Source organism: Prevotella sp. kh1p2, assembly GCF_900111525.1.
GTDB lineage: Bacteria > Bacteroidota > Bacteroidia > Bacteroidales > Bacteroidaceae > Prevotella.
Genome location: NZ_FOHY01000019.1, coordinates 1 through 57,056 on the forward strand (window position 1 = coordinate 1; position 57,056 = coordinate 57,056).

Here is a 57,056-nt window from a genome sequence, read left to right on the forward strand (position 1 = left end):
CTGGGCCAGTTCCTTCTTCAGGCGCTTCAGTTCTGCTTCATGCGCCTTGCGCTCCTCGAGCAGCTGGGCGCGAAGTTCGTCGAGCGTGGTTGGCAGTTCTTCGTGTTTCATAAGCAAGGGAATTGATGAGTTGTCGGGGTGGCCGTACGCGCGGAGGTATCCGAAGAATGTCGCCACGGGAATGCCGGCACTTGCGGAAAAGGCGCGTATCGACAGGCCACTCGTGAGGTACCGACGTAATAACTCCAGTTTTTCGATTTCATTGTACTGTTTCATGACTTTTTACTTTTTTTGTTTGATGTAAACTGTCAACTTATTCAGTACAGGTCACTTAGCCGAAGAGTTTACGCAGGCGGCGGATGCAGCGAAAGCGGCGGAGTGTGAAGTACAGTTCTTCTTCCATGCGAAACAACAGCCAACACGGTTTCAGGGGCATATAACCGAATTTATGCTTGTTCCGGCCCAGCCTGCTTGTCTCAATCGTTTGCCATACCCGGTGGATTTCTCCGAGCGCAAAGCTGTTTTCGTGCCGTGAAAACGCATGCCTGTGCTGGTAAAAAAACATGTAGGAGTCTACCACGTTGAGCCATCTCGCGTTTTCGTATCTGCTTATCATTCCGTCAGTTACCCCCAATCGGATAAGCTGTTGCTTCATGCTCTCGTTGGCTTTCAGCTGGTCCAGTCGGCTTATGTCTGTTTTTCGGGTGGTAGAATTCATGTTCTGATAATAATAGTAAGTGCCCCGGCAGTATCTTACTTCGCGCGAGTTGTAATAATGTATTCGGGTTGTATTGTCGTCGCTGTAGCTCCTGCAGGTTTCGTCGAAAGGGAATTGGCGATACAGAAAAGCCCTGGCTACGTACACGCCATGAATATTCCAGTCGATACTTTGCGCAAAGGCCTCCTTCCCTTCCATGCAGTCAAAATCCTGCATCGGGTAAGGAACGTCCTTTCCTGCCCCATCCGTATTCACCACATGCAGCAGTACGCAGTCTGTTTGCGGATGTGCTGCAAAAGTATTCCACACCTGCTTCAGTGCGTCATCGGCCAGCCAGTCGTCGCTGTCAAGAAATGCAATGTACTCACCCGTGGCATATTTTATCCCAACATTCCGTGCATGGGCCTGCCCTGTGTTTTCTTCAAGCCGGAGAGTCATTATCCGTTTGTCTTGTGAAGCATAGCGCTGCAGAATCTCCCAGGAAGAATCCGTCGAGCAATCGTCTATACAGATGACCTGCAAATCTGTGTAGGTCTGGCGCAAAAGCGAGTCGATACACCTTTTCAGATAGGCTTGCGCATTGTAGATTGCAACGAGTACGGTTATCATGGCGTATTCTTTTTAATGCCTAATATCCACAACGAGAACGCAGCACTGATGCAGAAAAGCCCGATGCCGCCTGCCCAGTATAGCCAAGAGAGAGCGGTACGCGTGAGTGCATAGGCCAACAAACCGACTGAACACTGTACTGCTGCATACTTGAGCACGCTGGCCGACAGCCTGTAACCGTACTTGTGCCGCATGTAGAGGCACAACACAATGAAGTCGGTTACGGCCAGAGCCGTCAACGCAACGCCTATACCGAACAGCCCCTGATGGCGGTAACCGGTTATGACAAGCAGCACCATGGCCATGTCATAGATGCCCTCCATGAGCAGATAGCTCTTTGAATCGCCGCGCGACAGCGGGATATACGCTATTGGCAGGTTAATGGCTCGCAGGTACATGGCCAGTACGCTGACTTGAATCATGCCGAGTACCGGCATAAACTTGCCGCTATAGAGCAATGGCAGCAATATGGGCATGCCGATGATGAAGACTATCAGAAGCGGTGAAACGACAAGGAGGCTGACTTCTATCTGCCGATTGACGATTTCGTTTAAACTCTCCCGCCTTGCCGCAGACAAGCGGGGAAAGTAGTCGGTCTCCATAGAAGTGAAGACAACTCCGGCGTATGTCATCACCATCATGTAAGCTGCATTGTACAGTCCTACCGTATCCAACGAGCCCGCCCGATTAAGAAAAGACCGTATGGCGAATTCTGCACCGCTCCCGAGGATGCCGGCCAGAACAAAAGCAATGCCCAGTTTAATCATGCCGTGGTCGTTTCTAAGAAATTGAAAAGACAGCGATATCCGGGGCGGAAACAGCTTGTAGCTGTAGCCAATGGTGAGCAGCATCTGGACAAATGCACCGACAAGGAGTGACGGAACAATGCCCGGCTCTCCGAACAATATATAAATAGGTATGCTGGTAACCAGCAGTCCAATGACGTTATAGACGGAGATGGTGGCCAGTTGCCTCAGTCGCCGTGCGCTCTTCAGTATGGCAGTTTCTCCGGAAGTGACAGCCAGCAGGCCCACAACAGGTGAAAGAAGAAAGTATTGCAGCGTATGGTTTTCGGCGTTGAATGTCACCTGGTTGAGCAAAGGGCTCAGGAGAGCACACAGCAACATGCCGGCCAGAGCGGTGATACAGCTCCACGAGCGTATGAGTTTAATGGTCTGCCGGGCTTCCTGCTCTCTGCCAGCCTCGAAATCAGGCGATAAGTTCTTGACTGCACTCATTGAGAGGCCAAGGTTAGAGGAGTCGGAAACCAACTTGATGGTGGAATTGTAAAGAGAGATTAGCCCCATGCCGTGCGGGCCGAGTATCAGGGCAACCAGCTTGGTGCGTATCAGTCCAATCAGTATATTCAGTCCCTGAACTCCTCCAAAGAGCCCGGTGTACTTCAAAATGTGTGAATATGAATCGTCTGTCCCTTTATTTTCCATCAACAAATTAACGCCAATTCCATCAAATTATTATAAAAAACGCTTTCTCTACTGTTATCTTCAAGAAACTTTCACTAAATTTGCAACAATGAAACTGTCCGTTATCATACCGGTTTATAATGTTGAATGCACCCTTTCCGATTGTCTCGACAGTGTGTTGGAGCAATCGTACGCAGACTGTGAACTCATCCTCGTAGACGACTGCTCTACGGATAACAGCTTCAATATCTGCAAGACTTACGCCGAACGGGAGCCTGGCATTATCCTGAAACATCACGAGCAAAATCGTGGTCTTTCGGAAGCAAGAAACACGGGCATAGCTTCTGCCCGGGGTGATTACATCACTTTTGTGGACAGTGACGACAAGTTAGCGCCGGAAACATGGACAAGTCTGATGGCAATTCTTGACCTTCATCCCGATTATGACATCCTGGAATACCCCGTTTCCGAGCTCGTCGAAGATGGAAACAGCAAACATCTGATGCGCCTGCCGTGTGGAGTTTACGACGACATGGACAACTATTGGCTCGTGGCAAAAGCCTATGTGCACTGCTATGCGTGCAATAAAATATACCGGAAAGCGCTGTTTAGAGAAGTAAAATATCCCTCCGGGCAGGTCTTTGAAGATGCTGCCACGCTGCCGCTCCTGCTCAGGCAATGCAGGAAAGTTGCCATTACCGACAGGGGGAGCTACCTTTATCGCGACAATCCGAATGGCTTGACGGCCCAAGCAGGCGGCCGGGAATTGGCTTACTTGCTCAACATACACAACCTGATGTTTCGTAATCAGTGGGACAAACATGGCCAAAATGCCACTTACAGGCAACCTCTGCGCGACTATTATTCCTACATTCTCAATATTGCACTGGATGTTCACCACCTTACGGGGACAGTTCCCGACGTGCCGGATGTTCCTTTGAGCGGAACGATAAAACTCAATTTGAAACGACTGATAGGATTAAAACGCTTATGCCAGATACACAGAATGTTCAAGAAAACAAGTTGATAGCTTTCATCATCACGGCCTATAACCTGACCGGAGAGATGCTGGAAGAATGTCTGAACAGTATTACAGAATTGTCATTGCGCCCTGAAGAGCGGGAGATTATACTTGTGGATGACGGTTCGGTCGTATCACCATTGTTTGAACTGGCTAAGTTTGCCGACGATATCGTCTATATCCGCCAGCCCAACAGGGGGCCTTCTGCAGCCAGAAATGCCGGTTTGCGGATGGCTACCGCCAAGTACGTGCACTTCATAGACGGCGATGATTACCTCATTAGGGTACCTTACGAGCATTGTGCAGACATCGTTCGCTATGAGAACCCAGACATCGTACTGTTCAATCAGCCAGACTGCACGCGGGTTACCCCACCCTTCTCGGTCGTTGGTCCTGCCACCGGCAGCGAATACATGGGCAAACACAACATCTCTGTAACCCCATGGAGCTATATATTCAGGCGTGACAAGCTCGGATCTCTCCGCTTTGAACCGGGATTGCTGCATGAAGACGAGCAATTTACTCCACAGCTGCTGTTGCAGTGCGAGCGTGTGTTTGCCACCGATTGCAGGGCCTATTTCTACCGCGCACGTGCCAACTCGCTGACGCGAAGCAAGGATATACACCACCATGTCAAGCGACTTGCCGACACGGAGCGTACCATCTACTACTTCCAAAACATGCTCGGCTCGCTGCCTGACGCCTCCAGAAAGGCTCTGGAACGTAGGATAGCCCAGCTTACAATGGACTTTCTCTACAACACCATCAAGCTCACACACAGCTCCAGTAGGCTGGATGAAGCCATTGGGCGGTTGACAGAAAAAGGGCTGTTTCCTCTCCCCGACAAGCATTATACGCGCAATTACACCTTCTTCCGCAAAGCCATAAACAGCTCTGTGGGCAGAAAACTCCTGGTTTTAATGTGCAGATAAAGTCATGAAAATACTGCTGCTGGGCGAATACAGCAATGTACACTGGACGCTGGCCGAGGCACTTCGCGCGCTTGGACATGAGGTAACAGTCATTTCGAACGGTGACTTTTGGAAAGATTATCGCCGAGATATCGACCTCTCGAGGACTCCCGGCCGCATTGGTGGCATAAGGTACATGCTGCGATTGTTGCAACTGCGCCGCAGTCTGGTGGGATATGACGTGGTACAACTCATCAATCCCATGTTTCTGGAACTCAAAGCAGAGAGGATTTTCCCCATTTACAAGTTCCTCCGCAGGCACAATCAGAAGATTGTACTCGGAGCTTTCGGCATGGATTACTATTGGGTTCACGAGAACATTACGCGTAAACCGCTCCGTTACAGCGATTTCAATATCGGCAACGAGTTGAGAAACAATCGCGACGCATTGAAGGAGCAACGCGATTGGATAGGTACTCCGAAAGGCAAACTGAACCAATACATTGCCAAAAACTGCGATTTCATCGTAACCGGTCTTTATGAATACGACGTCTGCTATCGCCCTCTGTTTCCTGACAAGACCACCTTCATCCCCTTCCCCATCAACTTACACAACAAGTCGCTTAAGCATTACGCACGCAACGACGCCAAACTCCGCCTGTTCATTGGCATAAACAGCAGGAGAAGTGAATATAAAGGTACGGACATTATGCTGAAAGCGGCTCGCTATGTTGTTGCCAAATACCCTGATAAAGCGGAACTCGAAATAGCAGAAAATGTGCCATTCCATCGCTACCAGACGATGTTGGGCGACAGCGATGTCATTCTGGACCAGCTTTACAGCTATACTCCGGCGATGAATGCTTTAGAAGCTATGAGCCAAGGAGTTATATGCGTGGGTGGAGGTGAGCCCGAAAGCTACGACCTGTTGCATGAACAGGAGTTGAGACCGATAGTCAACGTGCGGCCTGACTATGACGATGTGGTGCGCCAACTGGAGTTTTTGGTACTTCATCCGGAAGAGGTAAGCCTGAAAAGTAAACAAAGCATTGAGTATGTTCGCCGTCATCATGATGCCGCAAAGGTTGCTCTGCAGTATGAGAAACTATACCGGCGCCTGCTGGACGAATAACTTTGCAAACGGTGAATGGTGTAATGTAACTCAGTATGGCAGTAAAGAAAGAAATGAAATGCAGCTCTTGTGGCTATAAAGTAGATATTTACGAAGGTAAGGGATTATTCGGGCAACACATTGTACAGATGACTTGCCCAGACTGCCACACCATACAGAACTTGGTTGTTGGCGGCGTGAAAGGCGACGTAGCGCCGAGTTTCAACACTGAAGTAGGCCGACTTTGTCTGCGTTGTGGCAGTAGCTGGATTAGCAAGTGGAACAGTCACACTTGCCCTAAATGTGGCGGTGAAATGGAGGAAACCGGCAGTAAGGAGTTCTGGACATGAGTTGCAAGAGGCAACTTGTGAACCTGGAGAGTATTCTGAATGAAACAGAAGGTGGCATGACGGCTGTATCCGCAGGTTCAACGATACGGCTTCGGAACTTTCGACAAATGTCGCATGATTATGTGACAAATGTCAAACGATCGTGCGACACTTGTCGAAAGTTCACGAAGCATAGCTTTTGGGCATTTGCCTGATGCTTTTTAAACATCAAATTGGACTTGATGATATACCCGTTTCTGCGTTCCGTATTTCTGTTTGACACAAAAAGAAAAGGCAGCCGGAAAGTCCCAACTGCCTTTTTTTGATTTTTTGACTGCTCTTCAGAAGATTACTTCTTGAAATAGCGGTTGTAGAGACCCATGAAACCTGCGGCATGACGGGCTTCGTCTTTTGCCATTTCGTGGATTGTGTCATGCACTGCATCCGAGCCTTCTTTCTTTGCCAGCTTGGCTATTTCAAACTTGTCGGCACACGCACTCTTCTCTGCAGCGATGCGGGCTTCGAGGTTGCTCTTTGTATCAGAGAGCACCTCGCCAAGCAGTTCAGCATAACGAGAAGCGTGATTAGCCTCCTCGTAAGCGTAATGTTCGAATGAACGGGCTATTTCGGGATAACCCTCACGGTCTGCCTGACGAGCCATTGCCAGGTACATACCTACTTCGCTGCATTCGCCGGCGAATGTGTTCTTGCAGTGCATGATGATTTCTTCGCTTACTTCATCTTTGTAGGCGCGGCGCAGATCATGAACAGTTGCAAACTCGGGCTCATCATCAAGAGCCATCTCCTTGAACTTGCTGGCCGGAGCCTTACAGATTGGACACTGGGCAGGAGGTTCTTCACCCTCGTGGATGTAACCACATACGGTGCAGATAAATTTCTTCTTCATAATGTTTTTGTATAAAATTAGACTGTAAAAAGTGAATGTTCTTAATTTACTTCGTTTACTTTTTCTTGCCTCTTAGCACACTCGGCGCATGTTCCTTTATAATATAAATGAACTTCGTCGACAATGTTGTTACCTATGTTCTTTACGTCAACAACGGGTGCCTCTGCCTCCATCAAGTCAAGAACCTTACCGCAATGCTTGCAAAAAAAATGCACATGAGGTTCTGTATCGCTGTCGTAACAAATGTGGTGATCGTCGATTGTCAGCATTTGGGCTGCGTGGTGCTCTGACAAAATGCGCAAAGTATTATACACTGTGGTGCGACTCAAGGTTGGTATCTTAGTATTCAACCCCCTGTAAACCTCTTCCACCGTGGGGTGAGTGTGGTGTGTGAGCAGATACTCCATGATGGCAAGGCGCTGTGCAGACGGACGGACGCCGTTTGCTATCAATCTTTCGTATGCCTCGTTTTCTTTCATCTTCTGTTCTGTTTATGGTTGCTTCCACCTCTTATGTTGCAAAGATAGAATTAAATTGGAATAATTTCACTGTCTTGTAGTACAAATTTCATTAAGCAACTGTAATTTATCCCGTATCTAAATAATGCAGTGACGGCAATCATCTGCTTATCTTGTAGGGACAAGTACCTTTTTATTAGCCGTTAGCTACCAATGCTATAAGTTCCTCGACATCTGCCAGGCTTTGTTCGCCTGATTGCATATTCTTAAGTGTAACCTTATGGGAGTTTATCTCGTTTTCGCCTGCCAAAGCTACGTAAGGTATGTGCTTGGCGTTGGCATAGGCCATCTGCTTCTTCATTTTAGCATTGTCCGGATACAGTTCTGCACGTATGCCAGCCTGACGGACCTTAGAGATAATGGGCAGACAGTAGGCTGCTTCGGTCTCGCCAAAGTTGATGAACAGAACCTGGGTGGTGTTTACTGCCTCGGTGGGATATAGGTTGAGCGCGTTCAGAACGTCGTAAATGCGGTCTGCTCCGAAGCTGATGCCGACGCCGCTCAGTCCCGGCATGCCGAAAATTCCGGTCAGGTTGTCGTAACGGCCGCCACCGGTGATACTGCCCATTGGCGTGTCGAGCGCCTTTACTTCAAAAATAGCGCCGGTGTAGTAATTCAGACCACGCGCCAGAGTAAGGTCGAACTGGATTTCGTTCTTCAGTCCCACGGCTTGTAGCGTGGAGAGAATGAACTTGGTTTCCTCTATACCTTTCAGGCCTACTTCGGAGTTCTTCAACACTCCGGATATGATAGACAGCTTCTCTTCGTTAGTTCCTTGGCATGAAATGATGGGCTGCAGCTTAGTTATAGCTTCTTCGGAGAGGCCGTCGGCACGCAGTTCTTCGTTCACCTGGGCTATTCCTATTTTCTCCAGTTTATCTATCGCAACCGTTATGTCGACTATTTTGTCGCTCGCACCTATTGTTTCTGCTATGCCTGTTAGTATCTTACGGTTGTTAATCTTTATCTGAACGCGTATTCCGAATTTAGAAAAGACGGTGTCAACAATCTGCATGAGCTCGACTTCATTAAGCAAGGAGTCGGATCCCACCACATCGGCATCACACTGGTAGAACTCTCTGTAGCGACCCTTCTGCGGCCTGTCGGCACGCCAAACAGGTTGAATTTGATAGCGCTTGAAGGGCATCTGAAGCTCGTCTCGGTGCATAACGACATAGCGGGCGAAAGGTACGGTGAGATCGTAGCGCAGCCCTTTCTCTGACAGTTTTGTTGCCAGGTGGAGCGGGTTGCGACCTCTTAGTTCCTCGTCGGTTACTTTGTTCAGATAATCTCCTGAATTAAGAACCTTGAATAACAGTTTGTCGCCTTCCTCTCCATACTTACCCATCAACGTGTGCAGGGTTTCCATGGCAGGAGTTTCTATCTGTTGGAATCCGTAGAGGGCATACACATCCTTAATGGTGTTGAAGATATAGTTTCTTTTTGCCATCTCCTCTGGGCCAAAGTCTCTTGTACCCTTTGGGATGGATGGTTTCTGTGACATATTTGTTTACTATATATTAATAATCTATTTTTATTTGATGACAATGGTCTGTTCACGATCCGGGCCAATGGAAATAATGCAGATTGGAGTTTCCAGATAGTCTTCTAGAAATTTGACGTAGTTGTTGAAAGCCTCGGGGAACTGTTCTTGATGAGTAAACTTCGTCATATCAGTTTTCCATCCGGGGAACTCTTTGTAAACCGGTTCTACATCATCAATCTCATAAGGCAGTTCTGTAGTCAGGCTGCCGTCTTTCAGCTTATAGGCCACACAGGCTTTGATGGTTTCAAAGCTGTCGAGAACGTCGCTCTTCATCATAATCAACTTGGTTACGCCGTCAATCATAATGCTGTAGCGTAACTGCACCAGATCAATCCAGCCGCACCTGCGCTCGCGGCCTGTTACTGCCCCGTACTCGTGACCGATGTTACGAATGGCAGCGCCGGTTTCGTCAAAGAGCTCGGTTGGGAACGGACCGGCACCCACCCGGGTACAGTAGGCTTTCATTATTCCGAATACATTACCAATCTTATTGGGGCCGACTCCCAGCCCTGTACATGCGCCGGCACATATCGTATTGGAAGAAGTAACAAAAGGATAGCTGCCAAAATCGACATCCAACATGGTTCCCTGGGCTCCTTCGCAGAGAATGCTCTTGCCGCTGCGCAGCAGGTTGTTGAGTTCGTGTTCACTGTCTACCAACTGAAATTGACGAAGATATTCAACTCCTTGCATCCACTTCTGCTCCACTTCCTCAAATCCCTCGAAGTCTGACCAGCCAAGAGCCTTGAGCATTTGCATGTGGCGAGCCTTATGAGCTGCATACTTGTCGCTGAATCCATTGGTGATATCACCTACCCTAAGACCATTTCGGCTCACTTTGTCGGTATATGTCGGGCCGATGCCTTTTCCCGTAGTGCCAACCTTGTCTTTGCCTTTGGCAGCCTCGTAGGCACGATCCAATATTCTGTGTGTGGGCATGATGAGGTGGGCTTTTTTAGAGATATGAAGAATGGACTTAAGATCGTGGCCACTTTTTTCCAGTTCTTTGGCTTCTTCCATGAACAAGTCGGGTGCCAGAACCACACCATTACCGATGCTGTTTGTTTTTCCGCCCTGAAAGATACCGGAAGGAATGCTGCGCAGAACATACTTATGACCTTGAAATTCCAGTGTATGACCAGCGTTAGGGCCTCCTTGAAAGCGTGCAACGACATCATAGTGAGGGGTCAGCACATCAACAACTTTGCCTTTACCTTCATCGCCCCACTGCAATCCGAGCAGGACATCAACTTTTCCTGTGTTCATTTCTATTGATTTATTAATATTTTCTTTTCACGAGAGTTTTCTTTCGCGTGATTTTTGCTTGGCACGTACTGCATACGCCATAGACGTACAACACAAAGCCATCTTTGCGGAAACGCTTCAGTTTTGTGTCCTCTAAAGCCTGCAGAATATTTGGAGCCTCTATCTCAACAACCTTACCGCAAATCGTACAAATCTGATGACAATGGCTGTCCTTATTATAGCATGCTTCATACTTGGTGATGCCCTGAAGCCTGTGACAAATCACCAGACGCAGCTCCTGGAAGAGCTTCATCGTGTTGTAGAGGGTTGCACGGCTCACCAAAAAATTGTTTTCCTCTAATTGATGACTTAATTCTTTCAACGAAAAATGACCCTTCATACTGTACACAGCTTTCAGTACAGCATACCTTTCCGGTGTCTTGCGATGGTTGTTTACCTCAAGATACGAGTCCAGAATTTGCCGTACGGTTACAAAGATGTCATTCTTCATTTAGAAATTATACTTCTTAATGCACAAAATTACTACATTTTGGTCATATTTGAGCAATCAGAAATTGAAAAAAACTAAATAAAGCAGTTATTTTGATAAAATGGAGTGTAAAGGCCGACAGATTACAGTAAATCAAGTCCACAGCGCTTGCAGGCAGACTTTGCAACCCGCTCATACATCAAGCCAAGTTCCGAGAAGCGCAGCAAACTGTTGTAGGCAGCATGTTTCAACGATGTGCTTGTCCCTTGCAAGGCGACTGTTACCTGGTCAAGAAACTCGTTGATACCGCGCTCGTTGGGTTCTCTGCCACTCATGAAAAGGCGCGACAGGATGTTATAGGCTGTGATTTGTTGCAATTCCACATCTGATGCCATCCATTTGTATGCCAACATCGGGGCATAGTCCAAGTGCTGATAAAGATTGAAGGCTGCCATTTCGGCCAACTCAATAGTGTGCGTTTGCTCCATCCAGATATCCGTTACTTCAGCCGGCATCTGGTCGGCCGGCATGATGAGTGTGGCCAGAATCTTACATTCCCTGATGTCTTCTTTCCACAGTTCAATGGCCAATTCGTAGTTTTTACCATACTTCTTGCTCATCTGCCGCAACTCCGGAACTGGGATGCCCCAATTGATTTTGTAATCTAAACCTTTGCTGCGCATGGATTGGGCCGTTGGGCCGCTCATCACGAAACGGAATGAACGCTTGATTTCCTGTACTTTTTCGTGTATATCTTCTGTCATAACAATCCGTATTCTTTGGAGTAACGCAACATTTGCTGTGTATATGTTTCCGTATAGTCCAGTTTGATATCGATTATCATCCCATTCTTATCATACACCGGAAGCATACGTGGATTGATAAAGCCCTTGTAAGGCGCAATGTTCAGTTTTGTGTATCGCGTCTTCACTTCCTTATGTAACTCGGCATTGATTTTGATACCGTATCTCTCTACAAGCATGCGTGCAGCCTCAAAGTCACCCTCACTCTTAATCCTCTGTATTTCTGTCAGCTCTTCTGCAAAGTATTCCCGAAGCATTTGGAAGTCATTGATTTGGACATACGATTTTCCGTTCGTGCCTTTCACAATCTCCACGGCACGGCTTTCTTTGCTTTTATCCAGCGCCCAATAAGCTATCAGCGACCGGTTGCGCATGTGAGCCTCTTCTATCTGCTGACCTTCTTCGATGCGAACAAGTTGCGTCATCAGTCCGTTCATCATGTAGGTATAATATTGTGACTGATAGGCTTCTTTATTTGGGACAAGCCCCAATTCCAGCATCTTTTCATCCGCAATATAATAGAGACCGAACAAGTCTGCCCGGGCTTCCTCTATGGTACTGCCGTAAGCTTTCAGTGCATCAGGATCGGTGCCGGGCAGCAGTTGCCCGCTGCCATGCCCCAAGCACTCGTGCAAATCAGTATGCAGGTCGTCGCAAAGCTCACCGTATTTGTTTATCAGATCAATCGTTTCAGAGTCTACAACAAACTCTTCGAGGAAGCCATTGCCCTTGGCAGCTTTGTTATATGCTTCAGTCAGATTTCCGATAGTAACGCTTTTAGAGCCATACTGAGCCCTAATCCATTCTGCATTAGGCAGGTTGATGCCGATGGCACTTGCCGGATATTCGTCTCCACCGAGCATCGCAGCACATATAACATTAGCGGTAACTCCCCTTACTGTTTTCTTCTTGAAGCGGGCGTCCACCGGACTGTGGTCTTCGAACCACTGTGCTTGCTCGCTGATGGTGCGGGTTCGGCGGGTTGCATCCATATCCTTGTATTCCACAAGTCCCTCCCAAGAACCTTTTATGCCCAATGGGTCACCATAAACTTCGATGAACCCATTGATAAAATCAACCTGTCCGTCCTGTTCCTTCAGCCATTCAATGGAGTATTCATCAAAAAGATGCAAATCACCTGTTTGATAATATCTTATCAGAAGATTGATAACCTTTTCCTGCTGGGCGTTTTCACAAACTTCGGCGGCTCTGGTCAGCCAGCATACTATTTGCTTGATGGCCTTGCCATACAGCCCGTCAGCGGTCCATTTTTCTTCAAATACTTTGCCGTTGCGCTTTACCAGTTTGGAGTTTAGCCCCCACGAAGGTTGGTTTGCAGTCGATAAATCCTTTTGCGAGGCGTAATAATCCTCAACCTCCTGCTGGCTTACTCCTTCATAGAAATTGCATGCAGAGGTAATAACCAAGTCCTCCCCCGCCGTTTGGTTAACGCGTTTAGGCAGTACATCGGCATCAAATATAACCGGAAAAATCCTGTCACACAGCTCATCGGCAGTCTCGTTGTTATCAAGTGGGAGCTTATCAGCTTTTATTCCGCAAACGGCATCGCGCAGGAAACGCTCCGAAAATCCGGGAACAAATTTCTCGCAACCATAATGATGATAGATGCCATTGGAGAACCAAACCCTTTTCAGATAAGTCTCTAAAGCCCTGAAATCATTTTGATTGCGAGAACCCTGGTAGTCTTCATACACAGCCTCCAGCGTTTTACGTATCAGGAGGTTGTAACGGCCAAACTGGTCGGTGGTAATGTCACGACCGCACAAGGTGGCCTTAGCAAGATAGTAGATGTATGCCTTTTGTTGTGTAGTAAGATTTTCAAAACCTTTCAGGCGATATCTTAACAGCTGAATGTCAGCAAAGTGCTCGTCCGAATACTTGAAATCTCCTTCTGTCATCTATCCGTTATGCTTCTGTAGTAGACTTTGCTTTGTTTTTCGAACCGGGCCTGCGTCCACGCTTGTGCGGTTTCTCCGTAAGTGACGGGTGCTGAGCCAGGTGCCGTATCTTGTAGTCACGGGGCGTACAACCGTTCAATTTGTAGAACGACGCATAGAACGACTGGCGGTTCGAGAACCCTACCATATCGGAGATATCCTCCATGTTCAGACCCTGGTAGCGCTTGTCTACCAAGAGTGACATGGCCTCGCGGATACGATACTGGTTTACGAATGAGGTATAATTCATGTGAAATCTCACGTTCACCACAGCCGATATGTAGCGGGTATTCGTGCCAAGATCTTCTGCCAAGCGCTTGGCAGAATAGTTCTTGTCTTTATATTTCTTGTGAATTAAGACAATGTCGTTGATTTTTTCCTCGAGTTCATCCATCAACTTTGGGCTTACCAGAGTACGGTAGGCTGCCTCTTTCTCTTTCTTCTCTGTTAAGTTATACTTCGCCATATAATAATGCTAAAAAACTGTATTCTTCCTTTTAACATGCAAAATTAAGGATTTATTTTTAATTCTTCAAGTTTTTACATAACTTTTTTGCAAGAATAGTGTAACTTTGTGTCAAAATTATAGCAATGAACATAACTGACATTCTCAAGAAATATTATGGCTACTCATCCTTCCGAAACAATCAGCAGGAAATCATCGGTGACATTATAGCCGGCAAAGACTGCATGGTGCTCATGCCTACAGGCGGCGGAAAAAGCCTTTGCTACCAAATTCCCGCCCTCGTCTTGCCGGGTACGGCCGTAGTGGTTTCGCCGCTTATCAGCCTCATGCACGACCAAGTACAGGCGCTTGTGGCCAACGATATTCCGGCGGCAGCATTGCACAGCGGCAACAGTATGAACGAGCGGGTAAGTATTCGGCGCAAGTGCCAGGCCGGAGACCTGAAGCTCATCTACGTTTCTCCCGAGACGCTGATAGCCGAATTGCCATTTCTTTTCAACGAAATAAAGATAAGCCTTTTTGCCATTGACGAAGCCCACTGCATCAGTCAGTGGGGGCACGACTTCCGTCCTGAATATTCGCAGTTGGGCATTTTGAAAAAAACTTATCCCCACGTGCCCGTTGTGGCCTTAACGGCAACGGCCGACAAAATAACCCGTCAGGACATCATCCGGCAGCTGAAGCTGAACGGCAAGACCTATGTATCCTCGTTTGACCGCCCCAATCTCTCGCTTGCCGTGAACTACGAAACCCGAAAAGCGGCCAAACTGAAAATCATCAACCACTACATCCGTCTCCATCCGGGCGACGCCGGCATTATCTACTGCTTAAGCAGAAAGACTGCGGAAACCGTTGCCACCGAGCTTCTGCATGGCAATGTGAATGCCGCGGCCTATCATGCAGGCATGAGTGCGGCGGAGCGTGCGCGGGTGCAGAACCTCTTCAAGGAAGACAAGTTGCAGGTTGTGTGCGCCACGATAGCCTTTGGCATGGGGATTGACAAGAGCAACATTCGCTGGATAGTGCATTATAACTTGCCCAAAAGCATTGAGAGTTTCTACCAGGAAATAGGCCGTGCAGGCCGTGACGGGGCACCGGCAGACACGCTGCTGTTCTACTCTCCCGGCGATATGTATCAGCTTTCGCGCTTTGCCGAAGACAGTGAGCAGCGAGCCATCAATATCGAGAAGCTGCAGCGCATGAAGGAGTATGCCACCAGCAGCGTATGCCGGCGGCGCATACTGCTGAACTATTTCGGCGAGCAATACAATCACGATTGCGGCAACTGCGATGTGTGCCTGCATCCGAAACAGAAGATTGACGGTACCGAGATTGTGCAGAAAGCGCTCAGTGCGATAGCCCGAACCAACGAGCAAGCCAAAACCGGAACCATAATAGACATACTCTGCGGCCACCGATCGCACACGATAACCAGATGCGCCTACGACAAATTGAAGACTTTCGGTGCCGGAAGAGACATTTCCATGGCCGAATGGCGCGACTACATGGTGCAGATGTTGCAGATGGGATTTTACGAATTGCGCTACGATTTGGGCGGAATACTCAAACTGACCGATGCCGGCCGCGATGTGCTTTTTGGCCGCACGACGGCCAGACTTGCCAAAGCAGCTGACAGCAAGCCCCGCCCGGCCGGCATAGCTCAAGGTAACGACAGGGCTGCCAGACGCAATGCGACTTCGCAAAACCTGTTTCCCGAAGTTCATTTAACCAAACCTCAGCCTTCAAATCCATCACTCTCTCCCGCTTCCAAGGGTCTTTTCGAGGCCTTGCGCCAAGTTCGCACTGCGTTGGCTCAGGCTCAGGGACTGCCCACTTACATCGTCTTCAGCGACAAGGTGTTGCAGGAAATGGCCGTGCGCAGACCCAATACTATGGATGAATTTCTGCAAGTACCGGGCATTGGCGAGTTTAAAGCCAATAAATACGGTGCCATCTTTATGGCCAAGATAAAGGAATTTAACCCCTAACCGCCAGTGCCGCCGGCAAAATGAGCGCCAAGTTTCAGGCTTGCCTCCAAGCAGTTTTCCACATTATTATATATAATGGCACCGCCTTGTGTGCGTAGCTCCTTGCCAATACTTTGGTCAGAATCATCTGAATAATATGCTAAAGCTACCTTGACTGATGCCTTCAGGAACTTTCGACACTTGTCGCACGATCGTGCGACACTTGTCGAATGATTATGCGACAAGTGTCGGAAGCTCCCGAGTCAACCATTCAGCATGCTGCCAAAACTGTTTCAAGCACCTGTGCTACCGATTTTTGTGCCCAGGCATGCTGTCTTTCCCCACAGAGATGGCTTGAAACAGTCTGCTTATTTTCTTTTCCTTAGGAAAATGTTAACGACCGCCCGTTTTGGTTAAAGCATGTTATAAGAGCATGTGTTTTCCCTTGGAAATTTGTTGGTAAAGCCAAAATAAGCTATCTTTGCATTGTTTTCCAAAGGAAATAAATAACAACAACCATAACGATTGAATATGATGAATGCTAAAGAGATTAATCATAAAGAGTTCGAGAAGTTGGTAGGTGCGGGCTCGCTCAAAGACTTTACGTTCGCAGGCAGCAAGCCGGCCATTGTAGATTTCTATGCTCCGTGGTGCAGTTACTGCACGGCTTTAGCTCCTATCTTTGAAGAGCTGGCCGGCAAGTACGGCCAGGTTGCTGACTTTTACAAGGCCGACATTGAGGCCAGTCCGGAGCTGGAGAGCAAGTTCAACATCCGTACCATCCCCACACTGCTGTTTGCCCAGGCCGGTGCAGAGCCTGTTCTCATGCTCGGAACAATGAACCGGCAACAGCTGGAAGAGAAGATAAAGGAAATATTCAAACTGTAAACGCAAAGCGCAATGAACGCAAATATAATTCTGACTGCCGCCTTAGGCCTGCTGACCTTTGGCTCATGCACACAGAAATCCGGCACACCAAAGCCGGCTCAAGCACAAGTAACAACAACAAACAAAAAGGAGAATAAGAAAATGAAACCAACAGAACTGACCGTAGCGGAATTCAAGAAGAAAGTAATGGATTTCGAGAAGAATCCCGACAAGTGGGTATTTGAGGGCGACAAGCCCGCCATCATCGATTTTTATGCAACCTGGTGCGGTCCCTGCAAGGCCACGGCTCCCATCCTGGAAGAACTGGCCGGCGATTACGAAGGCAAGCTCGACGTGTACAAAGTTGACGTTGACAAGCAGCAGGAGCTGGCTGCCCTCTTTGGCATCCGTTCCATCCCGTCGTTGCTCTTCATACCTAAAGAGGGCAAACCGCAAATGCAGGTGGGCGCGCTTAACAAGGCGCAGTTTGAGCAGATTATCAAAGAGACACTCTTGAAATAAGCTCATGGACACCCAATGTATTTGTAGCATCAGAGACATATACAGGGCCATAGCCTCATTCGAAGCCGAACTTGAAAAGACAGTAGGCATCAACATGAATGAGGCTATGTTGCTGTGTGTGCTTTCAGAGAAAGCTAACCTCCTGTCGGGCGAGATTGCCGACGAGCTTGGTCTCACGCGCTCAAATGCCTCAAAGGTGATAGCTTCTCTCGAAAAATCGGCGTGCATAAGGCGCCGTGCATGCAAGGAGGACAGCCGGTGCCAGCGTTTTAACCTGACCAAGAAGGGCCAGCAGCTCTTGGAACAGATACACGCGGGCTGTATTCAGCTGCCGGCAGAGCTGCAGACCTTGACTACCGGCCAAACCTTACAACATGGACAGGAATAAGGAAATTATCCGTACAAGCGTAGTGGGCATAGCGGCCAACGTGCTCCTGGCGGCCTTCAAGGCCGTTGTAGGACTGCTTGCAAGCTCTATAGCCATTGTCATGGATGCCGTAAACAACCTGAGCGACGCCCTGGCAAGTGTCATAACCATCGTTGGCACCAAGCTCTCAGAGCGCCATCCGGACAGGAAGCATCCGTTCGGATAAGGCCGGATAGAGTACTTTTCGGCCATTATCATCTCCATCATTGTACTCATGGCAGGCGTAACATCGTTCGCCGAGTCGGTTAAGAAGATTTTCAATCCCTCTACCCCCACCTACTCTACGCTCACGCTCACGGTTATCATTACCGCCGTTTTGGTAAAGCTGGTGCTTGGCCGGTATGTAAAGAACAAGGGAAAGAAGCTGCAGAGCGACTCGCTTATTGCCAGCGGAGCCGATGCCATATTTGATGCTTTCGTCACGATAGCCACTCTACTCTCGGCTGTTGTCATGCTGGTGTGGCACGTTAACTTAGATGGCATCTTCGGAACGCTGATATCGCTGGTTGTTGTCAAGGCCGGTGTGGACATGCTCAGTTCGCCGGTAAGCGAGCTGCTCGGCAAGAGCATTTCGGCCGATTTTGTCCGCCGGATAAAAGAAGAGGTAATGAGCTTCGACGAGGTGAATGGAGTTTTCGACGTTACACTGAACTATTACGGCCCCCAAACCATTATAGGTTCGCTGCACATCAACGTACTCGACACCATGTCCGCTCGGCAGATACACCGCCTGACGCGCAAGATTACCGAGCAGCTGATGGAGAAATACGGCATCATAGCCACCGTTGGTATCTATGCGGTCAATACCCAAGGAGAGTTGGCAGACATACAACAAAAGGTCATGAAGACCGTTTACGGGCACGAACACGTTGTAGAAGTGCATGCGTTTTACTTCTACGAGGACACCAAAGTGGTTACTCTGGACGTTGTACCGGATGATGAAGTGCACGACGATGCGGCATTCATGGAACATCTCACGGGCCATCTGAAGGCCGTTCTGCCTGCTTACAACTATCACCTGCTGATAGACCACAACTATACGGAGTAGGCGCAACCGGGAGACCCGCGGCAGGCAGACCGAGAACTGAGGACTGCCAGGGTCAGTCGTTTTCGTACATATCAGGCTGGAACTTGAGCTCCTGATAGGTACGGGCTATGTCTTCGCGGTCTATCTCGAAACTGCGGTCAACGCCCCTCGGCCGGTCTTTCAGCGAATGAGCAAAGAGCCAGTCGTACGTTTTCTGCATGTAGAACAGGCGAGCCAGCAGCCCGTGGCTGCCGCCTTTTATCCAGTCGTAACGCAGCAGTTTGTCGTTCCCCGCTTTCTGCAGCCCTTGCACCACGGCTTTCGACTCGTTTACGCCCACTGCCTTGTCTGCAGTTCCGTGGATAATCCACAGAGGCACGCGGCCTAAGTTTTGCTGGTTCTTCAGCGTACAGCCACCGCACAGAGCCATGGCAGCGGCAATCTTGTCGGGATAAGTGCCTGCAAAGTCAAGCGTTCCGTAGCCTCCAAGGCTCATGCCGAGCACATATATACGCGACGCATCTACCCGGTAGTGAGCTTCCATCCATTGCAGCATGTCGTTAATCTTATCCGGATTCCACGCTCCACCGGGGTTTTGAGGTGCCACTACCAGTGCCGGAATAATCTTGCCCTTCTCGATTGCGTCCAAGGTTCCGTACCTCAGTACCCGGTCGAGGTTGTTACCACAGAGGCTTGCACCGTGCAGAAAGATGATTAAAGGCAGCGGATGCCCTTGTGCATCGTAGTCATCGGGAGTATAGACCCAGAAGTTGTACCCGCCGGGCAGCACGTCACGCTTGGCTTCAAAGTTGCCACCCTTGGCGTTCAGGCCGATACTCACCATCGTAAAAAGGACAAAAGCAACTATCTTCTTCATGCGTATAATCTTTAGAGTGAGTTACAAATATAAGTCAAAAGAATGTAAGACCCAAATCTGTTAGTCTTTTTTCACGCATCAGAGTGTGATGTCAACATAATTAACTTGCTGGATTTGCCAGTGTTAAAAACTTGCGTTATCTTTGCAATCCATAAATTAACAATGTAATATGAAAGTTCAGGAAATACCCGTTTTGCTGCTTACAGGCTATCTGGGCAGCGGCAAAACCACACTCGTAAACAGAATTCTGTCCAACAACAAGGGCATTAAGTTCGCCGTCATCGTCAACGATATCGGCGAAGTAAACATCGATGCAAGCCTCATAGAGCAAGGAGGAGTTGTTGGACAAAAGGACGACAGCCTGGTTGCTCTGCAGAACGGCTGCATCTGCTGCACCTTGAAAATGGACTTGGTCCAGCAGTTGAGCGAGATTACCCGCATGCAGCGCTTCGACTATATCGTCATTGAGGCCAGCGGCATCTGCGAACCTGCCCCCATCGCCCAAACCATCAGCACCTACCCTACCATGGGTCCGAAATACATTAAAGGCGGAATAGCCAAACTCGACAGCATCGTTACCATCGTTGATGCTGTCCGTATGCGCGATGAGTTTGCCAATGGAAACGACCTGAAGAAGCAGAATATAGAAGAGGACGACATCGAGAACCTCCTCATTCAGCAGATAGAGTTTTGCAACATCGTACTGCTCAACAAGGCTTCAGATATTGACAAGACCGACTTGAGCAAACTTCGCGGCATCATCCGCTCACTGCAGCCCAAGGCGGAGATTATAGAATGCGACTATGGTAACGTGGAGTTGGACAAGATACTCAACACTCACATGTTCGATTTTGAGAAAGTAGCCACCTCGGCAGCTTGGATTGAAGCCGTTGAGGGCGACGAAGACCTGGAGAACGAGGAGTCGGGAGAGGCTTTGGAGTATGGCATCGAGACCTTTGTCTACACCCGCAGGCCGGCTTTCGACTTAAGTCGGTTCGACGAATTCGTAGCCACCAAGTGGCCCAAGAGCGTTATTCGGTGCAAGGGCATCTGCTATTTCAGAGACGAAACCGAAACCTGCTATGTTTTCGAACAGGCCGGTAAGCAGGTCAACCTGCGTAATGCCGGGCAATGGTTTGCCACCATGCCAAAGGATGAACTGGCCCAATTCATGGAGAAAAACCCATCAGTACGCAAGGATTGGGACGAGAACTACGGCGACCGCATGCAGAAGCTGGTCTTCATTGGGCAGCATCTCGACAAGCAGGCCATAGTTACCGAACTGGATAAATGCCTGCGCGATTAATCCCAAAACAAGTAAAATCCCGGAACGGTAAAGGTCGTTCCGGGATTTTTCAGTTCCTCCCTACATGGTAGCCGGATAATATCTGTTAGCCAGAATCCTGATGGCAGCCTCGTTGGGAATGAGCCCTCCCTGCTCTGTTATGCTGATGAAGTTGCGCAGCTCATAGAAGTCACAGTTCCTGCATTCGTCAGGATTCTCTATAATCACTTCGTTTATATCCGGCTGTATGGCCAGTTTGGCATTATGGGGGAACAAGTCGCGGTGCGTAATATAGTTCCAAATCAATTCCGATATATTCTTGGCATAAGCGCCAAAGTCTTTAAAATGACGATAATTCATAGGCACATTTCGTTGGTTCTACACAAAACAAACGCGCCCGCTCCTCCTTTTATTCTCTTTTGGGGTGCAACTTTAAAGTCTTTTTGTTGATTTTAAAGCGAGCTAAGAAAAGTGCATCATTTTAAGAAAATTTCCTAATCGGCAAAGTTGAATGTATGCACTACGAACCGTTTTCCACACGATACTTTTTTGCAGACAGTACTTTCAAGGTCGTTGAAGGATAGCTTCAAGGCTGTTGAATGGCACCTTCAAGGCTGTTGAATGGCACCTCCGGAAATGTTAGATTCCGCTTTCAAAAATTCAGGGGGATAAACTTGCGTGTGGCAATGATATAAAGACACATTTACGTAGCTGCCAGGCAACGCTGTCGGAAGGGCAGAACCCGCTGCAGAAAGCAATACGACATACCTGCCGGGGGAGGCATGACTTACCGGTAATGGTGCGGAGGAACCGGTTTACCCGGTGCTATTCGGCACCCGGAACTTCCTCAAATTCATCGGCTTCGTCCTCGATGATGGTAGGCAGTACAAAGTAGTTTTCCCATTGCTTTACCTTGCGCTCCGAGCGTTCGGATAGTTTTCCGGTTATGTATTGCTCCATCATAAGCGCTGCCAGGGGTGCTGCTAAGTCGGCTCCGAAGCCTCCGTTCTCGATATAAACGGATATGGCAATCTGCGGAACGTCCATGGGAGCGAAGCCGATGAAGATGGAATGGTCTTCGCCGGGGTTCTCGGCTGTTCCCGTTTTGCCGCATATCTGATAGTTGCCGTTGTCTATCATCTTGCAAGTTCCGCTTACTACGGCCTCCCGCATGCCTGCAATGACGGTTTCGAGCGATTGCGGCGTGGCCTTACACAGGTGCCTGGAGGTGTACGTACTGTCGAGCGGAGCGGCGGCAGTAGGCTGGTGTATGTGCGGAATGTAATAAAAGCCGCGATTGGCAATCATTGCTGCAAGGTTGCAGAGTTGCAGCGGCGTGGTCATAATTTCGCCCTGCCCCATTCCCAACCACATGATGGAGCTCTCGTTCCAGCGGCCGCTGAATTGCTTTTCCAGCAACGCGGCGTTGGGCACAAGGCCGCCCTGCTCGCCCGGCAGGTCGATACCGAGCGGCCGGCCCAACCCCATGCTCGTCATGTAATCGTGCCAGGTATCAACCGCTTCCAGCTTGTTTTTATAGCGGGTGCGGTTTTTTATCATGGCCATGAACGACTTGCAGAAATACGAGTTGCACGAGTGGGCTATGGCGCCGATGAGCTTGAGCGGAGAATGGTGTACATGGCAACCTATGTGCAGGTTATCTTTCCAGAAGCCTTTGTGGCAGGAGAACTGGGTCTCGGGGGTGATAATGTTCTCCGAAAGCAGTGTAAGCGTCTGGGCAGTCTTGAAGGTAGAACCCGGCGAATAAGCCACCTCGATGGCGCGGTTGATGGAGTCGGCCAGTGCCGTTCGGCTGACCATGCACTTTACTTCGCCAGTAGCAGGAACTATAGCCACAATGCTGCCTTGCTTGCCTTGCAGCAATCGCTGTCCCAAGGCCTGCAGTTTGTAGTCTATTGTGAGCGGACCGTCTTCCGGAATCGGCTTTGCCGCGAGTGGCAAAGTCAAGCACGCAACGAGCAGGATGGATAAAAACCGGGTACTATTCATAATCACACTTTGAACTTGCAAAGGTAATCATTTTTTCTGATACAGCCAAAAGGCACGCCGCCAGCCCTGCTGTTATCCCGCCATAGCCTCACCGTTGCATCAGCATTTGCTGCAATACGACGGCCTGGTTATGGGCTGTGTCGTGGGCGGCATACAGAAGTGTGACGACGGGATGGGCGGCCAGCCCTTGTCTGAACTCCTCGAACTTGGGATTGGCAGCCAGCTCTGAACGGTAACGGGCTGCGAACTCGTCGAACCGTTCGGGTGCATGGCCAAACCACTTCCGCAATTCCGTGCTCGGTGCTATTTGTTTTGGCCACCAGACAATGCGCGCTTTGTCCTTGCTCAAGCCACGCGGCCAGAGGCGGTCTACAAGCACCCTGTAGCCATCCTCGGGTGCCGGTTCATCGTAAACTCGCTTGGTTTTTATCTGCATGTCAATGTAACTGTATGCTTTGCTTCCAACTGCAATGCACGTGGAAACAAAATCTCGTTTTCTACATAAATGTGTTCTTCCATATAACCCCTGAACTGCTTGAGGGCATCGAGCACTTGCTGGTATTCTTCTTCACTGCCGGCCGGAGCCTGATAGCCGTTGGTCAGTTCTTCGATACGCTGATGGCGGCTCAACTCGTCGCTGTGGTCTTCCATCATGGCGTGAATGGGAAACTCTATCGAACCGCAATGGAAAGGCTGAATTTTCTGGTTCAGTTCAGAGGCGGCATAAAGCTCCAGTATGTACGGAAAGAGCACGTTCTCCTCTTTCATGCAGTGGGTGTCGAGGTCTTGAATGCTGTTGCGGAAGTGGTCTGTTACCTTATCCAACTCGTGATGATGCTCACCCAAAGTCATGAGGCGTTTGAGCAGAAGCGCCCCATACTTGCGGGTGTTACGGTGATGGAACTTGAGTACATAGTCTGTCAGTAAATCAAGGTCCCATGTCCGGAACGGGATGTTGCTTTGGTTCATGTTCTTTCTTGTTTTAAAATGATGCAGCAAAGGTATTGCTTCTTGGCCATAGCAGTGGCAACAAATGTTACCGGCACGTGGTTAAAGTGCGTTAAAACCTCTGTTAGCGCACAGAATTTGCTATTTTTGCATGGAATATAAATGCGAAAGAATGGAAAACTACATACGGAATGTACTGGGCAAGTGTCCGCTTTTTGCCGGAATGACGCCTGTGGAGATAGAGATGAGCCTGCTGGGGAAGCACTATCGGATAGTGAGTTATGGCAAGAACGACATCTATGCGCTGGCCGGCATGCCCTGCAAGTATGCCGACATCGTGCTGAAAGGCAGCCTGGTGTGCCGCATGACCTCCATGTCGGGCAAGCAGGTGGAAGTAAGCCGGCTGCGCGAAGGCAATCTCGTGGCTCCGGCGTTTATCTTTTCAAAGGACAACGCCATGCCCGTAAGCGTTGAAACCGACTCGCCTGCAGAAGTCTTTCGCATGCAGCCTGCCGTCTTAACGGAACTGATTAACACCGATGAGAAAATCAGAATGAACTTTATTCGCGTGCTGTCAAACATTGATGTGTTCCTTACCGAGAAGATGAAATTTCTCAGTTTGTTCTCTGTTCGGGAGAAAGTGGCAACGCTGTTGCTGCAACGAGCCAGGGAGCAACAGACGAATGAGGTCGTGCTGGAGCGTTCGCGGCAGGAGATAGCCGACTCGTTTGGAATCCAGAAGTTCTCGCTCATAAGGGCTTTGGCAGAATTCGAGCGGGATGGGGCGATTAAGGTAAACGGCAAAAGGATAACCATCATCGACAAGAGCAAGATGCTGTAGCTCCCTGAGTGCTATAATATAATAAGGTGTAAGCTCTGATTTCGAGGTTTGAAATCAGAACTTACACCTTAGAGGAGCATGCCATTCGTTCTCTTGGTTCTTACGGGCAGCAGTTCCGTGATTGGTCTCCTGCCCTTATCTACCCTTGATGGCAATGTTATAATTGTAATATTTCGTATTGCCGGTAATGTCTTCCAACACCTTCAGAAATGGAGGAAACTTGACCGACTCGTGCTGAGTCACCCCCTTGGTTTCCAGGATGGTGAGTCCGCTAATGGGTCTTTGGAAGGTATCGAGTTCAAAATACTGCCCCTTCCAGATAAAGCTCCGCCTCATTTTCTGAATGGTCTGACGGTACGGGTCGGCCTGTTGCAGCAGCGAGACATAAAGGTTCTTGTTGATTTGTCGCTCGGTTTCCAACTGCTCTTTGTCCGACAGTTTCTTCTTGGTGGTGTGCACATAGACGTCTTTTCCCTGCCAGGCACGCTTGCGGAGGCGGACTTCACAATCCGGTTCGGCCACCAGATAGGTTTGTGTTATTTCGCTGTCGATGCTGTCGGGTATGTCTCCAACAACCTCCACGATATACTTCCGCTCCTCGTCAATGGGTTGCGGAATGCCAAGAACATTGGAGATTTCTTTCAGAACACGGTTCAGTTTGTTGTCAAAGTCCTCATGATTGTTGATTACCCGCAAGTGCGGATGGCCTGTCCAGGCCTCAATTACTTTCTTGTCCAGCAGGCGGGCGAGCTCAAGTCCTTCCGTTCGCTGCTTGTTGTTGGTCGTTGTATAAAACTGTTCTGCACCATCGGCAGCCGACACCAGATGCAGGACGGCATCGTAGCGCCGGTCGCGCAGTTCTGCGGTGGTGGTACCCACGGCCTTTGTTATCTGCTCCCACAGTTCCGGCTTCATGTAGGCAGAAATGTCCATGGCTCCTCTGTCGCATACAATCAATGAGGGCTCGTGATATTGCTCGGCCATTTTCAGGAACTTGTCTTCAAGTGCCAACTGCATTTCGAGTGTAGCTTTTTCGCCTTCATAGAAAAAAGCCTGGTTGTCGGTAAGGTAATCCATGCCGGCCTGACTGAACAAAGTCGGCACTTCGGGGATGGTAAACACTTTGAAGCCAAGGCTGGAAAAGTGCTCGATGACACGTACCAAAGCCGTTGTCTTACCGGCACATGGACCACCGGTAAGAACAATTTTCTTAATATCCTTCATTATATACGATTCCTGTTAAATCCATAGCAAGCAACAAAACAGATGACTTTTGCCCGTTACGTCACGTAAGCTGCTGCAAAGATAGTAAAAAATCACGGAAGTACAGCTTGTGAAATTTCTTTTTGATGGCCCGTTATTCCAGGAGTGCAACGGGAACCTGTTTGAGCAGTTGCTGGATGTAGGGACGCTCCCAGTCGCTGGCATGGTAAATTGATTTACCAAATTTAAGAATGTCGATATCAATTTTCACGATGCCTCTTCTTCTTTCCGATTTGTAGCTCCCTACCTTGCGTTCAATCTGCTTCATGGCTTTGTAAACCTGATCGTAGCCATGTTTGGATTCAGTTACGATGATGCAGTTCAGAAACTTGTCGGCAGACACCTCCATCCCCATGGGTTCCGTCCAGATTTTGTCAGTCACGCTGATGTGCCCAAAGAGCCGTCTTAAAAGCTCTAAGGCATAATCCATATTGCTCTCCTGCTCAATGTTGGAACCCAGCGCAATAATAATGTTGGTATTAGTGTTCATCCGTTAATGGTTTGCATACGTGTTTACAAAAATAGTAAAGATATTATCAGCGTCCCACTCTTTTCACATTTTTTACATGAATTGGTTAAATTCTTATACATTCTTTAAAATTCAAGCGCTTCATTCAGCAATTACAACATTATTGCTTAAATTTGCCAATCACAACACTTGAAGTCAATATGAAGAGATATCTCATTCTTTTACTGTATATTTTTACATGCTCATGCTTCTATGGGCAGATAAGATGGAACCAGCAATACCAAGCCTACGTTAATCAGTACAAAGACTTGGCGATAGAGGAGATGATGAAATACCGTATTCCGGCCAGCATTACGTTGGCTCAAGGACTACTTGAAAGCGGCGCCGGACTGAGCGAACTGGCCACAAAAGGCAACAACCATTTCGGTATCAAATGCCACGACTGGACCGGCCAAACCATCAGCCAGAATGATGATGATTACGGAGAATGTTTCCGGGCATACAATAATGCGTATGAAAGTTACGAAGACCACAGCCGTTTTTTGAGCCAACGCCCCCGTTACAGCAGGCTGTTCCAACTGGACAGAACCGACTACAGGGGCTGGGCCAGAGGCTTGAAGGCCTGCGGATACGCAACAAATCCGCGCTATGCCGATAAACTCATTGAGATTATTGAGCTGTATAGACTATACACATACGACAGGGCAAACAGCTACGACAAGTTCATGGCCAAGCGCTCCGGAACCGACCAGCCCGTATGGGTCGATGGTCAGACCCGCCAGTTGCACCCCATCCGCATGTACAACAAGAACTATTACCTGATAGCACGAGATGGAGACAGCTTCAAGTCGATAGCCGAAGAGGTCGGAATACCGGCCCGCGCATTGGCCAGATACAATGAACGCGACAGAAAGGATGTGCTGTCCAATGGCGACATCATCTACCTGAAGAAGAAACGCAAGAAAGCAGAAAAGCGCTACAAGAAGCAACTACACATCGTTAAACCGGGCGAGAGCATGTACTACATATCGCAGAAATACGGCATGCAGCTCAAGTATCTGTACAGGAAGAATAATCTTTCGCCCAATTATCAGATAAAAGCAGGCGACGCTTTGCGGGTATATTAACAAACAGGAATTCAATTACAACCTTACATGTTCACAAAACATATTGCAGTTTATGTTGTCTGTTTGCTGAGCAGTCTTACGGTCTCAGCCCAGGAGTTCAGCCAGTTTTTCACCAACCGGACCCTGCGCATAGACTATAACTTTGCAGGGAATGCCGACTCCCAGCAGATAGCAGTCGACCAACTCAACGTCATGCCGGGCTGGTATGGCAAGACCCGGCGCCTGTCGGAGGTACCGGTTGAGGGCAATGGGCAGATTATCGTGAGAGACCACCACACGCAGCAGGTTATCTACCGCAACTCTTTCTCTACGCTATTCCAGGAGTGGCTGTCCTATCCCGAGGCTCATACTGTGCGCAAATCGTTTGAGAATGTTTTTCTGGTGCCCATGCCCAAGGACACGGCCGACGTGACTATAGAGCTTTACAACAGCCACCGCAAGGTCATGGCAGCTTATACGCACCGGGTACTGCCCGCCGATATCCTTATCCGCCACATCGGCGAAAAAGACGTAACGCCCTATGTTACCTTGCAGCAGGCAGCAGACACGGCGCACTGCATCCACATAGCCTATCTGGCTGAAGGCTATCAGGAGTCGGAAATGGATGTTTTCCTGAGCGATGCCCGCATTGCCGTCGATGCCCTTTTTGCCCACGAACCCTTCAAGAAGTTGCGTTCGCGGTTCAACATTATTGCCGTCAAGGCGCCCTCACGCGAAAGCGGAACGAGCGAACCCTCAAAAGGCATCTGGAAAAACACGGCCTTGCACTCCCATTTTGACACCTTCTACAGCGACCGCTATCTGACAACGCTCAATCTGAAAGACATGCACAACTGGCTTGCCGGTACCCCTTATGAACACATCATCGTGCTTGTAAACACCGAGAAGTATGGTGGCGGCGGCATTCTGAACAGCTACAACTTGTCAATGACCCACCACCCGTCCTACCGCCCCGTTGTGGTTCATGAGTTCGGCCACAGCTTTGCCGGGCTTGGAGATGAGTATGCCTACGAAGCGGAGCAGATACCAATGTACCCGCACGATATAGAACCCTGGGAACCGAACCTGACTACAAAGGTCAACTTCCACCATAAATGGGAGAACCTGATAGGCAAAGACAAGCTGGCAGGCTTCTACGAAGGCGCCGGCTACAGCCTGAAAGGAGTGTTCCGCGCCTATCCCGACTGCAGGATGCGCACCAACGAGACTCCCGAATTCTGCCCTGCCTGCAGGCAAGCCATTACCCGACTGATTGATTTTTATACAGAGTAAGCTAACGTACGGAGTGAGCGATGAGGAAGTTATTGGTATTGCTGATGGTTACTTTGCTTGCATCGCCGGCCGCACGTGCGCAAACCAGCGGCTCCGAGCGGCTGGGGATGGCCATTGACTACTTCCAAAGTGCCAAGTACCACGAGGCTCTGCTCATCCTGCAACAGCTCGACCGGCAGTACAACCTGAACCCTCGCATTCGCGCCTATTTGGGCGTTTGCTATTATTATGAATGGCAGTACGAGCAGGCTTGCAAGTATCTGGATGCCTTGCTCCCGGCACTTTCCGATTTCGCCCCCCAGGAGCGTGCCGTGTATTATCACTGTGCGGCCGAAAGCCACTTTAACCTCAAGCAATATGCCCAGGCACTGCCGCTTTATGAAACGCAGCTTTCGCTGTGCCATGAGAACGAGAAAGGCAACGTATATTATAAGGTGGGGTTCTGCTATATGTTTGCACAACAATGGCAAGAGGCATTCAAGAACTTTACCTACGCACTGATTTATTACAGGAAAAACACACCGACAGAAGTGGCGCGCATCAGCCAGACGGAAACCATGCTTGCCGGTATCAGAAAGAAACTGCCTGCTGACGCCCCGGTGTTGTTTCTGATAACCCACCGCAAAACAGAACCTTTGTCAGTTGGCATTGATACTACCAAGGCACGGTTGCCCCTCGCCTGCCCTCCCGGTGTGAATGCCGCGTTTGCTGATAAACGGCAGCAAACGCCCCCGCAAGGCTCAACTAAAGGTTTAAAACTGCATCAACGGCAGAACTGAAGTTATGCTTCGGGAACTTTCGACACTTGTCGCACGATTGTTTGACAGGTGTCGAATTCATGTGTGACACTTGTCGAAAGTTCCCGTTGATGGCAAACAAGACTGTAAATGTATCTTTTTATCAGGAAGGAAAGCCGTAGGAAAGTTTGTCAGTGCATGTTGGAGTCGACAAACGACAGCGGCATCAAATCCTTTACGGACTTGATGACATAGGTGCCCTTGGTGCCGTAAAGCAGAATGCGGACCGGTTGCTTATACCTGTCTTCAATCTCCAGTATCACCTGCCGGCAGCCTCCGCAGGGTGTGACGGGTTCTTCCAGCAGTCCTTTCTCGTTTTTGGCAGCGATAGCCAAGGTTGTAATAGGCTGGTCCGGGTAGTTGGCCTGCGCAGCAAAAATGGCAGTGCGCTCGGCACAAAGGCCAGACGGAAAGGCCGCGTTCTCCTGGTTGGCGCCTATCATCACCCGTCCGTCGGCCAGCCGAATGGCTGCACCAACGTGAAAATGGCTGTAGTTGGCGTATGAATTTCGGGTGGCCTCAATAGCTTTGTTGACCAGTTCCTGGTCGTCAGTGCTCAATTCTTCGAACTGCGCAAGCTGCATATTGACTTCAAGTTTTATATTTTTCATGTTCCGTTAATGTTTAAGTTCATAGGCTCCTACGTCCGGTTTTCCGTCGTTTCGCGCATTTCCGTCGCGGTCGGAAGTGGCAGCCGTGGCGGCATCTGCTTTGTCAACGGCAGCGCTACCGGGGCTTAGGCGGAAGTCGTATCTTAGTTTTTCGGTGTCAATCTTTGCAAAGTGCTTCGTGCCGGTGTGGGCAGTATCCTTGGGATTTTCGAATATCACGCGCTTAAAATGCGCGCTCTCGTCTTCAGATACCTGCGGAGTGCGGATGATGCAATCGGCGAACAAATACTCTGCAGCATTGCTGCCCTCGCCCTTGACGCCCGTCAGCACATCGTCGGCATAGCCTGTGATGAGCGTGTTGGTGCAGGAGAGCGTCAACTTGCCGGATGTGCTCGCAAAGCTGAAGGCTGCCCCACGGTTGCCGTCGAACGGATAGAACTGGGCAAAGGTGCAGTTGTTGACGGTCGCCACTCCCCCATTCAGGTACACGCAATCCTTGAGTGTGTTGGTTATCTGGCTGTTTTCCAAGAGTACGTTGGCATTCACGGCCTTGAGCCCATAGCCCTGGCAGTTGTGTACAGTGGAAGAAAAAAGCTCCAACTTAGGGCGTGAGGCCTCGGTGGAATCAATGGAAATGCCATCCATAGTGCCATGAATGTCGGTGTAACTGATTTTGTTTCCGAAAGAAGAACCGTGCAGACGGATACCCTGCCATTGCCCGCTCACATAATCGTAGGGCAGATAATCGAACAGCCGGTCGGTCCTGTCGCCTCTCAGCACGACATTAGCCTCGGGACTGCCTTCGCACAGCAACCGCCCGTAAACATCGAGTCGGGCATCCGAATGGAAATACAGACAAGCCCCGGCAGCGAGCCTGAGCGTTGCACCGGGGGCTACCGTCAAGCCTCCCATGATAACAATCGGATTAGGAGAAGCACCGATAACGGCATCTTTCTCAATGCGGACATTGCGCAACAGCTGTGCATCCCACGAATAAGCGTCAAGATGCACGCGCTGTACATTGCCGTTCTCTAAGGTAAACAGGAGGTTGTCTTCTAATCTGACGGGCTGCAGGCGGCCGTTTTCGGGCGAGGTCAACTCGACAAAAACACGAATGCTGTCGCCCTTGCGGAGTTCAACATTCTGCGTCTGAAATCCACCCTGCTGACCCAGATAGGTGCCGTCTACGTTGACCCGGAAGCCACTTTGGTTGCCCCGTTCTAACCGGATGCTCGTACAACGGAGGCCATCGCCGGTGCGGTTATAGACCCACAACGACTTCATGGCCGTGGGGATATTGGAGAAAACGGTATCCATGCGGATGGAATCGGCTGAAAACGACAGGCGTGCCGACGACGATGCAGAAAACGAATCATCGTCGGTACAGCTGCTTATGGTAAATCCTGCAAAAGCTACCAGGATTATGGGAAGTAACCATTTAAATCTCATCATCAGTAATAACGCCAAAAACCTTTGTTTATTGCATGGGGTCCTGTTCTGCAATAGCTGTGTTTTGTTTCAGGAACTCGGTAATGGTTTGATATTGAAAACTGGGCTTGATGCAGTTTACAAACGGGCTCAAGTACCGGGCATAGCCCCAGTCGTTCTGCGAACTGTGCATGATGTAGAGGCGTTTGCGTGCCCGCGACAAGGCTACATACAGCTTGCGGCTGTCTTCCTCGTTCTCTGCCGGCGTCTTGTTATAGTGGTTGGGCATGCGCCCATCAACCACATCGAAGACTATGACATTCTCAAACTCCAGCCCCTTGGCCTTGTGGATGGTTGAAACAAAGACATTCTCGGTAAGACTCTGCACTTCGTCGCCGCAAAGATCAGCTTCTTTCAGCGTTGTGAGGTCTATGACATGCCGTGACAGCTGCTCCTCTAACGACAGGTTTTCTTCGCCTTGCAACATATCGACCTCTATGTAGCGGATGATATATTCCAGCTTGGGAATTTCCGTGATGTAGCCGCTCTTGAGCAGCATTTTGTAGAACTTGCTTAGTTCTGAAACAAGAGCCGGCTCGCCGGATTGGGAACCGCGGTCGCGCAGATGGTGCATGGCATGGTTGTAAACATCGCCATAGACATTGCGCAACCGGGCCAGCTTGTCCATTGTTTGCGATTTGGACAGGAATTGCTGCTGCAGTGGCAGCACGTCGGCAGCCTTACGCAGGCAATGCGCAACGAGGCTGCAGGTGGCGTTTACATCGTCGAAGGCGTTGTGAGAGTTTTCTCCTTCCAGGTTCAAACGCTCCAGCAGGTATTCGAGTTTGTATTTTTGCAGCTGCGGTTCCAATATCCGGGCAATCTTCAAGGTATCGAACACGTGCGGATGTTCTGCCTTCAGGCTCTCTATTCCGAGGTAACGCCTGAGGTTGGCATCCAGGATGTTGTAGTCGAAATTTACATTGTGGCCCAGCAGGGCATCGCTTCCTATGTATTCCATGAAGAGCGTCAGAGCCTCTGCATGGGTGTATTTGTGGGCTTCGTCGTAAGCCTCTTTGATTGGATTGGGCTGTCCGCCAACGACTTCCGGCAATTCCTTCGTGGTTTCAATGAAGATGTTAAAGGACTCGCCTGCTTGCTCTCCGTTGCGCAACTTGACCGCAGCAATCTGGATGATGTCGTCCTCAAAGACATCCAGTCCGGTGGTTTCGGTATCGAAAACAACAACCTCCTCAGAGCTGCAAGTTTCGTAGAAATCGGCTATATATGTGCGGCCTCCTTCATACAGTAAAGCATCTGAGGGATAGATGTAATGGAGAAACAGCTCCCTTACAAATTCGCGAGCCGACGTACTGTTATCAAACAGCTTGAAACCCGCAAACAGCTGAGCCCATGAAAGAAAATAACCTTCGTTATGAAGTACAGACAGATGGGCAAAGAGCAGGCGCACCTGCGGAAGCGAAAACACATCGACGCCGGACACCTTAAAGTGTCTGATGAGTGCAGCATCCAGATGTTCGCTTACCATATCGGCATCGGTATTGGACAAAACCACTACTGCGGTTCTGTCTTCGGGATAAGCAACGGAGAGATAGTTGATAAGTGAGACCATGTCTGTTGTCTCATCGTACACGCTCCGGCTACTGATAATGGCGAGAGAATCCGGTTGCGCCCGGTCTTGGTTTGTTGAAAGCGGCAGGAAGTCGGCATCTATCCGTAGCTGTTGCGAAGCATAGGTGTTGAAAACATCAAGCAGATATTTGGGCGAACGGTGGTTGTAGTTGAGATGCAAAAGATGTCCCAGGCATCTGCGTTTGAGTTCGTCAAGCGTAGAAATCTTTGCCCCCATAAAGGAAAAGATGGCTTGCTGCTCGTCGCCCAGATACACAACTGTATAATCCTGGTCGGCAGTTACCAAGTCTATAATGGCCAGTTGGAGTGCCGTAAGGTCCTGTACTTCGTCAACTTGTATCCAATGGTATTTGCGATAGATGCCCTCGGTGTCGTTTCGTAAGGCCTCGTAGGCATAAAGCAGAATGTCAGTGAAGTCTATCAGTTGGTTTTCCTGCTTGTAACGCTCATACTGATGGGCTCTCAGAAGTTTTCTGATAGCATACGTGTAGGTCTGTGGAAATCCCTTCTCGGTTATCAGCTGCAAGTAATCATCAGCCGTATTCTCTATCTGCTCATAGAGGTTGAGCATGTTGGCGGGCGTAAGCGGTTTGTCTTCCTGCTGCAACAACGACCTGAATGCGGTGACATCATCGGAAGAAATGCCCTTGGCATCAACGCGAACAGCCTGCGGTACGTTGTGCCTAACTTGCCACATGTAATGTGAACACTTAACAACCTCGAAGCAAGCGTTGGAAAGCCGGAACTCTGACTTGACTTTATCCTCATCAGCTCCGCTGAAACTGCAGATGATACTCATCTGTACATCCTCGTCAATGACCGATGTCTGGATGGGCACAATATTATGATTGTAAAGCAACTGGGAACAAAAACGATGGATGTTGCCTACAAACACCGACTTTACATCCGCATCCTCGAAGGCTTCGTCTATGCGCTGATACATGCCGCGGGCAGCTCTGTTGGTAAATGTAAGGCAGAGCATGTCGTCATAGGCAACCCCTTCTTTATCGTGAGCCCAGCGTATGCGCTCGGTCAGACATCCCGTCTTGCCACAGCCTGGAGGCGAGAGAACCAGATAATGTCCGCCTTTGGCTCTGATGACCGGTATCTGACTGTCGTCAGCAATAAACGTGTGGGCGGTGTAATCGTGTTTCTCCATGTTAGTTGAGTTATTGGTAAGGGGTGGCGGTCTTTGTCACTATCTGTTGCGATGAGCCATATACCACCTGTGGGTAAAGAAATTGTAAACAGCCAAGGCAACCAGATCAAGAACGAGAGCGAGGGTTAACAGCTCCTTGTAATCTTGCTTAAAACAGCAGTAACCTATCAACAATCCAGTCGTTAGGCCACATTCCCATGCCAAAGTGAATGTACTTTGAGAAGTGCCTCGCTGGCAGTGCTTGCTCAGTTTGATAAAGAAAAGCAGGAAGCGGCTTCCGATAATGCCTATGCCGAAGCCTATCAAAATAGGTGACAGGTAATAGACAACCGCTTGATGGCGCGTAAGCAAGAGCAGCAGGGCAAAGCCTATGGCTATCAATCCGGTTACGGTTTCACTTTTTAAATCGGCATTGGGGAACACAAACTTCTCTGACAGAATGGCTATAAGAAAGCCAATCATCAGCATGGCATAGAACTGCAATGTCGACATCATTGCCAACACGATGCCAACAACTGTTGTTATCAGCAGCAAATTGAGGAACAGCCATATACCTTGAGGCAAGAAGAAGTGGTCGAGACTGAACAGCTTCACATCGTCATCCGGTGTCTTAAAGGGGAAGGATACCGAGGATATCAACATGATAGACATCAGAACAAGTATCGGAGGCAACAGATATGCAAACATGTCTTCATGGAATTGATCCAGCAAAAGCGTTGCCAATGGGCCCAGGGAAATTGCAAACCGGCCGAACCAAGATGTATGGTGGTTGGCTTCTGTACGTTGGAAAGACTCGCATTTATCAATGACCAGCGTGCTTATCAAAATCTTTTCAGCCAATCCGAATGAAGCTCCCAACACGAAACACAGAGCCAGCAGTATATAATAGGTGTCTGGTAAAGGCAGCATGGAAGATGTTTCTGAAAGGTAAAACATCAGAAGCATGTCTGCTGCCACGATAAAGGCATTCAATATAAACATCTTGTTTCGCCTGTATCTTTGTACCAGCCATGAACACAAAGAGCCTAAAGCCAAGTTTCCCAAGCCAAAAGTGCCGACCATAATACCTGTTTGCAGACTGCTAAGTCCGAACTTTTCGATGAACAGAGGTATCATGGGAATGTAGCAACATACAGCCATCGCAAGCAGCAGGTATGCTAACGACATCGACCAGAAATCACGGTGCCACAGATTGATGTGTATGGGGGTGTTTTGAGTATCCATAAAAGATGACCGTTGTAACTACAGAAAATTGTCTATGACAAGGTTTGAATAAGGGGCAATCGCATCCGGAGAATTGGTAGAAGCTACTCCTACTACGTACATGCCTGCTCCTTGTACGGATTTAAGACCGTTAAAGCTATCTTCAAATCCGATGCAATCCTGCGGCTTGAAGCCGAAATGTCTGGCTCCGATGAGATAACATTCAGGGCTCGGCTTGCTTTCCGTGAAGTCTTCGGCAGTAAATATCTTATCAAACATACCTGTGAATTCCGGATGATGAGTGTAAACACTCTTCATTTTCGAATGATTACTACTGGTAACAACAGCAGTCTTCAAGCCTAATTGCTTGATATCTTTCATGAACTGTTCGAAACCGGGAAGGTAGTTAAACTCCATGTTTTTTTCGAACACATCCAATTCTGCCACTATCTGTTCTTGCAGGTCCGTCTGATTCGGATAATGTTTATCGAATATCTGAGTGAGTGTTTGTCCCTTTATAATATGAGCAAAATCGGGAATGTCAGGATGGGTGTCGCTTCCCATTCGTTCCCAGAAACGGGTGTATTGCGGTTCTGTATCGAAGACAACGCCATCCAAATCAAACAGCGCAGCTTTCTTAGTAAATAATATCTCGCTTAAAGTTGATGTCATAACCTCATCGTTTAGTTTGCAAAGTTACTTCATTTTGAGCAGATTAACGCAATATTTTTTCATTATTTCTTTTTTCTTCGTATATTTGCACCCTTATGAAGAAATTTCTTTTTGCACTGATTGCAATTCTTTTAATAGCCTCGTGCGGGCAGAAACAGGAGCAGACTGCTCGTATCGAGGGTGTGGAACTTGACTCTATAGTCGTTGATACGGTCATCAATTTGACCGAGGAAGCCAATCCTCCTCAATGTAAAGTGTCGCTTTCGCTTCAGTATTTCAAGAAAGGCGAGAATGCACAAAAGATGAACGAATCGTTGCTGCATGCCGGTATATTGATGCCTGATTACTTGTCGCTGGGTAAAGAAAACATTCCATTTGAACATGCAGTTGACTCTTTTATTACCCGTTATGTTTCCGATTATAAGCGAGAATACGCTCCGCTTTATCGCGAAGATCGTGGACACAGAACTGCATATAACTGTACCTATGAGGTAAAGACCAAGACTCTGAACAGCAGCGATGATATCATCAACTATGTTGCGACTATCGTCACTTATGCTGGTGGTGAACATGCAATTAAACAAACGATAGCTAAAAACTTTAATGTTAAGACCGGACAACTCCTCGCTTTAGGCGATATCTTTGTATCCGGCTATGAAGAAAGCTTGAAAGATATGATGCTGAAGGAACTGCAAGATAAATTCTCGGCCAACAATCTTGAGGAGTTACAGAAGAAGTATATATTCGCTGATCACGAGGTTTACATCCCTGAGAACTTCATTCTCGGAAAAGACAAGCTGACATTCATTTATTGCGAAGATGAAATTGCTCCTCACAATGTTAGTGAAATAAGAGTTGAATTCGACAAAAGTGATTTAAACAAATTCCTGAAATGACAGAAATAATCACCAAATATTTTCCGAACATCACAGCTGAACAGAAGAATCAGTTTGCTGCACTGCAAAAGCTGTACGAGGACTGGAACTCTAAAATCAACGTGATATCTCGTAAGGACATCGAAAATCTTTACGAGCATCATGTGCTTCACTCCTTGGCAATAGCCAAAGCCTTTCGTTTCAAACCGAAAACAACTATCTTGGATTTTGGTACTGGTGGCGGCTTCCCCGGTGTGCCTTTGGCAATCATGTTACCAAACTGTAGCTTTAAACTGATTGACGGCACCGGAAAGAAAGTCCATGTGGCCCAAGAAGTTTGCAAGTCTATTGGCTTACGCAATATCGTAGCCGAACATCAGCGTGGAGAAAACGAAACCGGCAAGTATGACTTCATTGTAAGCAGGGCTGTTATGCCACTTCCGGATTTGATGAAGATTGTGAAAAAGAATGTGGCTAAAAAGCAACGGAACGCCATGCCCAATGGTCTGATAGTCTTGAAAGGTGGTGATTTGAGTCAAGAATTAAAGCCTTATCGCCGGATAGCTGAAGTATATCCGATTTCCGAATGGTTTGACGAAGAGTGGTTTAAAGAGAAAAACGTGGTTTATGTTCCGATGTAATCGGATTAATTAATGAATTATGCTGAAAATACAGAAGTTTGTTTGCAATATGATACAAGAGAATTGCTATGTAGTTAGTGACGACACGCTCGAATGTGTCATCATTGACTGCGGCGCATTTTATCCCGACGAACGTGCTGCCATTGTTGACTACATTCGCCAAAACAATCTTCTCCCCAAGCATCTCTTAGCCACCCACGGCCATATCGACCACAACTTCGGCAATAATACTATCTATGAACTATTTGGCTTGAAGCCAGAAGTATACGCAGAAGATGAATATCTGATGACTGAACTGCCCGTTCAGGCTGAAGCCATTGCCGGTGTCAGACTTGATTATGCCATGCCTCCAGTGGGTAAATACTTGCAGAGCGATGACGTTATACGCTTTGGCACCCACGAACTGACAGTGCTCCCTACCCCTGGACATTCCAAAGGCAGCGTGTTCTTCTATTGCCAAGCGGAACATGTGGCTTTTTCAGGCGACACGCTCTTTTATCATTCCATCGGCAGAACGGATTTTGAGGGCGGCAGTATGTTCCAGATGATACAAAGTCTCAGGATGATAAGTCAACTTCCAGACGACACTATCATCTACCCCGGACATGGAGAGGAGACTACAATTGGTGCTGAACTGGCCGGAAATCCATACATGGACAGATGATGGCAGACAAGATTATATTAGGTATTGACCCTGGAACAAACGTGATGGGCTATGGACTTGTCAAGGTAAACGGAAACAAGGCCGAGATGATTGCCATGGGTGTCATCGATATGCGCAAGGAGCATGACCCGTATTTGCGGCTTGGTAAAATCTTCGAGCGCGTGACTGGCATTATCGACGAGTATCTTCCAGACGAGATGGCCATAGAGGCACCCTTCTTCGGTAAGAATGTACAGTCAATGCTGAAGCTTGGTCGTGCCCAGGGCGTGGCTATTGCCGCCGCCATACGTCATGACATCCCCATACACGAGTATGCACCTTTAAAGATAAAAATGGCCATTACCGGAAACGGATCGGCCTCCAAGGAGCAAGTTGCAGGGATGCTGCAACGTCTCCTTCATTTGGATGAAAAGGAAATGCCTAAGTTCATGGATGCCACCGATGCACTTGGAGCAGCCTACTGCCATTTCCTACAAGGCAACGCTCCACAGTCCGAACACAAGTACGGCAGTTGGAAAGACTTTGCCTTAAAGAATAAGAGTCGCGTTTCTAAATAGGTTTGAGATGCAGAGAATTATACATATAGAAGGAGGCGTTGTCGGCATGCCGGAATGGAAGATGGCAACTCCCGTAAACTTCGACCTTTGTGACGGCGAACATATTGCCATAGTAGGGCCGAACGGCGGGGGCAAGTCCATGTTCGTCGATATCCTGACCGGCCGCCACCCTCTGCTCGACCAGCGACCGGAGTATGATTTCTCACCAAGCCGAAAACAGCTGATAAGCGAAAACATTAAATACATAACATTCAAAGACAGCTATGGAAGCGACAACGACCGCACCTACTATCTCCAGCAAAGATGGAACCAGCAGGAAATCGACGAGACAACTCCTACCGTAGCAGATGAGTTGAAATCTGCAGGTCAGCTTGCCGGTCAGGACGCGGTTGGGCACCGGGCAAAGCTGCAACACCTGTGCACTCTTTTCCACCTAGACACCCTGTTTGACCGGCACACCATTACCTTATCAAGCGGAGAGCTGCGTAAATTGCAATTAACCAAGGTGTTGCTGGCCGCTCCGAGAGTGCTTATCATCGACAATCCGTTCATAGGATTGGACACCGAGACACGCGAACAGCTAACGGAAGTATTGGCACAGCTAAGCCGCGAGCAGGCATTGCAGCTTGTCTTAGTCTTCTCCAAGTCGGATAATCTGCCCGCCTTTATCACTCACGTGGTGAAAGTAGAAGGGCTTACCGTTGCCACCAAGATAACAAGAGACGCCTATTTGGCTAACAGAAGCCCCTACCCTGCACACTTGCTCGATACCAGGCGAAAAGAAGAAATACTCCGGCTTCCCGGTGATGATAACGATTATAACGCACCGGAGGTGGTGAGAATGAACAAAGTGAGCATACGCTACGGACAGCGAACCATCTTAAAAGAACTTGATTGGACGGTCAGAAACGGCGAACGGTGGGCCTTGACCGGACAGAATGGAGCCGGAAAATCAACTTTGTTGAGTCTGGTGTGTGCCGATAATCCGCAAAGTTACGCCTGCAACATCAGCCTGTTTGGCCGGGCTCGCGGAACCGGAGAGAGCATTTGGGACATCAAGAAGCATATCGGATACGTATCTCCGGAGATGCACCGGGCCTACAAGTACAATATACCCAGTATCAAGATAGTGGCCAGCGGACTAAAAGATTCGGTCGGTTTGTACTTTAATCCAACCGATGCCGAATACGAGAAATGCCGTTTCTGGATGCGGATATTTGGCATAGAGAAACTTGAAAACAGGCCGTTTCTTAAACTTTCGAGCGGTGAACAGCGTCTAATGCTATTAGCAAGGGCCTTTGTCAAGGACCCCGAACTGCTCATCCTCGATGAGCCACTGCACGGACTTGACGATGCAAACCGGCTACTGGTGAGGGATGTCATTGACACCTTCAGCCGGCGAAAGAACAAGACTATCATCATGGTCTCACACTATCAGGAAGAATTTCCTGCCTGTATAGACCACAAGATATATTTACAGAAAAATTAGAAAGATATGAAAAAATTAATTTTAGCTATCGCTTTATTGGGTACGGTGAGCATCAATGCCTCCGCTCAAGCCATTTACAAAGAAGTAAAACGCATCATGCAGAATGCCGAGACCGTAAAACATGACACCAGCAAGAGCCTGGATGAGCGCAAGGTGGCAACCTTCAAGTGGGACGCCATCTACTATCTCATCATGAAAGGTTCGGCCTCCGACAGTTTCACGGAGTATGAGCTCGGCAACCAGACGAATGCAATGATTGACTACGTGAACCGTTTCGTCAAGCGTCTTACAGAGGAGAAAAAGAAGAAAGACAAGGACTTGATACTGGGAAGGTACAGAGGTGCTTCCGTTAATCACCCGCTTTTCAACGACCCGGAGAAAGATGTAGTCAATGGATATGTAGACAACGACAAATACATTACGCAGTTCTCGCTCGACACGAATTGGGTAGAGGCCTTGGCAGAAGTCATGAACAACAACTGGTAAACCAACTTACAAGCACAAAAAAGGCCGGCAATTGTCGGCCTTTTCTGTGTTTCTGAGAGGATCAGATGCCTGCGCAAGTATTGGCAGTAGCCTCTCCAGATAGCTTCATTTTTGCTCATTCCCGAATTTCACTTTGGCCTGCCGGGTGCTTTTTCTCAAGATGCGACATGACGAAAAACGAAACGAGAAGTCCCAATCCTACGCCGGCAGCAAGGATAATCCAGAAGCCTATCACGCCCTCTGATACCTGAAAAGCCAGACTTACGAGATAACCAACGAGCAACCCCGAGAGAACGCACCCCCCCTTAAGGGCCGAATACGGGTCTTTCTTTGCACCCTTGTCCGGGGTAATGAGCAGCTTCGCCGTCTCCGGATCAAGTTTTTCGGCAATAATCCGTTCCCGGATTTCGCGCTCGTTGGCCTGTTTTTTAATGGTTGCAATGGTTCCACCCACTACGGCAATGATGCCACAAAGGATTCCCATAACGGCTGAAATAGCTCCTAATTCTAATGGACTCATAACTTATATACTTTTAATTGGTTTGATTTTCTATACCTAAGACACTCTTTCGGGGTAATTATTACAGACTGCGGAAAGAAAAATCTTTCATCAGGCGGTTAAGTTCCACTATCAGAATTGCCAAAACAGCCAACATGCCCGCAGCCATAGGAGCTACTTGCAGCAGACTGTCTACAGCCTGGCTGAAGAAGTACACTGCCGCTACCGGCATCGTGAGCCCCAAGGCAAAACACAGGCAGACCCCCGCCAAGTGCCGCAATTGCAGCAGTCGCGCTCTGCGATGTTCGGACTTCAAGGTCGCCATTACACCAGCATTAATTTCATTCAGCACATTGTTACGGCCGAAGCTATCGCTAATGAGCTTGTCAAGCTCCTGTTCACTTATTTCTTTCATACTCAATCTGTTTCTTTAATTGTTCACGTATTCGGTGCAGTTTCACGAGCACGTTACTGCCGCTAAGACCCAGCAACGTGGCTATTTCTGCCGTTTTCTTACCTTTATAATAATGTAAAAGCAGTATCTGCCTGTCTATGTCGGGCAGTTTCGAGATGGCCTTGTCCATGGCCGAGAGCAACTGCTCGTGTTCGTCGGAGTAGTCATCGGCAACATCCTGCAGCCGTTTGTCGTCCATGGGCTCCATCCGATAACGCTGTTCTCTGCTCAAGTAGTTGAGCGCCAGGTGCGTGGCTATGGCGTTTATCCAAGCCCCAAAGGCTCCGCCACGCCAACAGCCAAGCCGGGAATAGGCGCGTATAAAAGCCTGTTGGGTGATGTCTTTGGCTATGTCTTCGCGCTTAACAAGGCTGATAACCTTTGAAAAGACCATGCCCGAATGGCGCTCCACAATCTCCTTATAGCATCCGGTGTCGCCATATTTGAGAATTCTTTCTATGAGTTCTTTGTCTTCCATCATCTTCATACTTCAATGACAAGACCCGAAAAAGGCAAGATTATTACAAGAAACGGAAAGTTATTTTGCGGGTTCCATGTATGCGCATCTATATTCTCGCCCATAAACAGGAGTCTGACCGGAATTCCAGAAGCCACAGAATGGGTGCTTGTTTTTATGATAGCAGAATATAAAATGTATCTTTCAGGAACTTTCGACACTTGTCGCACGTGAATTCGACAAGTGTCGCACGATAGTGCGACAAGTGTCAAAAGTTCCCAAAGCATCTGTTTCTTACGGTTGGCATACAATTCCGCCACTCTCCTACTTTCCGTATTGGTAATAATACCAGTAGGTGTTGCCATAGGTGAGGCGCAGGTTGTTCTGCCTCAGCGTCTTGTCAGGAAACTTGCGGCTCATGTCCTGGTAATCCTGAAAGTCAGTATCCATGAGGCTGTTGTGGTAGTCGACCAACGGATTGGAGCGCAAGTGGGTGTACAGTGTCAACGCTTCACGGTAATGCTTGGGCAGCTGCTTGCCGTTTAACGGATAGAACCGGCCGATGTTTCTGGCAAAGGCATCGAGATTTTTGTCCAGCAGGTAGGCACACAACAGATAATCTGCAGCCGGCTGCTTGGCAACGTGGTGCCTGAAGATGAAGTCAAGATACGCCATTGGTGCCGTCGGTTGCTTGAGCTTGATGCCTAAATAGTTATAAATAAACGCCTCGTTGTACATCAGCAACTTTACGCTCCTGTTGTCGGGGAGCAAAGACTTTGAACCGCCTGTTATGGGGTATTCGAACAGTTTTTCGGCCAATTTGCCTTCTTTCGACAGTGCATAGACGCGCATCATTGTCATGGACGAGTCTCTTGCCAATGACTTCTTGCCCGCTTCAAGCACCCCTGCATAATCCTTGTTTGCCAGGCATTGTTCCATCCGCATACGGTAATGGAACACGTCGTTGTGATTGCTGAAGAGACCAACGAACAGGAACTGGGCTACCATCGTGAGCACATTAATCCACATCAGGCGCGAGAACAGCCCGCGGGCATTGAAGTTCGGCTCGTAGGGTAACACCTGCTTAATTGCATACACCAGCGCAGCATAAGCAACCAACAAGAGCGGCAGAGCAATTCCCCAGCTGCCGAAGGTGAGGCGTCCGTCTGCTCCTTCGGTTGCGGCAGTGAGGACAGTGAGGAATAACAGCGACGGGAAGTAAGTCAGTGCATGGGCTCTGCGCCGCAGTCCGGTGAGTGAATAAACGCCTATCTGGAGCAGAAACAACGCTGCGGTTATCAGTACGGCTCCTATCAAGTTGCTGTAATGCGTCCTTCCGTCAGACAGTTCGTGCTGCGTAACGGCAAGAATATCGGCCTGATAGCAGTGCAGGTAGACAAACGTAAATACTAAAAAGAGAATAGCACATACACTTCTCATCATGAACGTGCTATTCTTCGTGATATCAGTCAAAATCGGATAGATTAATGATTAACGGTTCAGTTCTTCTTCAAAACAACGGCCGAACGTGCCGGGATGTACAGTTTGAGCCATTCCTTATGCTCGTCTACGTACAGTGGGTCGTAGTTGGTAAGGTGGGTAACGCTGTCATCAGCCAGCCCGTTTCCGCCAAATTCCTTGGCATCCGTATTCAGCAGGACATCGTAAGAGCCTGTAGGAACCAGGAAACCATAGTCGGTGAAGGAGCGTGAAGGCGAAAAGTTAAATACAAAAATCAGGTCACCGCGCATGAAAGCCAGTATCTGGTCGGCATCGTTATGCCACACCTCCTGCACCGGGGTCTTGCTGAAGCTCCTGATACTTTTGAGTACCTTAAGCATTGCTTTGTCGAAATCGCCCAGGTAGTGGTAGTCCAGTTCGGGGTTGTCTACCAGGTTCCACTGCCGGCGGGCATATTTGTAGCTCCATCCGTTGCCCTCACGCGGGAAGTCTATCCACTCAGGATGGCCGAATTCATTACCCATGAAGTTCAGGTATCCGCCGTTGATGGCAGCCGCCGTTACCAGACGTATCATCTTGTGCAGCGCTATACCGCGGTGCACCTTCTCGTTTTCGTCGCCTATCTTGAAATGCCAATACATGTCGGCATCTATCAAACGGAAGATGATGGTCTTGTCACCAACGAGCGCCTGGTCATGACTTTCGCAGTAGGAAATGGTCTTCTCGTCGGCTCGACGGTTCTTAACCTCCCAGAAAATGCTGCTCGGCTTCCAGTCTTCATCTTTCTGTTCCTTGATTGTCTTAATCCAGAAATCGGGAATGTTCATGGCCATACGGTAGTCAAACCCATAGCCCCCGTCGACGAATTTGGCTGCCAGACCGGGCATGCCGCTCACTTCCTCGGCTATGGTAATGGCATTCGGATTGACTTCATGGATGAGTTTGTTGGCCAGTGTCAGGTAACAGATGGCGTTGCCGTCCTGATATCCGTTGAAATAATCGCCGTAATTGGTAAATGCTTCGCCCAGTCCGTGACTGTAATAAAGCATGGACGTAACCCCGTCAAAGCGGAAGCCGTCGAAATGATACTCCTCAAGCCAGAACTTGCAGTTAGACAACAGGAAATGAATTACTTCGTCTTTGCCGTAATCGAAGCAAAGACTATCCCAGGCGGGATGCTCGTGCCGCTCGCCCGGATAGAAGTATTGGTTAGGGTCGCCGGCTAAGTTGCCGAGCCCCTCTACTTCATTCTTCACGGCGTGAGAGTGCACAATGTCCATGATAACGGCAATGCCGTTCTTGTGGGCTTCGTCTATCAGCGCTTTCAACTCTTCGGGAGTGCCGAAGCGACTGGATGCAGCAAAGAAGCTGCTCACGTGGTAGCCGAAGCTGCCATAATAGGGATGCTCCTGTATGGCCATAATCTGGATGGCATTGTAGCCATCCTTTACGATGCGTGGTAGGATGCGTTCCTTGAACTCTGTGTATGTTCCAACCTTCTCGGCATCCTGAGCCATGCCGATGTGACACTCGTAGATGAACAGCGGATCCTTCTTAGGTTTGAAGTTGCTCTTCTTCCATTGATAGGGCGTTGGGTTCCATACTTGGGCTGAGAAAATCTTTGTTTGTTCGTCCTGGACAACGCGCCGCGCCCATGCCGGAATGCGCTCGCCCTCACCCCCGTTCCAATGTACGTGCATCTTGTAAAGGTCTCCGTGCCTGATAGCTTTCTCGCTAAGTTTGAGTTCCCAGTTTCCGGTGCCCTCAATGCGCTTTGCCCGGTATTTATCCGTTTCTTTCCAGTCGTTGAAATCGCCTACTAAGTAGATGTCGGTTGCATTGGGAGCCCACTCGCGAAACACCCATCCACGCGAGAGATGGTGCAGACCGTAGTAGTTGTGACCGTTGGCAAAGTCGGCCAAAGTCATCTTGCCGTTGTTCGTAAGTTGACCTATCTTCCACAACGCGTACTCATATCGGCCGCGTATAGCGTCTTCGTATGGCTCCAGATAGCCGTCATTCTTCACGATACCAACATGCTGTTGAGCTTGCGGCTTTGCAGCTTTCGTGTCTTTTTTACTGCCTGCAGCCATAGCGGTTGCTGATTTTCTTGTTGCCATATTCGTATTTTTAAGATGTTTTTCGTGATAGTTAATTATTGAATCGGCGCCCGTTGTCATAGTGACCACGTGCCGTAATCTTTCCGTTTTTGTCCTTTTCAACGAACTTCCCGTCGCGGTAATCGTTTACGTAGGTGCCCTCAAAGCGCTTTCCATTCTTGTCTTCTTCGATAGCCGGACCGTTACGCATACCCCTGCTATAGCTGCCCTTGAACTTGGAACCATCGGCGTAACGGATAATAACCTCTCCATTGAGGGCCCCGTTCGTGAAGTTTCCTTCAAATACATCGCCACTTTTCTTGATTAATTTGCCGTGACCGTTCTGCCGGTTGGCTTTCCATTGGCCCACGTAAGTATCGCCATTGCGCCACACCATCGTACCTTCGCCGTCGCGGTCGCCCTCCTTGAATTGGCCTGTGTACTTGTCGCCATTGACAAACTTGAAAGTTCCCATGCCGGTTCTCTCGCCCTGCACGTATCCTCCTTGGTACACATCGCCGTTCTGGAACTTGTAGAGACCTTCGCCGTTCTGTATGTCGTCCTTCCATTCTCCTACGTAGATGTCGCCGTCTGAATACTTGTAGGTTCCTCGACCCGAACGCATGTTGTTGGCCCACAGCCCATCGTAGGTGGAACCATCGCCCCAATCGTAGAACCCCCGGCCGCTTTTCTGGTCGTTCTCCCAGTTTCCGTTGTAGTAAGCTCCATTGGAGAAGGTGTATCGACCTTTGCCTTGGCGCTTGTCTTCGACCCAGTTGCCCTCGTACTTGTCGCCGTTATAATAGTACATGGTGCCCTGTCCTTGTTGAAAGTCTCTGAACCAGAGGCCTACATACTTGTTGTTGTTCGAGAAATAATAAGTTCCCTTGCCGTGCTGCTGGTTCTGAAACCACTGTCCTTCGTACTTCTCGCCGTCGGCAAACGTATAGACGCCATAGCCCTGACGGCGCCCCTTGACAAACTCACCTTCGTAAATGTTGCCGTTGCTGTAAACAACCTTGCCCTTGCCTTGGGGCTTGCCGGCGCTCATTTCGCCCTGATACTGTCCGGTAACTTTGGTTTCACCGACGCCTTCTGATATTGTGCAGGAGCCGAGTGTTATCTTTTGGGCAGAAGCCTGGATAGGCATTGCCAGGAGAAGTAAAGCTAATATCTTATTTTTCACAATGTACAAATTAAATGATTACGGCGCCTTTGCATGGACAAGGTGCACAATCCATAGTTTTCCAGTCCAAAAGTAAGAAATTAATTCGAGATTCCAAAGCGTATTAGTAAATTTTAGTATCTTTATTCCTGCTCGCGGAGCCAGTATCGCGTATTCATGGGCACACAGCGCCCATCTAAAGACAACGATTACCATTTGCCAACAGTAACGACAGTACCTGCCATAAGCACCCCTCCCGAAAGATGGCGATTGAGTTCTTGAAAGATACTTCTGCGAACTTTTGACAAGTGTCGAATTCATGTGTGACACTTGTCGCACGATTGTGCGACACTTGTCAAAAGTTCCTGAATGATGCCTCCAAACCCTTGAAAAGTGGTGCATGAGATGCTTTTTAGCAACACAGGAGATTGTTATTCATTATTTTTGCCTACATTTGCAGGAACTAAAAGAAAGGACTATGAAATTTATCGCAATCATTCCGGCACGCTACGCTTCGTCCCGTTTTCCGGGTAAACCGCTGGCGATGTTAGGCAGCATGCCCGTTATTCAGAGAGTTTACAGACAAGTGTCGGCCGTACTCGACGACGTCTATGTGGCTACCGACGACGCCCGCATCCATGACACCGTGACCTCTTTTGGCGGTAAGGCCGTAATGACCCGCAGCGACCACAAGAGCGGTACGGACCGCATAGAGGAAGCTATGGAGCAAATAGGCGGCAACTTTGATGTGGTGGTAAACATTCAGGGCGACGAGCCGTTTATCCGGCAAAGTCAGATAGAAACGGTATGTCGATGTTTCGATTCGCCCGAAACACAGATTGCTACCCTCGGCAAGCCGTTTACGGACATGGAAGCTGTAGAGAATCCCAATTCTCCTAAGATAGTAGTAGACAACCGGGGCTATGCCATGTACTTTTCGCGTAGCATTATCCCCTATGTGAGAGGTGTGGACAAACAAGAATGGATGGGTAAATATCCATTTCTGAAACACTTGGGTATTTATGCGTACCGTACTGATGTACTGAAAGATATAACGCGTTTGCCGCAGTCGTCGTTAGAACTTGCGGAGAGCCTTGAGCAGTTGCGATGGCTACAGAACGGCTACAGAATAAAGGTAGGGCTAACGGATGTTGAAACGGTTGGCATAGACACACCTGACGACTTGCAGCGGGCCGAGATGTTTCTCGCGGACAAATAAGCGGAAAGGCCGGAGCTTCAGGTTCCGGCCTTTTCGGTATCAGTGCGTCTTAGACATTCGTCAAACTGTCCCGATACCATTTATACAGCTTGCCGACGCCCTCTTCTATCTCCACATGGTGCGCCCATCCCATGGCGTGCAGCTTGCTTACATCTACCAGTTTACGGGGTGTTCCGTCTGGTTTTGAGGCATCGAACAGCACCTGACCGGTAAATCCTACCGTCCTGACAATCAGCTCGCAGAGTGCCCGTATGCTGATTTCCTTGCCTGTCCCGATGTTGATGTGGCAGTTGCGAATCTCACCCAAAGCGGGTATGGCTCCACCACGCCCCTCGCTGTTGTTGCGGTTTACCTCACCACTGGTACCGGCCCCATAGAACACAGAGGAATATTTCTCTATCCCGATGATATCCTTGAAATCCACATTCAGCAGTATATGTACGCTGGCATCGGCCATATCCTCGCTCCAGAGAAATTCGCGCAGCGGCTTCCCTGTACCCCACAACGTCACCTTATTATCCTCAATGCCGTAAAACCGCAGGGCTTCCAGGATGCGTTCTTGGGTGTTTCTGCCATCCACATTTCCCTCGCCGATGAGTGCGCGCAGCTTGTCGGTAGGGTTAATGGGGCGCTTGTCCATGTCTGCCCGTATGGCATTCCAGTCTTCATCATGAATAAGTTTGGAGAGATATATCTTGCGCATCATGGCTGGCATAACGTGGCTGTTCTCCAAATGGAAGTTGTCGTTTGGGCCGTACAGGTTGGTCGGCATTACCGCTACGTAATTGGTGCCATACTGTAGGTTGTAGCTTTCGCACATCTTCAGCCCGGCAATCTTGGCTATGGCGTACTCTTCGTTGGTGTACTCCAAGGGTGCGGTAAGCAGAGCGTCCTCGCGCATGGGCTGCGCTGCATCCTTGGGATAGATGCAAGTGGACCCAAGAAAAAGGAGTTTCTTCACTCCGTGGGTGTAAGCATTGGCTATCACGTTGCATTGCATCTGCATGTTCTGCATGATGAAGTCGGCCCGGTAAAGGGAGTTTGCCATGATACCGCCCACGAAAGCGGCAGCCAGTACAACGGCATCCGGGCGTTCCCGGTCAAAGAAAGCCTTGACTGCAGCCTGATTGGTCAGGTCAAGTTCGCCGTGAGTGCGCCCAACAAGATTGTTGTAGCCACGCGATTGCAGGTTTTTCCAAATGGCAGAACCCACCAGACCGCGATGTCCGGCTATATAGATTTTACTGTTTGTATCCAACATTGATTAGTTCCTCCCGCGTATTATTCCGGCATCTGTGCCTTCAGATAGAGTTTGCGGACAAACTTCATGTCGTGGTCTATCATGATTTTAACAAGCTGCTCGAAGGATGTCTTGCGTGGGTTCCAGCCGAGAACAGTCTTTGCTTTGGTCGGATCGCCGAGAAGTTGGTCAACCTCGGCAGGCCTGAAGTATTTTGCATCGACCTCGATGAGCGTTTTGCCCGTAGCCTTGTCGACACCTTTTTCATCAATGCCCTTGCCCTGCCATTCTATTTCAATGCCCACATGGCGGAAAGCCAGTGTGCAGAAATCGCGCACGGTATGATATTCGCCGGTGGCAATCACGAAGTCGTCGGGCTTGGACTGCTGCAAGATGAGCCACATACACTCCACATAGTCTTTGGCATAGCCCCAGTCACGCAGCGAATTCAGGTTGCCCAAATAGAGCTTGTCCTGATACCCCTGGGCAATACGGCAGGCAGCCAAGGTTATCTTTCGTGTCACGAAGTTCTCACCTCTGCGCTCGCTCTCATGGTTGAACAGGATGCCGTTGCAGCAATACATGCCATAGCTCTCACGATAATTCTTCATAATCCAGAAGCCATAGAGCTTGGCGACGGCATAAGGACTGCGGGGATAAAACGGCGTGGTTTCACGCTGCGGAACTTCTTGCACCTTGCCAAAGAGCTCTGACGTGCTGGCCTGATAGATGCGGCAGGAATGTTCGAGGCCGCAAATGCGGACGGCCTCGAGTAGTCGCAACACGCCAACAGCATCGGTATCAGCAGTGTATTCGGGAACATCGAAGCTGACCTTTACATGACTCTGGGCTGCCAGATTATAGATTTCGGTAGGCTTAACCTCGCCTATGATTCTGATAAGTGACGAGGAATCGGTCATGTCAGCCCAATGGAGGTTCACCAAACGCTGCTTCTTCATATCCCGTACCCATTCATCGAGGTACAAATGCTCTATACGCCCGGTGTTGAAAGAAGAGCTGCGGCGCAACAGACCGTGAACCTCGTAGCCTTTGCTGATAAGGAACTCGGCCAGATAGCTGCCGTCCTGTCCGGTAATACCGGTTATCAAGGCGATATTCTTTTCCATACTATATGTATTATCTTGTTTGTTCTGTTTTGCTGACAAATATAACGCTTTTTCTGAAAACATGAAAGGCAATCAGCTTATTTCATGTTTCGTAATCGTCTAACCGTCGGTTCATTTCATCCCTTCCGTATCCGATAATCTCTTCGGCCTTATCAAAATCGAAGATACTAAATCGGTTCATGGGTAATGCTGCATAGATGTCGGGAGGTGTAAGGCGCAAAGCCATAAGCGTATTGTTCTGAACAGAAAGGCGGGCAACACGCAACGCCATGTTCAGATAATTCTCAGAGAACTCTATTTTCAGGAAAGGGAGCCGTTGCCTGATAGATTTCTCGGCTTCCGTTCGGGGCTCAGCCCGTTTCAGATAGGTTTGGTAAGGTTCGTCATCCGGCGCACTCGCGTTTACTGCAACCAGCAAATCACCTTTCTTCCGCTCCACTCTGTCAAGCGGCAAGGTGTTGTGGACACTTCCATCTACATAGATATGACCATCGGAACTGACAGGCTTGAAGAAACAAGGTATTGATATCGAGGCACGTATCGCCTGTTTCAAAGAACCATTGCGGAAAACAGCCTCTTGTCCGCTAACCACATCCGAAGCGCTGCAACAGAACTTGACGGGCAATTCTTCTATGCGTTCATTGCCTATCAAATCATCCAAAATGGACATAAGTTTCTGTCCGCTTGCAATATGGTCGAGCCCTAAAGAGATGTCCATAATCTGCAGCACCTGCTTCTTGTCAAGCCCCATGACGAGTGACTTGAGTTCTGGAAAGCGTCCCGCTGCATAAAGTCCGCCGACCAGAGCCCCCATCGAAGTGCCTGCTATGGATGTTATATTGTACCCGCGCTCCAACAGCACCTCTATAGCACCTATGTGTGCAAAGCCCCGGGCCCCGCCGCCAGATAAAGCCAAAGCTACCTGTTGCGGCTGATGTCTTAACCTTCGGAACTTCCGTATCAGGCTATTTGTTAACTTAGCAGACGGATTACTCATAGCAAACAACACCAAATTCGGAACTTAGCTCATCGTAAATGCGCTGTACCGGCAAGCCCATCACGTTGAAATAGCTGCCTTCGAGGCCAGTAACCCCAATATAGCCAATCCATTCCTGGATGCCATAAGCACCGGCTTTATCAAATGGCTGGTAGCGGGAAACATAAAAATCAATTTCCTCCTCGGTTAAGTTCTTGAAGGTGACTTTGGTACTCACGGAGAATTTCCGCTGCTTCCGGCAGGTCGTCAGGCAAACACCCGTGATTACCAGATGTGTTTTTCCGCTCAGTTCTCGTAGCATTTTCTTGGCTTCTTCTGCATCGGCGGGCTTTCCCAAAATATGTTCTCCGAGTACAACTACCGTGTCGGCAGTGATGAGTAATTCATCTTCTGCGATGCTGTAAGCTGCAGCTTTTTCTGCCGATATGTATTGAGGAATCTCATGAATGGGCAAGTCTGCAGGGTAACCTTCCTCAATTCCGGGAATGAGTTTTATCTCAAAAGGAATGCCGAGGCCAGCCAACAACTCTTTTCTGCGTGGAGAGTTTGACGCTAAAATTATCTTGTATGTGTTCATTTCTTACCAACCAAACGCCTTGGCATCAGCGAGCCATTTGCCCTGAGCTTTCAAGACTTGTTCTACTATGTCGCGTCCAACTCCCATGCCGCCTTTGCTTTGACTGATGTAAATTGCTGTTTCCTTTATCTCGGGGCATGCGTCAGCGGGACAACAGGGGCATCCGCAAAGTTTCATTACTTCATAGTCGGGAATGTCATCACCCACATAGATCACGTTCTCATGCTCCAAGTTGTACTTTGCAAGGAACTCCTCGTAGGTTTTTATCTTAACAGCACAATGCAGATAGATGTCCTCCACGCCCAGATAATGATAGCGTTTGTAGATTGCTTCCGAGTGTCCGCCTGTTATGATGGCAATATGTAGGCCTTGCTTAACAGCCAACTGGATGGCATATCCATCCTTTATATTCATTGTTCTGATGGGCTCACCGTCATCATTCATTAAAATGGTAGAGCCCGAAAGCACTCCATCCAAATCAAAGATGACAGCCTTTATCTTTGTTAAATCGTAATCTATCATAGTCAATGTCTATCAAACGGTTTCTGATACGCTTGCTTTCGTTTTTTGCAAAAATAATAAAAAAAACGCTACTCACAGCCTACTATAATCTTTTTTTTAGTATTTTTGCAACAATGAAAAATGTCACTGTCAGGATATTAACCCACAGTGAAGAGTTGCCTGAAATGCACTGCAACAACTTCTTCCACAGTACAGAGCTCTTTTATATTTCAGAAAAGACCCCTGGTATTAAGCCATTCATGGCTGTTGCCGAAGATGAAAGCGGCCAGGTTGTTGCCCACATGCTGGCCACTATCCGTACCCGTGGCTCGTGGTTGCCTCCCTATTTATACACACACGGCCGCATCTACGGAGAAGGGGAATACGAAGACGAGGCCGACAAGGAAGAAATCTTTGGCTTGATGCTAAAAACCGTCACCCGGAAGTTTAAGCGACGGCTTTGCCTATACACCGAATTCAGCGATATCTCACAGAAGATGTTCGGCTATAGGCTGTTCAGAAGCTACGGCTATTTTCCAGTTCATTGGCAGGAGATACACAATTCACTTCATTCAAAGACTCCCGAAGAGCGTATAACTGACAAGATGCGGCAGCGCATTCAGAAGTCGTACGATGCCGGTGTAGTGACCCGAGAGGTGAAAGACAAGGATGAAGTGCATGCCTTTTACAAACTCCTGAACGGCTTCTACCGGATGAAACCCCGCCGTTTTATCCCTCCCGAGGATCAATTCAACGAACTGGACGAAAGCAATAATGCCAAGATCTTCATCACCGAATACAAGAACAAGATTATCGGAGGCTGTGCTTGCGTTTACAGTGAAGGCAATGCCTATCTTTGGTATCTGGCCTCAAAGCGAAAGAGCTTTCCTGCTTTGCATCCCAACATGATGACCGTTTGGCAAGCCATTACTTATGCCCACCAGCACAACTATGCCCACATTTTTTTCCTGGATGTAGGCTTACCGTTCAAGAAAAATCCTTTCCGCGAATTTATTCTCAGCTTTGGAGGCAAGCCGGTTGCCAAATACAGATGGTTCCGCTTCTCTATTCCGTGGATTAACAAGTTGCTCTCGTGGTGGTATTCTGAATAGTCAGGCAGATGTTTTGCTTAGCAGTTGCAGGCTTGAGGGCTTCTGCCAATGAAATGCTTTCTGGGTTTATACAGCTCACTTTTGCAAATCCGGCATCCAGTAGTTCATCTCTGCTTGTTATCCTGCCGGCTATCAACCAACACGGAACACCCGCTTTCTGTGCGTGACGAAGTATAACAACGGGAAGTTTGCCCATCAATGTCTGTCTGTCCGAACTGCCTTCGCCGGTAATGACGGCGTCGGCATCCTTAATCAACGCATCAAATCCCAACCAATCCAGCAGCAACTCCGCGCCCGATTGCATCTTGGCATCCATGTATTGCATAAAGCCATAGCCCAGTCCACCAGCTGCTCCGGCGCCTGGCAAGCACGAGCGGTCGTACCCAAAGTGCTTTTTCGACATTTCTGCAAACGTCTTTGCTCTCCTGTCCAATATCGGTATCATTTCCTCCGTAGCACCTTTCTGAGGTCCAAAGACAGTTGCAGCACCTTGAGGACCAGTCAAAGGATTGTCAACATCCGATGCCAATACGATGTTTACAGGCTCTTTCATCAAGTATCGCCAACCCTCTTCCCAAGTCGATAAAGGCTTGCCGGCCAGCCTCTGTGCAGCATCCATCATCCCTTTTAGCATCCCGATGCCGCAATCGCTGGTGCCACTGCCGCCCAATCCGATGATGAGATGCGTGCAGCTCCGTGTCATGGCATCGGCCACCAGCTCACCCACACCATAGCTTGTAGCAACAAGCGGATTGCGGTTTTCAGGCTCTATCAGCGACAGTCCGCATGCCTCGGCAACCTCTATGATGGCCGTTTTGTCCTTGACGGCATAGTTGGCGGTTATCCGTCTCATCATGGGGTCGTGCACACAACATTGTACCGTCTCCGCCTGCAGTGCCTGCGAGAAAGCCTGCAACATGCCTTCGCCGCCGTCAGAGACTGTCAGCTTCACCACTTCCGCATGCCTGTCGGCCACCGATATGCCACGTGCGGCAGCTTCAGCCGCTTCGGCAGAGCTGATGCACCCCTTGAAACTATCTATTGCCAGTACATACTTCATACAATAATAACGGCAAATATGCGTTTGATTGTATATGAAACAGAAATTATTCCTTTTCTATATACTGCTTGCCGCGGCCGTTTTACGGGGCAACGCCCAGTCTTTCACCCTGCAGGGGCGCGTTACCGACGACAAGATGAACCCCGTAGAGCTGGCTACCGTATCGTGTCTGGCACAGGGCAAGGCCACCATGACGTCGTTGAAAGGCGAATTCAGCATGCAACTTCACAGTGCCGACTCCGTTGTCATCAAGTTTTCGATGATAGGATACCGCACCAAAACCCGCGTCCTGCGCCGTCCCAAGGGCAAGCAGACGCTGCAAGTAGTTCTTTATGACGAAAGCACCACCCTGAACGAAGTGCAGGTAAAGGGCCAGCGCATACAGTCGGGACAAACGCAGGAACTGAACAAGGAGGACCTTACCCTGGCTCCTACCGTTTCGGGCAACGGCGTAGAGGAGCTCATCCAGAGCCAGGCCGGCGTTTCTACTCACAGCGAGTTGACCTCGCAGTACAACGTGCGCGGTGGCTCTTTCGATGAAAACAGCGTCTACATCAACGGCGTAGAGGTTTACCGACCTTTCCTGGTAAGGTCCGGACAGCAGGAAGGGCTCTCGGTCATCAACCCCGACATGGTTGAGCGTATCGGCTTCTCGACAGGCGGATTTGAAGCCAAGTACGGCGACAAGATGTCGTCGGCACTCGACATTCTGTACAAACGGCCGGAGCGGTTTGAGGCCAAGGTGGCCGCATCTCTGTTGGGTGCAAGCGCTTACGTGGGGCTTGCCAACAAGAAATTCTCCTGGATTAACGGCATCAGATATAAAACCACCAAGTACCTGTTAGGCTCTTTGGAAACCAACGGAGAGTACAATCCCAATTTCCTGGACTACCAGACATACCTTAGCTATACACCCAACAAGCGGTGGCAGATAGACTTTATAGGCAATGTTTCCGACAATCACTTCAACTTCCAACCAAAGGACAGGGAGACATCATTCGGCACCTTGAATGACGTAAAAGACTTCCGCGTCTATTTCGACGGACAGGAAAAAGACCTCTTCAGAACCTATTTCGGCACGCTGAGCTTCAAGTTCAACTTCTCGCCGCTCACATCAGTAACCCTTTTGGGTTCTGCTTTCTCTACAAAGGAACAGGAGAAATACGACATCCAGGGACAATACTGGCTTACGCAGACCGAGACCAGCGAGAATCTGGGCGTGGGCACGTACTTTGAACACGCCCGGAACTACCTCAAGGCCCATGTAGAAAGCGTCAAGCTCATGCTGCAGCACAAGACGCGCAAGCATGCCTTTGAAGGTGCCTTTACCTACAAACGTGAACACATAGAGGAGAACTCGACCGAATACGAGATGCGAGACTCGGCCGGATACAACATTCCGCACACGGGCAAAGACCTCTACATGATATACTCCCTGCGTGCCCGCAACACGCTCGACGCCAACCGCATGGAGGCCTACTTGCAGGACACGTGGCGCTTTACATCGGGACCAGACTCCCTGCCCACGCTCTACACGCTCAACTACGGCGTCAGGTTTTCGCACTGGAATTTCAATGGAGAGAGCATCGTCTCGCCCCGTCTCGCCATAGGCATTATCCCCTCTTTCAACCAGAACCTAACTTTCCGCTTGGCAACGGGACTGTATTACCAGGCTCCTTTCTTCAAGGAGCTGCGTGATACCACTACAGCCAACGGCGTGACTACGGCCCGGCTGAACCGGAAAATACGCAGTCAGCGCTCCATCCACTTCATTGCGGGCGTCGACTACCGGTTCAGCATGCTCGGCAGGCCGTTCAAGTTTACGGCCGAGGCCTATTACAAGGCGCTGCAGAACCTGATACCCTACTCCGTGAACAATGTCAAGACAATCTATT

Annotated in this window: 57 protein-coding genes and 1 pseudogene (1 of these 58 running past the window's edge); 23 read left to right on the forward strand and 35 right to left on the reverse strand. The window is 49.0% G+C overall.

Annotated elements, in window-relative coordinates; genetic code table 11:
* From BMW31_RS10835 to BMW31_RS10845, 3 genes are all read right to left on the reverse strand, one after another.
* Positions 1-276, reverse strand: a 276-nt coding sequence (locus BMW31_RS10835) for a transposase (RefSeq protein ID WP_091825600.1), incomplete at its 3' end; no start/stop codon positions are given.
* A gap of 55 nt (positions 277-331) precedes the next feature.
* Positions 332-1,327 (reverse strand): glycosyltransferase family 2 protein, encoded by a 996-nt coding sequence (locus BMW31_RS10840; RefSeq protein WP_091825603.1) that lies wholly within the window; start codon positions 1,325-1,327, stop codon positions 332-334.
* Positions 1,324-2,772, reverse strand: a complete 1,449-nt coding sequence (locus tag BMW31_RS10845; RefSeq protein WP_091825606.1) for an oligosaccharide flippase family protein — start codon at positions 2,770-2,772, stop codon at positions 1,324-1,326. The genes BMW31_RS10840 and BMW31_RS10845 overlap by 4 nt, the downstream gene beginning before the upstream one ends.
* A gap of 88 nt (positions 2,773-2,860) precedes the next feature.
* Here BMW31_RS10845 and BMW31_RS10850 point away from each other — a divergent pair, with 88 nt between their 5' ends.
* The 4 genes from BMW31_RS10850 to BMW31_RS13605 are packed head-to-tail and all read left to right on the forward strand — an operon-like array spanning position 2,861 to position 6,144.
* Entirely contained in the window at positions 2,861-3,778 is a 918-nt protein-coding gene (locus BMW31_RS10850; RefSeq protein ID WP_091825611.1) for a glycosyltransferase family 2 protein, read from the forward strand.
* A complete protein-coding gene (locus BMW31_RS10855) occupies positions 3,742-4,704 on the forward strand; it encodes a glycosyltransferase (RefSeq protein ID WP_091825614.1) in 963 nt (320 codons plus the stop codon). The genes BMW31_RS10850 and BMW31_RS10855 overlap by 37 nt, the downstream gene beginning before the upstream one ends.
* Positions 4,705-4,708: 4 nt before the next feature.
* Positions 4,709-5,815 (forward strand): glycosyltransferase family protein, encoded by a 1,107-nt coding sequence (locus BMW31_RS10860; protein WP_091825617.1) that lies wholly within the window; start codon positions 4,709-4,711, stop codon positions 5,813-5,815.
* Positions 5,816-5,850: 35 nt separating this feature from the next.
* Entirely contained in the window at positions 5,851-6,144 is a 294-nt protein-coding gene (locus BMW31_RS13605) for a hypothetical protein (RefSeq protein WP_091825620.1), read from the forward strand.
* Between the two features lie 328 nt (positions 6,145-6,472).
* Here BMW31_RS13605 and BMW31_RS10870 read toward each other — a convergent pair whose 3' ends face one another.
* The 8 genes from BMW31_RS10870 to BMW31_RS10905 all read right to left on the reverse strand — a co-directional run bounded on the left by BMW31_RS10870 (position 6,473) and on the right by BMW31_RS10905 (position 14,056).
* A complete protein-coding gene (locus tag BMW31_RS10870; protein WP_091825623.1) occupies positions 6,473-7,030 on the reverse strand; it encodes an NADH peroxidase in 558 nt (185 codons plus the stop codon).
* A gap of 41 nt (positions 7,031-7,071) precedes the next feature.
* Complete coding sequence (locus BMW31_RS10875; RefSeq protein ID WP_091825626.1) at positions 7,072-7,509, reverse strand: Fur family transcriptional regulator; 438 nt, start codon at positions 7,507-7,509, stop codon at positions 7,072-7,074.
* A gap of 175 nt (positions 7,510-7,684) precedes the next feature.
* Positions 7,685-9,052 carry a histidine--tRNA ligase gene (gene hisS, locus BMW31_RS10880; protein ID WP_091825629.1) on the reverse strand — a complete coding sequence of 456 codons (1,368 nt, stop codon included), beginning with the start codon at positions 9,050-9,052 and terminating at the stop codon, positions 7,685-7,687.
* Between the two features lie 30 nt (positions 9,053-9,082).
* Positions 9,083-10,360, reverse strand: coding sequence for an adenylosuccinate synthase (locus BMW31_RS10885; protein WP_091825632.1), 1,278 nt, complete (start codon positions 10,358-10,360; stop codon positions 9,083-9,085).
* Between the two features lie 13 nt (positions 10,361-10,373).
* Positions 10,374-10,850, reverse strand: coding sequence for a Fur family transcriptional regulator (locus BMW31_RS10890; protein WP_091825636.1), 477 nt, complete (start codon positions 10,848-10,850; stop codon positions 10,374-10,376).
* A 122-nt stretch (positions 10,851-10,972) separates the two neighbouring features.
* Positions 10,973-11,593, reverse strand: a complete 621-nt coding sequence (locus BMW31_RS10895) for a DNA alkylation repair protein (protein ID WP_091825640.1) — start codon at positions 11,591-11,593, stop codon at positions 10,973-10,975.
* Positions 11,590-13,551: a dipeptidyl-peptidase 3 family protein gene (locus tag BMW31_RS10900; protein ID WP_091825643.1), complete on the reverse strand. Its 1,962-nt coding sequence runs from the start codon at positions 13,549-13,551 to the stop codon at positions 11,590-11,592. The genes BMW31_RS10895 and BMW31_RS10900 overlap by 4 nt, the downstream gene beginning before the upstream one ends.
* 7 nt (positions 13,552-13,558) lie before the next feature.
* Positions 13,559-14,056, reverse strand: a complete 498-nt coding sequence (locus tag BMW31_RS10905; RefSeq protein ID WP_091825646.1) for a helix-turn-helix domain-containing protein — start codon at positions 14,054-14,056, stop codon at positions 13,559-13,561.
* A gap of 125 nt (positions 14,057-14,181) precedes the next feature.
* Here BMW31_RS10905 and recQ point away from each other — a divergent pair, with 125 nt between their 5' ends.
* The 5 genes and pseudogenes from recQ (at position 14,182) to BMW31_RS10930 (ending at position 18,887) form a co-directional block, all read left to right on the forward strand.
* Positions 14,182-16,044, forward strand: a complete 1,863-nt coding sequence (gene recQ / locus BMW31_RS10910; RefSeq protein WP_091825649.1) for a DNA helicase RecQ — start codon at positions 14,182-14,184, stop codon at positions 16,042-16,044.
* Positions 16,045-16,554: 510 nt separating this feature from the next.
* Positions 16,555-16,911 carry a thioredoxin family protein gene (locus tag BMW31_RS10915; RefSeq protein WP_091825652.1) on the forward strand — a complete coding sequence of 119 codons (357 nt, stop codon included), beginning with the start codon at positions 16,555-16,557 and terminating at the stop codon, positions 16,909-16,911.
* 12 nt (positions 16,912-16,923) lie between these two features.
* A complete protein-coding gene (gene trxA, locus BMW31_RS10920; protein ID WP_091825656.1) occupies positions 16,924-17,412 on the forward strand; it encodes a thioredoxin in 489 nt (162 codons plus the stop codon).
* 4 nt (positions 17,413-17,416) lie between these two features.
* Positions 17,417-17,800 (forward strand): MarR family winged helix-turn-helix transcriptional regulator, encoded by a 384-nt coding sequence (locus BMW31_RS10925; protein ID WP_091825661.1) that lies wholly within the window; start codon positions 17,417-17,419, stop codon positions 17,798-17,800.
* A pseudogene (locus BMW31_RS10930) lies at positions 17,787-18,887 on the forward strand (cation diffusion facilitator family transporter). Before BMW31_RS10925 ends, BMW31_RS10930 begins: the two are co-directional and overlap by 14 nt.
* Before the next feature lie 52 nt (positions 18,888-18,939).
* Here BMW31_RS10930 and BMW31_RS10935 read toward each other — a convergent pair.
* Positions 18,940-19,743, reverse strand: coding sequence for a carboxylesterase family protein (locus tag BMW31_RS10935; protein ID WP_091825664.1), 804 nt, complete (start codon positions 19,741-19,743; stop codon positions 18,940-18,942).
* A 169-nt stretch (positions 19,744-19,912) separates the two neighbouring features.
* On the opposite strand from BMW31_RS10935, the gene BMW31_RS10940 reads away from it, so the two are divergent.
* Entirely contained in the window at positions 19,913-21,049 is a 1,137-nt protein-coding gene (locus tag BMW31_RS10940; protein ID WP_091825667.1) for a GTP-binding protein, read from the forward strand.
* A gap of 60 nt (positions 21,050-21,109) precedes the next feature.
* Here the strand turns inward: BMW31_RS10940 and BMW31_RS10945 are convergent, their stop codons facing one another.
* From BMW31_RS10945 to BMW31_RS10960, 4 genes are all read right to left on the reverse strand, one after another.
* Complete coding sequence (locus BMW31_RS10945; RefSeq protein ID WP_091825670.1) at positions 21,110-21,388, reverse strand: hypothetical protein; 279 nt, start codon at positions 21,386-21,388, stop codon at positions 21,110-21,112.
* Between the two features lie 465 nt (positions 21,389-21,853).
* Positions 21,854-23,038 (reverse strand): penicillin-binding transpeptidase domain-containing protein, encoded by a 1,185-nt coding sequence (locus BMW31_RS10950; protein ID WP_091825673.1) that lies wholly within the window; start codon positions 23,036-23,038, stop codon positions 21,854-21,856.
* An 88-nt stretch (positions 23,039-23,126) separates the two neighbouring features.
* Entirely contained in the window at positions 23,127-23,468 is a 342-nt protein-coding gene (locus BMW31_RS10955) for a DUF488 domain-containing protein (protein ID WP_410524447.1), read from the reverse strand.
* Complete coding sequence (locus BMW31_RS10960) at positions 23,465-24,007, reverse strand: hemerythrin domain-containing protein (RefSeq protein ID WP_091825680.1); 543 nt, start codon at positions 24,005-24,007, stop codon at positions 23,465-23,467. Before BMW31_RS10960 ends, BMW31_RS10955 begins: the two co-directional genes overlap by 4 nt.
* Before the next feature lie 151 nt (positions 24,008-24,158).
* On the opposite strand from BMW31_RS10960, the gene BMW31_RS10965 reads away from it, so the two are divergent.
* Positions 24,159-24,827: a Crp/Fnr family transcriptional regulator gene (locus tag BMW31_RS10965; protein ID WP_091825683.1), complete on the forward strand. Its 669-nt coding sequence runs from the start codon at positions 24,159-24,161 to the stop codon at positions 24,825-24,827.
* Positions 24,828-24,962: 135 nt separating this feature from the next.
* Here the strand turns inward: BMW31_RS10965 and BMW31_RS10970 are convergent, their stop codons facing one another.
* On the reverse strand, positions 24,963-26,051 hold the full coding sequence (locus tag BMW31_RS10970; RefSeq protein ID WP_091825687.1) for an AAA family ATPase: 1,089 nt from the start codon (positions 26,049-26,051) through the stop codon (positions 24,963-24,965).
* 133 nt (positions 26,052-26,184) lie between these two features.
* On the reverse strand, positions 26,185-26,580 hold the full coding sequence (locus tag BMW31_RS10975) for a 2-amino-4-hydroxy-6-hydroxymethyldihydropteridine diphosphokinase (protein ID WP_091825690.1): 396 nt from the start codon (positions 26,578-26,580) through the stop codon (positions 26,185-26,187).
* Positions 26,581-26,759: 179 nt separating this feature from the next.
* Between BMW31_RS10975 and BMW31_RS10980 the strand changes: the two genes are divergently transcribed.
* Genes BMW31_RS10980 through BMW31_RS10990 form a run of 3 tightly spaced genes read left to right on the forward strand, consistent with a single transcriptional unit; the run spans position 26,760 to position 29,737 of the window.
* On the forward strand, positions 26,760-27,686 hold the full coding sequence (locus tag BMW31_RS10980; RefSeq protein WP_091825694.1) for a glucosaminidase domain-containing protein: 927 nt from the start codon (positions 26,760-26,762) through the stop codon (positions 27,684-27,686).
* A gap of 27 nt (positions 27,687-27,713) precedes the next feature.
* Positions 27,714-28,958 (forward strand): M64 family metallopeptidase, encoded by a 1,245-nt coding sequence (locus BMW31_RS10985; protein ID WP_091825697.1) that lies wholly within the window; start codon positions 27,714-27,716, stop codon positions 28,956-28,958.
* A 20-nt stretch (positions 28,959-28,978) separates the two neighbouring features.
* Positions 28,979-29,737, forward strand: coding sequence for a tetratricopeptide repeat protein (locus tag BMW31_RS10990; RefSeq protein WP_143049194.1), 759 nt, complete (start codon positions 28,979-28,981; stop codon positions 29,735-29,737).
* Between the two features lie 149 nt (positions 29,738-29,886).
* Here the strand turns inward: BMW31_RS10990 and cdd are convergent, their stop codons facing one another.
* From cdd to BMW31_RS11015, 5 genes are read right to left on the reverse strand one after another with little or no spacing between them, the layout of a single operon-like run.
* Positions 29,887-30,366, reverse strand: coding sequence for a cytidine deaminase (gene cdd / locus BMW31_RS10995; protein WP_091825701.1), 480 nt, complete (start codon positions 30,364-30,366; stop codon positions 29,887-29,889).
* Positions 30,367-30,372: 6 nt separating this feature from the next.
* Positions 30,373-31,818, reverse strand: a complete 1,446-nt coding sequence (locus BMW31_RS11000) for a right-handed parallel beta-helix repeat-containing protein (protein ID WP_317039782.1) — start codon at positions 31,816-31,818, stop codon at positions 30,373-30,375.
* Between the two features lie 25 nt (positions 31,819-31,843).
* Positions 31,844-34,606, reverse strand: coding sequence for a 3'-5' exonuclease (locus BMW31_RS11005; RefSeq protein ID WP_091825704.1), 2,763 nt, complete (start codon positions 34,604-34,606; stop codon positions 31,844-31,846).
* Positions 34,607-34,645: 39 nt separating this feature from the next.
* Positions 34,646-35,830, reverse strand: a complete 1,185-nt coding sequence (locus BMW31_RS11010; protein WP_091825707.1) for an MFS transporter — start codon at positions 35,828-35,830, stop codon at positions 34,646-34,648.
* Positions 35,831-35,848: 18 nt separating this feature from the next.
* Entirely contained in the window at positions 35,849-36,481 is a 633-nt protein-coding gene (locus BMW31_RS11015; protein ID WP_091825712.1) for an HAD family hydrolase, read from the reverse strand.
* Between the two features lie 95 nt (positions 36,482-36,576).
* Between BMW31_RS11015 and BMW31_RS11020 the strand changes: the two genes are divergently transcribed.
* The 6 genes from BMW31_RS11020 to BMW31_RS11045 are packed head-to-tail and all read left to right on the forward strand — an operon-like array spanning position 36,577 to position 41,193.
* A complete protein-coding gene (locus BMW31_RS11020; protein WP_091825714.1) occupies positions 36,577-37,377 on the forward strand; it encodes an RsiV family protein in 801 nt (266 codons plus the stop codon).
* Complete coding sequence (gene rsmG / locus BMW31_RS11025; RefSeq protein WP_091825718.1) at positions 37,374-37,997, forward strand: 16S rRNA (guanine(527)-N(7))-methyltransferase RsmG; 624 nt, start codon at positions 37,374-37,376, stop codon at positions 37,995-37,997. Before BMW31_RS11020 ends, rsmG begins: the two co-directional genes overlap by 4 nt.
* 19 nt (positions 37,998-38,016) lie before the next feature.
* Positions 38,017-38,661, forward strand: coding sequence for an MBL fold metallo-hydrolase (locus BMW31_RS11030; protein WP_091825720.1), 645 nt, complete (start codon positions 38,017-38,019; stop codon positions 38,659-38,661).
* Positions 38,661-39,218: a crossover junction endodeoxyribonuclease RuvC gene (gene ruvC, locus BMW31_RS11035; RefSeq protein WP_317039783.1), complete on the forward strand. Its 558-nt coding sequence runs from the start codon at positions 38,661-38,663 to the stop codon at positions 39,216-39,218. Before BMW31_RS11030 ends, ruvC begins: the two co-directional genes overlap by 1 nt.
* 7 nt (positions 39,219-39,225) lie before the next feature.
* Positions 39,226-40,707, forward strand: a complete 1,482-nt coding sequence (locus BMW31_RS11040) for an ATP-binding cassette domain-containing protein (protein WP_091825725.1) — start codon at positions 39,226-39,228, stop codon at positions 40,705-40,707.
* A gap of 6 nt (positions 40,708-40,713) precedes the next feature.
* The gene (locus BMW31_RS11045) at positions 40,714-41,193 is read left to right on the forward strand and encodes a hypothetical protein (RefSeq protein ID WP_091825727.1); all 480 of its coding nucleotides are present in this window, start codon (positions 40,714-40,716) and stop codon (positions 41,191-41,193) included.
* A 115-nt stretch (positions 41,194-41,308) separates the two neighbouring features.
* Here BMW31_RS11045 and BMW31_RS11050 read toward each other — a convergent pair whose 3' ends face one another.
* The 6 genes from BMW31_RS11050 to BMW31_RS11075 form a co-directional block, all read right to left on the reverse strand.
* The gene (locus BMW31_RS11050) at positions 41,309-41,713 is read right to left on the reverse strand and encodes a hypothetical protein (protein WP_143049195.1); all 405 of its coding nucleotides are present in this window, start codon (positions 41,711-41,713) and stop codon (positions 41,309-41,311) included.
* Between the two features lie 61 nt (positions 41,714-41,774).
* A complete protein-coding gene (locus BMW31_RS11055; RefSeq protein WP_091825732.1) occupies positions 41,775-42,107 on the reverse strand; it encodes a hypothetical protein in 333 nt (110 codons plus the stop codon).
* The gene (locus BMW31_RS11060) at positions 42,091-42,633 is read right to left on the reverse strand and encodes an RNA polymerase sigma factor (RefSeq protein WP_255404945.1); all 543 of its coding nucleotides are present in this window, start codon (positions 42,631-42,633) and stop codon (positions 42,091-42,093) included. Before BMW31_RS11060 ends, BMW31_RS11055 begins: the two co-directional genes overlap by 17 nt.
* Before the next feature lie 294 nt (positions 42,634-42,927).
* Positions 42,928-44,046 carry a DUF6057 family protein gene (locus tag BMW31_RS11065; protein ID WP_091825735.1) on the reverse strand — a complete coding sequence of 373 codons (1,119 nt, stop codon included), beginning with the start codon at positions 44,044-44,046 and terminating at the stop codon, positions 42,928-42,930.
* Positions 44,047-44,102: 56 nt separating this feature from the next.
* Positions 44,103-46,184, reverse strand: coding sequence for an alpha amylase C-terminal domain-containing protein (locus BMW31_RS11070; RefSeq protein ID WP_091825737.1), 2,082 nt, complete (start codon positions 46,182-46,184; stop codon positions 44,103-44,105).
* 31 nt (positions 46,185-46,215) lie between these two features.
* Positions 46,216-47,349: an MORN repeat-containing protein gene (locus tag BMW31_RS11075; protein ID WP_255404946.1), complete on the reverse strand. Its 1,134-nt coding sequence runs from the start codon at positions 47,347-47,349 to the stop codon at positions 46,216-46,218.
* Positions 47,350-47,806: 457 nt separating this feature from the next.
* Between BMW31_RS11075 and kdsB the strand changes: the two genes are divergently transcribed.
* Positions 47,807-48,547 carry a 3-deoxy-manno-octulosonate cytidylyltransferase gene (gene kdsB, locus BMW31_RS11080; RefSeq protein ID WP_091825743.1) on the forward strand — a complete coding sequence of 247 codons (741 nt, stop codon included), beginning with the start codon at positions 47,807-47,809 and terminating at the stop codon, positions 48,545-48,547.
* A 49-nt stretch (positions 48,548-48,596) separates the two neighbouring features.
* Here the strand turns inward: kdsB and BMW31_RS11085 are convergent, their stop codons facing one another.
* The 5 genes from BMW31_RS11085 to BMW31_RS11105 form a co-directional block, all read right to left on the reverse strand.
* Positions 48,597-49,808 (reverse strand): GDP-L-fucose synthase family protein, encoded by a 1,212-nt coding sequence (locus BMW31_RS11085; RefSeq protein ID WP_091825746.1) that lies wholly within the window; start codon positions 49,806-49,808, stop codon positions 48,597-48,599.
* A gap of 20 nt (positions 49,809-49,828) precedes the next feature.
* Complete coding sequence (gmd, locus tag BMW31_RS11090; protein ID WP_091825750.1) at positions 49,829-50,914, reverse strand: GDP-mannose 4,6-dehydratase; 1,086 nt, start codon at positions 50,912-50,914, stop codon at positions 49,829-49,831.
* An 82-nt stretch (positions 50,915-50,996) separates the two neighbouring features.
* Entirely contained in the window at positions 50,997-51,911 is a 915-nt protein-coding gene (locus BMW31_RS11095; protein ID WP_091825753.1) for a patatin-like phospholipase family protein, read from the reverse strand.
* Entirely contained in the window at positions 51,904-52,488 is a 585-nt protein-coding gene (locus BMW31_RS11100) for a Maf-like protein (protein WP_091825757.1), read from the reverse strand. The genes BMW31_RS11095 and BMW31_RS11100 overlap by 8 nt, the downstream gene beginning before the upstream one ends.
* A 3-nt stretch (positions 52,489-52,491) precedes the next feature.
* Complete coding sequence (locus BMW31_RS11105) at positions 52,492-53,010, reverse strand: KdsC family phosphatase (protein WP_091825760.1); 519 nt, start codon at positions 53,008-53,010, stop codon at positions 52,492-52,494.
* Between the two features lie 113 nt (positions 53,011-53,123).
* On the opposite strand from BMW31_RS11105, the gene BMW31_RS11110 reads away from it, so the two are divergent.
* Positions 53,124-54,101: a GNAT family N-acetyltransferase gene (locus tag BMW31_RS11110; protein WP_177166317.1), complete on the forward strand. Its 978-nt coding sequence runs from the start codon at positions 53,124-53,126 to the stop codon at positions 54,099-54,101.
* On the opposite strand, the gene BMW31_RS11115 is transcribed toward BMW31_RS11110, so the two are convergent.
* Positions 54,067-55,161, reverse strand: coding sequence for a glycerate kinase family protein (locus BMW31_RS11115; RefSeq protein WP_177166315.1), 1,095 nt, complete (start codon positions 55,159-55,161; stop codon positions 54,067-54,069). The two genes, BMW31_RS11110 and BMW31_RS11115, sit on opposite strands and share 35 nt — an antisense overlap.
* Positions 55,162-55,195: 34 nt before the next feature.
* Here BMW31_RS11115 and BMW31_RS11120 point away from each other — a divergent pair, with 34 nt between their 5' ends.
* Positions 55,196-57,056, forward strand: the 5' portion of a protein-coding gene (locus BMW31_RS11120; protein ID WP_091825764.1) for a TonB-dependent receptor. 524 nt of this gene lie beyond the right edge of the window; 1,861 of the gene's 2,385 nt are visible here — the first part of the coding sequence; its start codon is at positions 55,196-55,198; its stop codon lies beyond the right edge, outside the window.

Excerpts from the sequence above, each read along its gene's own strand:
- BMW31_RS10840 (WP_091825603.1), bottom strand. The coding sequence starts at position 1,327 with ATGATAACCGTACTCGTTGCAATCTACAATGCGCAAGCCTATCTGAAA.
- BMW31_RS10845 (WP_091825606.1), bottom strand. The coding sequence starts at position 2,772 with ATGGAAAATAAAGGGACAGACGATTCATATTCACACATTTTGAAGTAC.
- BMW31_RS10850 (WP_091825611.1), top strand. The coding sequence starts at position 2,861 with ATGAAACTGTCCGTTATCATACCGGTTTATAATGTTGAATGCACCCTT.
- BMW31_RS10855 (WP_091825614.1), top strand. The coding sequence starts at position 3,742 with ATGCCAGATACACAGAATGTTCAAGAAAACAAGTTGATAGCTTTCATC.
- BMW31_RS10860 (WP_091825617.1), top strand. The coding sequence starts at position 4,709 with ATGAAAATACTGCTGCTGGGCGAATACAGCAATGTACACTGGACGCTG.
- BMW31_RS13605 (WP_091825620.1), top strand. The coding sequence starts at position 5,851 with ATGGCAGTAAAGAAAGAAATGAAATGCAGCTCTTGTGGCTATAAAGTA.
- BMW31_RS10870 (WP_091825623.1), bottom strand. The coding sequence starts at position 7,030 with ATGAAGAAGAAATTTATCTGCACCGTATGTGGTTACATCCACGAGGGT.
- BMW31_RS10875 (WP_091825626.1), bottom strand. The coding sequence starts at position 7,509 with ATGAAAGAAAACGAGGCATACGAAAGATTGATAGCAAACGGCGTCCGT.
- hisS (WP_091825629.1), bottom strand. The coding sequence starts at position 9,052 with ATGTCACAGAAACCATCCATCCCAAAGGGTACAAGAGACTTTGGCCCA.
- BMW31_RS10885 (WP_091825632.1), bottom strand. The coding sequence starts at position 10,360 with ATGAACACAGGAAAAGTTGATGTCCTGCTCGGATTGCAGTGGGGCGAT.
- BMW31_RS10890 (WP_091825636.1), bottom strand. The coding sequence starts at position 10,850 with ATGAAGAATGACATCTTTGTAACCGTACGGCAAATTCTGGACTCGTAT.
- BMW31_RS10895 (WP_091825640.1), bottom strand. The coding sequence starts at position 11,593 with ATGACAGAAGATATACACGAAAAAGTACAGGAAATCAAGCGTTCATTC.
- BMW31_RS10900 (WP_091825643.1), bottom strand. The coding sequence starts at position 13,551 with ATGACAGAAGGAGATTTCAAGTATTCGGACGAGCACTTTGCTGACATT.
- BMW31_RS10905 (WP_091825646.1), bottom strand. The coding sequence starts at position 14,056 with ATGGCGAAGTATAACTTAACAGAGAAGAAAGAGAAAGAGGCAGCCTAC.
- recQ (WP_091825649.1), top strand. The coding sequence starts at position 14,182 with ATGAACATAACTGACATTCTCAAGAAATATTATGGCTACTCATCCTTC.
- BMW31_RS10915 (WP_091825652.1), top strand. The coding sequence starts at position 16,555 with ATGATGAATGCTAAAGAGATTAATCATAAAGAGTTCGAGAAGTTGGTA.
- trxA (WP_091825656.1), top strand. The coding sequence starts at position 16,924 with ATGAACGCAAATATAATTCTGACTGCCGCCTTAGGCCTGCTGACCTTT.
- BMW31_RS10925 (WP_091825661.1), top strand. The coding sequence starts at position 17,417 with ATGGACACCCAATGTATTTGTAGCATCAGAGACATATACAGGGCCATA.
- BMW31_RS10935 (WP_091825664.1), bottom strand. The coding sequence starts at position 19,743 with ATGAAGAAGATAGTTGCTTTTGTCCTTTTTACGATGGTGAGTATCGGC.
- BMW31_RS10940 (WP_091825667.1), top strand. The coding sequence starts at position 19,913 with ATGAAAGTTCAGGAAATACCCGTTTTGCTGCTTACAGGCTATCTGGGC.
- BMW31_RS10945 (WP_091825670.1), bottom strand. The coding sequence starts at position 21,388 with ATGAATTATCGTCATTTTAAAGACTTTGGCGCTTATGCCAAGAATATA.
- BMW31_RS10950 (WP_091825673.1), bottom strand. The coding sequence starts at position 23,038 with ATGAATAGTACCCGGTTTTTATCCATCCTGCTCGTTGCGTGCTTGACT.
- BMW31_RS10960 (WP_091825680.1), bottom strand. The coding sequence starts at position 24,007 with ATGAACCAAAGCAACATCCCGTTCCGGACATGGGACCTTGATTTACTG.
- BMW31_RS10965 (WP_091825683.1), top strand. The coding sequence starts at position 24,159 with ATGGAAAACTACATACGGAATGTACTGGGCAAGTGTCCGCTTTTTGCC.
- BMW31_RS10970 (WP_091825687.1), bottom strand. The coding sequence starts at position 26,051 with ATGAAGGATATTAAGAAAATTGTTCTTACCGGTGGTCCATGTGCCGGT.
- BMW31_RS10975 (WP_091825690.1), bottom strand. The coding sequence starts at position 26,580 with ATGAACACTAATACCAACATTATTATTGCGCTGGGTTCCAACATTGAG.
- BMW31_RS10980 (WP_091825694.1), top strand. The coding sequence starts at position 26,760 with ATGAAGAGATATCTCATTCTTTTACTGTATATTTTTACATGCTCATGC.
- BMW31_RS10985 (WP_091825697.1), top strand. The coding sequence starts at position 27,714 with ATGTTCACAAAACATATTGCAGTTTATGTTGTCTGTTTGCTGAGCAGT.
- BMW31_RS10990 (WP_143049194.1), top strand. The coding sequence starts at position 28,979 with ATGAGGAAGTTATTGGTATTGCTGATGGTTACTTTGCTTGCATCGCCG.
- cdd (WP_091825701.1), bottom strand. The coding sequence starts at position 30,366 with ATGAAAAATATAAAACTTGAAGTCAATATGCAGCTTGCGCAGTTCGAA.
- BMW31_RS11000 (WP_317039782.1), bottom strand. The coding sequence starts at position 31,818 with ATGATGAGATTTAAATGGTTACTTCCCATAATCCTGGTAGCTTTTGCA.
- BMW31_RS11005 (WP_091825704.1), bottom strand. The coding sequence starts at position 34,606 with ATGGAGAAACACGATTACACCGCCCACACGTTTATTGCTGACGACAGT.
- BMW31_RS11010 (WP_091825707.1), bottom strand. The coding sequence starts at position 35,830 with ATGGATACTCAAAACACCCCCATACACATCAATCTGTGGCACCGTGAT.
- BMW31_RS11015 (WP_091825712.1), bottom strand. The coding sequence starts at position 36,481 with ATGACATCAACTTTAAGCGAGATATTATTTACTAAGAAAGCTGCGCTG.
- BMW31_RS11020 (WP_091825714.1), top strand. The coding sequence starts at position 36,577 with ATGAAGAAATTTCTTTTTGCACTGATTGCAATTCTTTTAATAGCCTCG.
- rsmG (WP_091825718.1), top strand. The coding sequence starts at position 37,374 with ATGACAGAAATAATCACCAAATATTTTCCGAACATCACAGCTGAACAG.
- BMW31_RS11030 (WP_091825720.1), top strand. The coding sequence starts at position 38,017 with ATGCTGAAAATACAGAAGTTTGTTTGCAATATGATACAAGAGAATTGC.
- ruvC (WP_317039783.1), top strand. The coding sequence starts at position 38,661 with ATGGCAGACAAGATTATATTAGGTATTGACCCTGGAACAAACGTGATG.
- BMW31_RS11040 (WP_091825725.1), top strand. The coding sequence starts at position 39,226 with ATGCAGAGAATTATACATATAGAAGGAGGCGTTGTCGGCATGCCGGAA.
- BMW31_RS11045 (WP_091825727.1), top strand. The coding sequence starts at position 40,714 with ATGAAAAAATTAATTTTAGCTATCGCTTTATTGGGTACGGTGAGCATC.
- BMW31_RS11050 (WP_143049195.1), bottom strand. The coding sequence starts at position 41,713 with ATGAGTCCATTAGAATTAGGAGCTATTTCAGCCGTTATGGGAATCCTT.
- BMW31_RS11055 (WP_091825732.1), bottom strand. The coding sequence starts at position 42,107 with ATGAAAGAAATAAGTGAACAGGAGCTTGACAAGCTCATTAGCGATAGC.
- BMW31_RS11060 (WP_255404945.1), bottom strand. The coding sequence starts at position 42,633 with ATGAAGATGATGGAAGACAAAGAACTCATAGAAAGAATTCTCAAATAT.
- BMW31_RS11065 (WP_091825735.1), bottom strand. The coding sequence starts at position 44,046 with ATGATGAGAAGTGTATGTGCTATTCTCTTTTTAGTATTTACGTTTGTC.
- BMW31_RS11070 (WP_091825737.1), bottom strand. The coding sequence starts at position 46,184 with ATGGCAACAAGAAAATCAGCAACCGCTATGGCTGCAGGCAGTAAAAAA.
- kdsB (WP_091825743.1), top strand. The coding sequence starts at position 47,807 with ATGAAATTTATCGCAATCATTCCGGCACGCTACGCTTCGTCCCGTTTT.
- BMW31_RS11085 (WP_091825746.1), bottom strand. The coding sequence starts at position 49,808 with ATGTTGGATACAAACAGTAAAATCTATATAGCCGGACATCGCGGTCTG.
- gmd (WP_091825750.1), bottom strand. The coding sequence starts at position 50,914 with ATGGAAAAGAATATCGCCTTGATAACCGGTATTACCGGACAGGACGGC.
- BMW31_RS11095 (WP_091825753.1), bottom strand. The coding sequence starts at position 51,911 with ATGAGTAATCCGTCTGCTAAGTTAACAAATAGCCTGATACGGAAGTTC.
- BMW31_RS11100 (WP_091825757.1), bottom strand. The coding sequence starts at position 52,488 with ATGAACACATACAAGATAATTTTAGCGTCAAACTCTCCACGCAGAAAA.
- BMW31_RS11105 (WP_091825760.1), bottom strand. The coding sequence starts at position 53,010 with ATGATAGATTACGATTTAACAAAGATAAAGGCTGTCATCTTTGATTTG.
- BMW31_RS11110 (WP_177166317.1), top strand. The coding sequence starts at position 53,124 with ATGAAAAATGTCACTGTCAGGATATTAACCCACAGTGAAGAGTTGCCT.
- BMW31_RS11115 (WP_177166315.1), bottom strand. The coding sequence starts at position 55,161 with ATGAAGTATGTACTGGCAATAGATAGTTTCAAGGGGTGCATCAGCTCT.